At 63.5% G+C, this 55,376-nt stretch carries 53 protein-coding genes (1 of these 53 cut by a window edge); 30 read left to right on the plus strand and 23 right to left on the minus strand.

Annotation, left to right across the window (positions count from 1 at the left end):
• Positions 1-31 precede the first annotated feature (31 nt).
• Positions 32-691 carry a phosphatase domain-containing protein gene (locus tag BLS75_RS24560; RefSeq protein WP_072451941.1) on the minus strand — a complete coding sequence of 220 codons (660 nt, stop codon included), beginning with the start codon at positions 689-691 and terminating at the stop codon, positions 32-34.
• A gap of 293 nt (positions 692-984) precedes the next feature.
• Between BLS75_RS24560 and BLS75_RS24565 the strand changes: the two genes are divergently transcribed.
• The 3 genes from BLS75_RS24565 to BLS75_RS24575 are packed head-to-tail and all read left to right on the plus strand — an operon-like array spanning position 985 to position 4,844.
• A complete protein-coding gene (locus tag BLS75_RS24565) occupies positions 985-1,740 on the plus strand; it encodes a gluconate 2-dehydrogenase subunit 3 family protein (RefSeq protein ID WP_072451942.1) in 756 nt (251 codons plus the stop codon).
• 2 nt (positions 1,741-1,742) lie between these two features.
• Positions 1,743-3,527 carry a GMC family oxidoreductase gene (locus tag BLS75_RS24570; protein ID WP_019095987.1) on the plus strand — a complete coding sequence of 595 codons (1,785 nt, stop codon included), beginning with the start codon at positions 1,743-1,745 and terminating at the stop codon, positions 3,525-3,527.
• 12 nt (positions 3,528-3,539) lie between these two features.
• Positions 3,540-4,844, plus strand: coding sequence for a cytochrome c (locus tag BLS75_RS24575; RefSeq protein ID WP_072451943.1), 1,305 nt, complete (start codon positions 3,540-3,542; stop codon positions 4,842-4,844).
• Between the two features lie 45 nt (positions 4,845-4,889).
• On the opposite strand, the gene BLS75_RS24580 is transcribed toward BLS75_RS24575, so the two are convergent.
• Positions 4,890-5,246: a hypothetical protein gene (locus BLS75_RS24580; RefSeq protein ID WP_072451944.1), complete on the minus strand. Its 357-nt coding sequence runs from the start codon at positions 5,244-5,246 to the stop codon at positions 4,890-4,892.
• 199 nt (positions 5,247-5,445) lie between these two features.
• On the opposite strand from BLS75_RS24580, the gene BLS75_RS24585 reads away from it, so the two are divergent.
• The 3 genes from BLS75_RS24585 to BLS75_RS24595 all read left to right on the plus strand — a co-directional run bounded on the left by BLS75_RS24585 (position 5,446) and on the right by BLS75_RS24595 (position 9,109).
• Positions 5,446-6,504: a PA0069 family radical SAM protein gene (locus BLS75_RS24585; RefSeq protein ID WP_072451945.1), complete on the plus strand. Its 1,059-nt coding sequence runs from the start codon at positions 5,446-5,448 to the stop codon at positions 6,502-6,504.
• Between the two features lie 243 nt (positions 6,505-6,747).
• Positions 6,748-7,482 (plus strand): carbonic anhydrase, encoded by a 735-nt coding sequence (locus tag BLS75_RS24590; protein WP_011058446.1) that lies wholly within the window; start codon positions 6,748-6,750, stop codon positions 7,480-7,482.
• A 91-nt stretch (positions 7,483-7,573) separates the two neighbouring features.
• Positions 7,574-9,109, plus strand: coding sequence for a SulP family inorganic anion transporter (locus BLS75_RS24595; RefSeq protein ID WP_072451946.1), 1,536 nt, complete (start codon positions 7,574-7,576; stop codon positions 9,107-9,109).
• Positions 9,110-9,192: 83 nt separating this feature from the next.
• On the opposite strand, the gene BLS75_RS24600 is transcribed toward BLS75_RS24595, so the two are convergent.
• Complete coding sequence (locus tag BLS75_RS24600) at positions 9,193-9,843, minus strand: hypothetical protein (RefSeq protein ID WP_015633641.1); 651 nt, start codon at positions 9,841-9,843, stop codon at positions 9,193-9,195.
• Positions 9,844-10,216: 373 nt separating this feature from the next.
• On the opposite strand from BLS75_RS24600, the gene coxB reads away from it, so the two are divergent.
• The 4 genes from coxB to BLS75_RS24620 all read left to right on the plus strand — a co-directional run bounded on the left by coxB (position 10,217) and on the right by BLS75_RS24620 (position 14,600).
• On the plus strand, positions 10,217-11,344 hold the full coding sequence (gene coxB, locus BLS75_RS24605) for a cytochrome c oxidase subunit II (protein ID WP_011058449.1): 1,128 nt from the start codon (positions 10,217-10,219) through the stop codon (positions 11,342-11,344).
• Between the two features lie 82 nt (positions 11,345-11,426).
• Entirely contained in the window at positions 11,427-13,022 is a 1,596-nt protein-coding gene (gene ctaD, locus BLS75_RS24610) for a cytochrome c oxidase subunit I (RefSeq protein ID WP_041114980.1), read from the plus strand.
• A gap of 99 nt (positions 13,023-13,121) precedes the next feature.
• Complete coding sequence (locus tag BLS75_RS24615) at positions 13,122-13,679, plus strand: cytochrome c oxidase assembly protein (RefSeq protein ID WP_011058451.1); 558 nt, start codon at positions 13,122-13,124, stop codon at positions 13,677-13,679.
• Between the two features lie 33 nt (positions 13,680-13,712).
• Positions 13,713-14,600, plus strand: coding sequence for a cytochrome c oxidase subunit 3 (locus BLS75_RS24620; RefSeq protein WP_019095612.1), 888 nt, complete (start codon positions 13,713-13,715; stop codon positions 14,598-14,600).
• A 6-nt stretch (positions 14,601-14,606) separates the two neighbouring features.
• On the opposite strand, the gene BLS75_RS24625 is transcribed toward BLS75_RS24620, so the two are convergent.
• Positions 14,607-14,810, minus strand: a complete 204-nt coding sequence (locus tag BLS75_RS24625) for a twin transmembrane helix small protein (protein ID WP_011058453.1) — start codon at positions 14,808-14,810, stop codon at positions 14,607-14,609.
• Positions 14,811-14,880: 70 nt separating this feature from the next.
• Here BLS75_RS24625 and BLS75_RS24630 point away from each other — a divergent pair, with 70 nt between their 5' ends.
• The 5 genes from BLS75_RS24630 to BLS75_RS24650 are packed head-to-tail and all read left to right on the plus strand — an operon-like array spanning position 14,881 to position 18,789.
• The gene (locus BLS75_RS24630; protein WP_072451947.1) at positions 14,881-15,621 is read left to right on the plus strand and encodes an SURF1 family protein; all 741 of its coding nucleotides are present in this window, start codon (positions 14,881-14,883) and stop codon (positions 15,619-15,621) included.
• On the plus strand, positions 15,587-16,177 hold the full coding sequence (locus BLS75_RS24635; protein ID WP_015633644.1) for a hypothetical protein: 591 nt from the start codon (positions 15,587-15,589) through the stop codon (positions 16,175-16,177). Before BLS75_RS24630 ends, BLS75_RS24635 begins: the two co-directional genes overlap by 35 nt.
• A 10-nt stretch (positions 16,178-16,187) precedes the next feature.
• Entirely contained in the window at positions 16,188-17,267 is a 1,080-nt protein-coding gene (locus BLS75_RS24640; protein ID WP_072451948.1) for a COX15/CtaA family protein, read from the plus strand.
• Positions 17,255-18,157 carry a heme o synthase gene (gene cyoE / locus BLS75_RS24645; protein WP_011058457.1) on the plus strand — a complete coding sequence of 301 codons (903 nt, stop codon included), beginning with the start codon at positions 17,255-17,257 and terminating at the stop codon, positions 18,155-18,157. The genes BLS75_RS24640 and cyoE overlap by 13 nt, the downstream gene beginning before the upstream one ends.
• Positions 18,154-18,789, plus strand: coding sequence for an SCO family protein (locus BLS75_RS24650; protein ID WP_015633647.1), 636 nt, complete (start codon positions 18,154-18,156; stop codon positions 18,787-18,789). Before cyoE ends, BLS75_RS24650 begins: the two co-directional genes overlap by 4 nt.
• Positions 18,790-18,988: 199 nt before the next feature.
• On the opposite strand, the gene BLS75_RS24655 is transcribed toward BLS75_RS24650, so the two are convergent.
• The 3 genes from BLS75_RS24655 to BLS75_RS24665 are packed head-to-tail and all read right to left on the minus strand — an operon-like array spanning position 18,989 to position 21,494.
• The gene (locus BLS75_RS24655) at positions 18,989-19,762 is read right to left on the minus strand and encodes a MetQ/NlpA family ABC transporter substrate-binding protein (RefSeq protein WP_015633648.1); all 774 of its coding nucleotides are present in this window, start codon (positions 19,760-19,762) and stop codon (positions 18,989-18,991) included.
• Between the two features lie 59 nt (positions 19,763-19,821).
• Positions 19,822-20,487 (minus strand): methionine ABC transporter permease, encoded by a 666-nt coding sequence (locus tag BLS75_RS24660; RefSeq protein WP_011058460.1) that lies wholly within the window; start codon positions 20,485-20,487, stop codon positions 19,822-19,824.
• Positions 20,487-21,494: a methionine ABC transporter ATP-binding protein gene (locus BLS75_RS24665; RefSeq protein ID WP_011058461.1), complete on the minus strand. Its 1,008-nt coding sequence runs from the start codon at positions 21,492-21,494 to the stop codon at positions 20,487-20,489. Before BLS75_RS24665 ends, BLS75_RS24660 begins: the two co-directional genes overlap by 1 nt.
• A gap of 215 nt (positions 21,495-21,709) precedes the next feature.
• Between BLS75_RS24665 and katE the strand changes: the two genes are divergently transcribed.
• Positions 21,710-23,902: a catalase HPII gene (gene katE, locus BLS75_RS24670; protein WP_258028896.1), complete on the plus strand. Its 2,193-nt coding sequence runs from the start codon at positions 21,710-21,712 to the stop codon at positions 23,900-23,902.
• Between the two features lie 56 nt (positions 23,903-23,958).
• Here katE and BLS75_RS24675 read toward each other — a convergent pair whose 3' ends face one another.
• Genes BLS75_RS24675 through zur form a run of 4 tightly spaced genes read right to left on the minus strand, consistent with a single transcriptional unit; the run spans position 23,959 to position 26,764 of the window.
• Positions 23,959-24,678: a PA5502 family lipoprotein gene (locus BLS75_RS24675; RefSeq protein WP_019095618.1), complete on the minus strand. Its 720-nt coding sequence runs from the start codon at positions 24,676-24,678 to the stop codon at positions 23,959-23,961.
• A 37-nt stretch (positions 24,679-24,715) separates the two neighbouring features.
• Entirely contained in the window at positions 24,716-25,504 is a 789-nt protein-coding gene (gene znuB, locus BLS75_RS24680; RefSeq protein ID WP_011058464.1) for a zinc ABC transporter permease subunit ZnuB, read from the minus strand.
• On the minus strand, positions 25,497-26,282 hold the full coding sequence (gene znuC / locus BLS75_RS24685; RefSeq protein ID WP_011058465.1) for a zinc ABC transporter ATP-binding protein ZnuC: 786 nt from the start codon (positions 26,280-26,282) through the stop codon (positions 25,497-25,499). Before znuC ends, znuB begins: the two co-directional genes overlap by 8 nt.
• A complete protein-coding gene (gene zur, locus BLS75_RS24690) occupies positions 26,282-26,764 on the minus strand; it encodes a zinc uptake transcriptional repressor Zur (protein WP_011058466.1) in 483 nt (160 codons plus the stop codon). Before zur ends, znuC begins: the two co-directional genes overlap by 1 nt.
• Positions 26,765-26,830: 66 nt before the next feature.
• Here zur and BLS75_RS24695 point away from each other — a divergent pair, with 66 nt between their 5' ends.
• Positions 26,831-27,751 carry a zinc ABC transporter substrate-binding protein gene (locus tag BLS75_RS24695; protein WP_204378529.1) on the plus strand — a complete coding sequence of 307 codons (921 nt, stop codon included), beginning with the start codon at positions 26,831-26,833 and terminating at the stop codon, positions 27,749-27,751.
• Between the two features lie 91 nt (positions 27,752-27,842).
• Here BLS75_RS24695 and BLS75_RS24700 read toward each other — a convergent pair whose 3' ends face one another.
• Both BLS75_RS24700 and BLS75_RS24705 read right to left on the minus strand, forming a co-directional pair.
• Positions 27,843-28,793 (minus strand): homoserine kinase, encoded by a 951-nt coding sequence (locus tag BLS75_RS24700; protein ID WP_011058468.1) that lies wholly within the window; start codon positions 28,791-28,793, stop codon positions 27,843-27,845.
• A gap of 65 nt (positions 28,794-28,858) precedes the next feature.
• On the minus strand, positions 28,859-29,146 hold the full coding sequence (locus tag BLS75_RS24705; protein ID WP_011058469.1) for a DUF2782 domain-containing protein: 288 nt from the start codon (positions 29,144-29,146) through the stop codon (positions 28,859-28,861).
• Between the two features lie 74 nt (positions 29,147-29,220).
• Between BLS75_RS24705 and polA the strand changes: the two genes are divergently transcribed.
• On the plus strand, positions 29,221-32,010 hold the full coding sequence (polA, locus tag BLS75_RS24710; RefSeq protein WP_072451951.1) for a DNA polymerase I: 2,790 nt from the start codon (positions 29,221-29,223) through the stop codon (positions 32,008-32,010).
• 415 nt (positions 32,011-32,425) lie between these two features.
• Here the strand turns inward: polA and yihA are convergent, their stop codons facing one another.
• Positions 32,426-33,067, minus strand: a complete 642-nt coding sequence (gene yihA, locus BLS75_RS24715) for a ribosome biogenesis GTP-binding protein YihA/YsxC (protein ID WP_011058471.1) — start codon at positions 33,065-33,067, stop codon at positions 32,426-32,428.
• A 191-nt stretch (positions 33,068-33,258) separates the two neighbouring features.
• On the opposite strand from yihA, the gene BLS75_RS24720 reads away from it, so the two are divergent.
• From BLS75_RS24720 to BLS75_RS24750, 7 genes are all read left to right on the plus strand, one after another.
• Complete coding sequence (locus BLS75_RS24720) at positions 33,259-33,549, plus strand: c-type cytochrome (RefSeq protein ID WP_015633654.1); 291 nt, start codon at positions 33,259-33,261, stop codon at positions 33,547-33,549.
• A gap of 45 nt (positions 33,550-33,594) precedes the next feature.
• Positions 33,595-34,200, plus strand: coding sequence for a c-type cytochrome (locus BLS75_RS24725; protein WP_011058472.1), 606 nt, complete (start codon positions 33,595-33,597; stop codon positions 34,198-34,200).
• Positions 34,201-34,397: 197 nt separating this feature from the next.
• Complete coding sequence (locus tag BLS75_RS24730) at positions 34,398-35,027, plus strand: thiol:disulfide interchange protein DsbA/DsbL (RefSeq protein ID WP_047290219.1); 630 nt, start codon at positions 34,398-34,400, stop codon at positions 35,025-35,027.
• Positions 35,028-35,039: 12 nt separating this feature from the next.
• On the plus strand, positions 35,040-35,918 hold the full coding sequence (locus tag BLS75_RS24735; RefSeq protein ID WP_011058474.1) for an endonuclease/exonuclease/phosphatase family protein: 879 nt from the start codon (positions 35,040-35,042) through the stop codon (positions 35,916-35,918).
• Positions 35,915-38,098 (plus strand): GGDEF domain-containing protein, encoded by a 2,184-nt coding sequence (locus tag BLS75_RS24740; protein ID WP_072451952.1) that lies wholly within the window; start codon positions 35,915-35,917, stop codon positions 38,096-38,098. Before BLS75_RS24735 ends, BLS75_RS24740 begins: the two co-directional genes overlap by 4 nt.
• 101 nt (positions 38,099-38,199) lie before the next feature.
• Positions 38,200-38,979 (plus strand): N-acetylmuramoyl-L-alanine amidase, encoded by a 780-nt coding sequence (locus BLS75_RS24745; protein ID WP_011058476.1) that lies wholly within the window; start codon positions 38,200-38,202, stop codon positions 38,977-38,979.
• A gap of 73 nt (positions 38,980-39,052) precedes the next feature.
• Positions 39,053-40,675, plus strand: coding sequence for an EAL domain-containing protein (locus tag BLS75_RS24750; RefSeq protein WP_053154833.1), 1,623 nt, complete (start codon positions 39,053-39,055; stop codon positions 40,673-40,675).
• Positions 40,676-40,679: 4 nt separating this feature from the next.
• Here the strand turns inward: BLS75_RS24750 and BLS75_RS24755 are convergent, their stop codons facing one another.
• Both BLS75_RS24755 and algB read right to left on the minus strand, forming a co-directional pair.
• On the minus strand, positions 40,680-42,464 hold the full coding sequence (locus tag BLS75_RS24755) for a KinB sensor domain-containing domain (RefSeq protein WP_015633658.1): 1,785 nt from the start codon (positions 42,462-42,464) through the stop codon (positions 40,680-40,682).
• A 10-nt stretch (positions 42,465-42,474) separates the two neighbouring features.
• The gene (gene algB / locus BLS75_RS24760) at positions 42,475-43,821 is read right to left on the minus strand and encodes a sigma-54-dependent response regulator transcription factor AlgB (protein ID WP_011058479.1); all 1,347 of its coding nucleotides are present in this window, start codon (positions 43,819-43,821) and stop codon (positions 42,475-42,477) included.
• 441 nt (positions 43,822-44,262) lie between these two features.
• Between algB and BLS75_RS24765 the strand changes: the two genes are divergently transcribed.
• The 5 genes from BLS75_RS24765 to BLS75_RS24785 all read left to right on the plus strand — a co-directional run bounded on the left by BLS75_RS24765 (position 44,263) and on the right by BLS75_RS24785 (position 48,746).
• Positions 44,263-44,547, plus strand: coding sequence for a hypothetical protein (locus BLS75_RS24765; protein ID WP_015633659.1), 285 nt, complete (start codon positions 44,263-44,265; stop codon positions 44,545-44,547).
• Positions 44,548-44,628: 81 nt separating this feature from the next.
• Positions 44,629-44,793 (plus strand): DUF1328 domain-containing protein, encoded by a 165-nt coding sequence (locus BLS75_RS24770; protein WP_003170804.1) that lies wholly within the window; start codon positions 44,629-44,631, stop codon positions 44,791-44,793.
• Positions 44,794-44,795: 2 nt separating this feature from the next.
• Positions 44,796-45,263 carry an inhibitor of vertebrate lysozyme family protein gene (locus BLS75_RS24775; protein ID WP_072451953.1) on the plus strand — a complete coding sequence of 156 codons (468 nt, stop codon included), beginning with the start codon at positions 44,796-44,798 and terminating at the stop codon, positions 45,261-45,263.
• A gap of 745 nt (positions 45,264-46,008) precedes the next feature.
• The gene (gene gltP, locus BLS75_RS24780) at positions 46,009-47,340 is read left to right on the plus strand and encodes a glutamate/aspartate:proton symporter GltP (protein WP_011058482.1); all 1,332 of its coding nucleotides are present in this window, start codon (positions 46,009-46,011) and stop codon (positions 47,338-47,340) included.
• A gap of 176 nt (positions 47,341-47,516) precedes the next feature.
• The gene (locus BLS75_RS24785; RefSeq protein WP_019095624.1) at positions 47,517-48,746 is read left to right on the plus strand and encodes a nucleoside recognition domain-containing protein; all 1,230 of its coding nucleotides are present in this window, start codon (positions 47,517-47,519) and stop codon (positions 48,744-48,746) included.
• 72 nt (positions 48,747-48,818) lie between these two features.
• Here the strand turns inward: BLS75_RS24785 and BLS75_RS24790 are convergent, their stop codons facing one another.
• From BLS75_RS24790 to BLS75_RS24820, 7 genes are all read right to left on the minus strand, one after another.
• Complete coding sequence (locus BLS75_RS24790) at positions 48,819-49,448, minus strand: ABC-type transport auxiliary lipoprotein family protein (protein ID WP_072451954.1); 630 nt, start codon at positions 49,446-49,448, stop codon at positions 48,819-48,821.
• Positions 49,445-50,383 (minus strand): MlaD family protein, encoded by a 939-nt coding sequence (locus tag BLS75_RS24795; RefSeq protein WP_011058485.1) that lies wholly within the window; start codon positions 50,381-50,383, stop codon positions 49,445-49,447. The genes BLS75_RS24790 and BLS75_RS24795 overlap by 4 nt, the downstream gene beginning before the upstream one ends.
• Before the next feature lies 1 nt (position 50,384).
• Positions 50,385-51,188, minus strand: coding sequence for an ABC transporter ATP-binding protein (locus tag BLS75_RS24800; protein WP_011058486.1), 804 nt, complete (start codon positions 51,186-51,188; stop codon positions 50,385-50,387).
• Positions 51,185-52,333, minus strand: a complete 1,149-nt coding sequence (locus BLS75_RS24805; protein ID WP_011058487.1) for an ABC transporter permease — start codon at positions 52,331-52,333, stop codon at positions 51,185-51,187. Before BLS75_RS24805 ends, BLS75_RS24800 begins: the two co-directional genes overlap by 4 nt.
• Positions 52,334-52,387: 54 nt before the next feature.
• A complete protein-coding gene (locus tag BLS75_RS24810) occupies positions 52,388-53,431 on the minus strand; it encodes a DUF5924 family protein (RefSeq protein ID WP_041115011.1) in 1,044 nt (347 codons plus the stop codon).
• A gap of 179 nt (positions 53,432-53,610) precedes the next feature.
• Positions 53,611-54,993, minus strand: a complete 1,383-nt coding sequence (locus tag BLS75_RS24815) for a M16 family metallopeptidase (RefSeq protein WP_072451955.1) — start codon at positions 54,991-54,993, stop codon at positions 53,611-53,613.
• Between the two features lie 56 nt (positions 54,994-55,049).
• Positions 55,050-55,376, minus strand: partial view of a Na/Pi cotransporter family protein gene (locus BLS75_RS24820; RefSeq protein WP_072451956.1) — the 3' portion only. The gene runs 1,332 nt beyond the window's last position; the window shows 327 of its 1,659 coding nt (coding positions 1,333-1,659); its start codon lies off the right edge, out of view — the gene reads right to left on this strand; its stop codon occupies positions 55,050-55,052.

Below are 55,376 nucleotides of genomic sequence, written 5' to 3' on the forward strand. Positions count from 1 at the left end.
AGCAGGCTCGCTCCTACACAGGGTGTGGCGCTCAGTTGCTCAGCGGCCTGGTCGCGCTCACCGTCTCGAACCAGCTCTTTACCGAACAGGTGGCGAATACGCTGGTGCTGCAATCGCCATTGGCCAGGGCGGTGCGCAGTTTGTCGACATCGGCCTGCATCATGTAGCGAATGCCATCCTTGAAGTGGGAACTGTCGCCGTACCCACCCTGGGTCATTTCATTCAGCGCTTCTTCTTTGCTCCAACCCTGGATCACCACCCGGTACATGGCCGACATCAGGCCGGTGCGGTCCGAACCATGCTTGCAGTGCATCAGCACCGGGCCCTGGGCTTCGGCGCTCTGGATCGCGCGCAGGGCCTTGAGCACATCGGCGTCGTCCACATGGTTGGTGCGATAAGGCAACTGCACCTGGTTGATGCCTGGTGCCGACAGCCAGCTGGCGTCGGATTCCGGCAGGAAGTTGATCACCGTTGCCACCTTGAGCTGCTGCAGCAGCGGCATCGCGCCTTTGTCCGGCAGGGCGCTGCGATACAGGGTCGGGGACATCTGGTACAGGTTGTACTGCTTTTCCACTGGCTGCGCCCATTGGTCCGGGCGGCGGGAGGGGGCCTCGGCGGCTTGTACCTGGGGCCCGGCCAGCAGCGCCAGCAACGACAGGCAAAGGGCCGGGATGAAACGAATGCTCGACATGCGCGGGATCACCGATGAGGGGATTCAATGCCGCGCAGTATCGATTTGCCGGGGTCAAAGCCCCGTGAGCCCCCTGTCAAAGAATCGTGAAGCTGATCCGCTTTTTCCGGCGGTTTCTGATCTTTTTTTCCGCCTGAAACGATTCATTTGGATGCTTAGCCTGCTACCATTTGTAACTAAAGTTTGCTGATGTGTTCATAAAACCGGGTCTTCCCGGCCTTTTGCGTTGCCAAAACACAAAGTCGCGCCATGACGCGGCTGACCAATCCATCAATGCCTGATGAGGTGCACCCATGTCTGATCAAGATCGAGACAACCCGCGGCGTGAGTTTTTGCGTAAATCCCTGACCTTGATCCCTGTGGTCACCGTCGCCAGCACCGGCCTGGGCGGCTCCCTGCTGGCGGCTGCACCTGAAACGGCCATTGCTGCCACGCCGGCCACGCCGGGCAAGCAGCCCGCCGGCAGCGGCCAGGGCTATGAGCCGGGCTACTTCACCGCCGAGGAGTGGGCCTTCATCAAGGCCGCGGTGGAACGCCTGATCCCGGCCGACGAAATGGGCCCGGGCGCCCTGGAAGCCGGCGTGCCGGAATACATCGACCGGCAGATGAATACCCCCTACGCCGCTGGCGCCCTGTGGTACATGCAAGGCCCGTTCAAGGCCGACGCCGCACCGGAGATGGGCTGGCAGAGCAAACTGGTGCCCAAGGACATCTATCGCCTGGGCATTGCCGCCACGGATGCGTGGTGCAAAGAGCTCAAGGGGCAAACATTTGCTGCGCAAGACAGCGCTACCCGAGACGACTTGCTCAAGCAACTGGAGGCCGGAACCCCGCAGTTCGACGCGGTCCCGGCCAAGCTTTTCTTCAATCTGCTGTTGCAGAACACCAAGGAAGGCTTCTTCAGCGATCCGATCCACGGTGGCAATAAAGGCCTGGTGGGCTGGACCCTGATCGGCTTTCCCGGCGCTCGCGCCGATTTCATGGATTGGGTGGAACGCAACGAGCAATACCCCTTCCCGGCTGTATCGATTCGCGGCGAGAGGGCTTGAGCATGGCAACAGTGATGAAGAAGGTCGACGCAGTGATCGTCGGTTTCGGCTGGACCGGCGCGATCATGGCCAAGGAACTGACCGAGGCCGGGCTCAATGTGCTGGCGCTGGAACGCGGGCCGATGCAGGACACCTACCCGGATGGCAACTATCCCCAGGTGATCGACGAACTCACCTACAGCGTGCGCAAGAAACTCTTCCAGGACATTTCCAAAGAGACGGTGACCATCCGCCACAGCGTCAACGACGTGGCCCTGCCCAACCGGCAACTGGGGGCCTTTCTGCCGGGCAATGGCGTGGGCGGTGCCGGCCTGCACTGGTCCGGGGTGCACTTTCGGGTCGACCCCATCGAGCTGCGCATGCGCAGCCACTACGAAGAACGTTACGGTAAGAACTTCATCCCCAAGGACATGACCATCCAGGACTTCGGCGTCAGCTATGAAGAGCTGGAGCCGTTCTTCGACTACGCGGAAAAGGTCTTCGGCACTTCGGGCCAGGCCTGGACCGTGAAGGGCCAACTGGTGGGCGACGGCAAGGGCGGCAACCCTTATGCGCCGGATCGCTCGGACCACTTCCCGCTGGAATCGCAGAAGAACACCTATTCCGCACAGCTGTTTCAGAAAGCGGCCAATGAGGTGGGCTACAAGCCCTACAACCTGCCGTCGGCCAATACCTCGGGGCCTTACACCAACCCCTATGGCGCACAGATGGGGCCGTGCAACTTTTGCGGCTTCTGCAGCGGCTACGTCTGCTACATGTACTCCAAGGCCTCGCCCAACGTGAACATCCTGCCGGCCCTCAAGCCGCTGCCGAACTTCGAGCTGCGGCCCAACTCCCACGTGCTCAGGGTCAACCTCGATAGCAGCAAGACCCGCGCCACCGGCGTCACCTACGTCGATGGCCAGGGCCGCGAGATCGAGCAGCCGGCGGACCTGGTGATCCTCGGCGCCTTCCAGTTCCACAACGTGCGCCTGATGTTGCTGTCGGGCATCGGCAAGCCCTACGACCCGATTACCGGCGAAGGCGTGGTGGGCAAGAACTTCGCCTACCAGAACATGGCCACCATCAAGGCCTACTTCGACAAGGACGTGCACACCAACAACTTCATCGGCGCCGGCGGCAACGGCGTGGCGGTGGACGACTTCAACGCCGACAACTTCGACCACGGCCCCCACGGCTTTGTCGGCGGCTCGCCGATGTGGGTCAACCAGGCCGGCAGCCGGCCCATCGCCGGCACCTCGAACCCGCCGGGTACCCCGGCCTGGGGCAGTGCCTGGAAGAAAGCCACCGCCGACTACTACACCCATCAGGTCTCCATGGACGCCCACGGAGCGCATCAGTCCTACCGTGGCAACTACCTGGATCTGGACCCGGTGTACCGTGATGCCTACGGCTTGCCCCTGCTGCGGATGACCTTCGACTGGCAGGAAAACGACATCAAGATGAACCGCTTCATGGTGGAGAAAATGGGCAAGATCGCCGAGGCGATGAACCCCAAGGCCATTGCCTTGCTGGGCAAGAAGGTCGGTGAGCACTTCAACACTGCGTCCTACCAGACCACCCACTTGAACGGCGGCGCGATCATGGGCACCGACCCCAGGACCAGCGCCCTGAACCGCTACCTGCAAAGCTGGGACGTGCACAACGTCTTCGTGCCCGGGGCTTCGGCCTTCCCTCAAGGCCTGGGCTACAACCCTACCGGCCTGGTGGCAGCGTTGACCTACTGGTCGGCCCGGGCGATCCGCGAGCAGTACCTGAAAAACCCCGGCCCGCTGGTTCAGGCATAAGGAGCGATGACCATGAAAGCACTCGTTATCGCCACCCTGGCGCTGCTGGGCAGCGCAGCCGCCAATGCTGCCGAAGCGGATCAGCAAGCCCTGGTGCAACAGGGCGAATACCTGGCCCGCGCCGGTGACTGCGTGGCCTGCCATACCGCCAAGGACGGCAAGCCGTTCGCCGGCGGGCTGCCGATGGAGACCCCCATCGGCGTGATCTATTCCACCAACATCACCCCGGACAAGACCGGCATCGGCGACTACAGCTTCGAGGACTTCGACAAAGCCGTGCGCCATGGCGTGGCCAAGGGCGGCAGCACCCTGTACCCGGCCATGCCGTTTCCTTCCTACGCCCGAGTCAGCGACGCCGACATGCAAGCGTTGTATGCCTACTTCATGAAGGGCGTGACACCGGTGGCCCGGGACAACCAGGACAGTGACATTCCCTGGCCCCTGAGCATGCGCTGGCCGTTGTCCATCTGGCGCTGGATGTTCGCCCCGAGCGTGGAGACCCCGGCACCTGCGGCTGGCAGCGATCCGGTGATCAGCCGCGGTGCCTACCTGGTGGAAGGCCTGGGCCACTGCGGCGCCTGCCACACGCCACGGGCCCTGACCATGCAGGAGAAGGCCCTGAGCGCCAGCGATGGCAGCGACTTCCTGTCTGGCAGCGCGCCGCTGGAGGGCTGGATCGCCAAGAGCCTGCGTGGCGATCACAAGGATGGCCTGGGCAGTTGGAGCGAAGAGCAACTGGTGCAGTTCCTCAAGACCGGTCGCAGTGATCGCAGCGCGGTGTTCGGCGGCATGAGCGATGTGGTGGTCCACAGCATGCAGTACATGACCGACGCCGACCTGACGGCGATTGCCCGCTATCTCAAGTCCCTGCCGGCCAATGACCCCAAGGACCAGCCGCACCAGTACGACAAGCAAGTGGCCCAGGCCCTGTGGAACGGTGACGACAGCAAGCCGGGCGCGGCGGTGTACATCGACAACTGCGCGGCCTGCCACCGCACCGACGGCCACGGCTACACCCGGGTGTTTCCGGCGCTGGCGGGCAACCCCGTGCTGCAATCGGCGGATGCCACCTCGCTGATCCATATCGTGCTCAAGGGCGGCACCTTGCCGGCGACCCACAGCGCGCCGTCGACCTTCACCATGCCGGCCTTCGCCTGGCGCCTGTCGGATCAGGAGGTGGCCGATGTGGTCAACTTCATCCGCAGCAGCTGGGGCAACCAGGCCTCGGCGGTGAAGCCCGGGGATGTGGCGGCGCTGCGCAACGGCGACTTGCAGAGCACCTCCAACGACGACCTGGGGCAGGTCACCAGCCACTAACCCCAAGGCCGGCGCTCACTGCGGGCGCCGGCCCGGGATGGCCGTTCAGCCCTGGGTGAAGCGCTGGATGCCCAGGCGGCTTTCCAGTTGATAGCCGGCAATGCAGTCCGCCAGCCCGGCGGTCATCAGGTCTTGCCAGCTTGCGGGGAGCAGGCCGATGCCGTCGTGGCAGGGGTTCCAGCGCACCTCGGCGAACTTCGGGTCCGTTTCATCGAAAGGTTGCTGGCCGCTCACAGTGGCCTTTTCGATGTCCTGGGTGCACAGCTCGAATTCGCAGGCCACTCCCCACAACTGCCCGTCGGGTGCCCTGACGATGATCAGGTCGGCACCTTGTTCGTAGCTGGGGAGGTAGGCCTCTGCGGCGTAGAAAATCTTTTCCAGCGTGCCGGGTGTCCTGGGCATGCTTGTGCTCCTGTTCTTTGAGCCTGCCTTATACCCTAGCGCCACACGCCCGCAGTAGCCGGCTTGTCGGCCAAGGATGCGGTACGCCTTGTGTCGCATTGGGGAACGTCCGCTGTCAGGGGTGGGTTTCGGTCCGACGGTGCTGGTCAGGTAAATCCGGCTCCATTACTGTATGTGCATACAGTTATGGAGTGCTTCCATGTTCAACCCCCTGCCTCCCCGTGGTCGCGGTACCGCGAGCAATCCGCACAACCGTTTTGCGCCCAATCGTTCGGTGGCCGAGGATGATGGCTGGCACCAGGAAGTGCCGTTGACCCAGGGCACCGAGGTGCGCTTTGAAACGGCCAAGTCGATCATCACCCGCAACAGTTCGCCGGACCTGCCCTTCGACCGCTCCATCAACCCCTATCGCGGTTGCGAGCACGGTTGCATCTATTGCTACGCGCGACCCAGCCACGCCTATTGGGACCTGTCCCCGGGGCTGGATTTCGAAACCAAGCTGATCGCCAAGAGCAACACCGCGGCCTTGCTGGAGCAGCAACTGTCCAAGCCCGGCTATCGCTGCGCACCGATCAACCTGGGGTCCAATACCGATCCCTACCAGCCCATCGAGCGCGAACAGCAGCTGACCCGGCGCACCCTGGAGGTGCTGCTGCGCTATCGACACCCGGTGACCATCGTCACCAAGGGCTCGTTGATCCTCCGGGACCTGGACCTGCTGAGCGAGCTGGCGCGCCAGCGCCTGGTGGCGGTGATGATCAGCCTGACCACTTTGGACGATGAGTTGAAGCGCATTCTCGAGCCCCGGGCGGCGGCGCCCAAGGCGCGCTTGCGGGCCATCCGGGTGATGCGCGGGGCGGGCATCCCGGTGGGCGTGCTGTGTTCGCCGATGATCCCGATGATCAACGACAGCGAGCTGGAAAGCCTGCTCAGCGAGGCCCATGCCGCGGGGGCGCAGAGCGCGGCCTACATGATGCTGCGCCTGCCCCTGGAAGTGGCGCCGCTGTTCGAGGAGTGGCTGGCGGCGCATTACCCGCAAAGGGCGGCCCATGTGCTCAGCCTGATCCGCCAGAGCCGTGGCGGTGAGCTCTACGACAGCCGTTTTGGTGCCCGCATGCGCGGTCAAGGGCCCTTCGCCGACCTGCTGGCCCAGCGTTTTGCCAAGGCGCTCAAGCGTCTGGGGCTCAACCGTCGCGAGGGTTTCGATCTCGACTGTTCAGCCTTCTGTCCGCCGGGCGGGCAGATGTCGTTGTTGTGAGCGGCATTGGCCTATCGTTGAGTAGTGGGCGCAGCGTTCCCGAGGTACTCTGGTCGCCTTTTGCCATCGCTCATAGTGGCGTTCTAGAGCCTTCCGTTCAGTTTGAGTTAAGTATTCATGGCTACCTTGTTCATCGAGTGACCTATGGGTCGCCGCCAGCGGGTCGGTGGTTTTTTTATCGATGGCTGGCGTCGTGCCGGATATTTCTGGAAAATTCACCAAATCCGACAGAGAGGATGAATCATGAGTGACAAGGATAAACAGCCGTTGGCTGCGTCGGCTCCGGCACCCACAGAAGTCGCCGAGACCGCCGATGCAGCGCTGCAGCACATCGTTGACGGCTTTTTGCATTTTCATCATGAAGTCTTCCCGCAGCAGGAAGAGCTGTTCAAGAAACTCGCCACCGCTCAGCGGCCGCGGGCGATGTTCATTGCCTGCGCCGACTCGCGCATCGTTCCCGAGCTGATCACCCAAAGCTCCCCGGGCGATCTGTTCGTGACCCGCAACGTGGGCAACGTGGTGCCGCCCTACGGGCAGATGAACGGTGGTGTTTCCACGGCGATCGAGTACGCGGTGCTGGCCCTGGGGGTGCATCACATCATCGTCTGCGGGCACTCGGATTGCGGCGCCATGCGCGCGGTACTCAACCCGCAGAGCCTGGAGAAAATGCCCACGGTCAAGGCCTGGCTGCGCCACGCCGAAGTGGCGCGGACCATGGTCCACGAGAACTGCGATTGCGCCGACGAATCCTCCAGCATGCATGTGCTGACCGAAGAGAACGTCATTGCTCAACTGCAGCACCTGCGCACCCATCCTTCCGTGGCCTCGCGCATGGCCAACGGCCAGTTGTTCATCCATGGCTGGGTCTATGACATCGAGACCAGCTCGATCAAGGCCTACGACGCCGACAAGGGGTGTTTCCTGCCTCTGGATGGCAGCCACCCGATCCCGGTAGCGACGCCCAAAGCGCGTTTCTGATCCCACCTCAATCCCCCTGAGTGGTTGTAGCCAGGGCTGCCATCTGGCGGCCCGGCTTTGCCACGCCTGAAGAAAAGTCGGGAGAACTGTCATGCGTGCAGCACAGTTGAAAAGTGTCCTGCCACGGGAGCTGCTGGCTTCGGTGGTGGTGTTTCTGGTGGCCCTGCCCCTGTGCATGGGGATCGCCATTGCCTCGGGCCTGCCGCCGGCCAAGGGCCTGATCACCGGGATCATCGGTGGCCTGGTGGTGGGCTGGCTGGCGGGCTCGCCCTTGCAGGTCAGCGGGCCGGCGGCCGGGCTGGCGGTGCTGGTGTTCGAGCTGGTGCGCCAGCATGGGGTGGCCATGCTCGGGCCGATCCTGCTGCTGGCCGGGCTGCTGCAATTGCTGGCCGGGCGCCTGCGCCTGGGTTGCTGGTTCCGGGTCACGGCGCCAGCGGTGGTCTACGGCATGCTGGCGGGCATCGGCGTGCTGATCGTGCTGTCCCAGGTGCATGTGATGCTCGATGCCGCGCCCCAGGCCTCGGGCCTGGATAACCTTGTGGGCTTTCCCCAGGCTCTGGCGCAGGCCTTGCCGAGCCTGGGGTGGCAGGCTGGCTTGCTGGGGTTGGCGACTATCGCGGTGATGTGGGGCTGGGACAAGTGGCGGCCCCAGGCGCTGCGGTTCATCCCCGGTGCCCTGCTCGGTGTCGGGCTGGCGACCCTGGCCAGCCTGCTGCTGGCGCTGCCGGTGAAGCGCGTCGAGGTGCCGGCCAACCTGGCCGAGGCCATCGACTGGCTGCGCCCCGCCGACCTGCTCAACCTGGCGGACCCCAACCTGCTGATCGCCGCCTTCGCCGTGGCCTTTATCGCCAGTGCCGAAACCCTGCTCTCCGCCGCCGCGGTGGATCGCATGCACAGCGGCCAGCGCTCGGACTTCGACCGTGAACTGTCGGCCCAGGGCGTGGGCAACATGCTCTGCGGTCTGCTGGGTGCCCTGCCCATGACCGGTGTCATCGTGCGCAGCTCGGCCAATGTCCAGGCCGGGGCCCAGACCCGTTATTCGACGATTTTCCATGGCCTGTGGCTGCTGGGTTTCGTGCTGGTGCTGTCCAGCGTGCTGCAGAGCATTCCGGTGGCGAGCCTGGCGGGGGTGCTGGTCTACACCGGCTTCAAGCTGGTGGACCTCAAGGTCTTTCGCGGCCTGGGGCGCTACGGGCGCATGCCGATGCTGACTTACGCGGTGACGGCCCTGGCGATTGTCTTCAGCGACCTGCTGACCGGGGTACTGATCGGCTTTGCCCTGACCCTGGCCAAGCTGGCGTTCAAGGCGTCGCGCTTGAAGATCAGCCTGATCGACCTGGCAGAGGAAGGCGAGATGGAGTTGCGTCTGGTCGGCGCTGCGACCTTTCTCAAGGTGCCGGCCCTGACTCGGGTGCTGGCGACGATTCCCCCGGTCACCACTGTGCATGTGCCCCTCAGCAACCTCAGTTATATCGACCATGCGTGCCTGGAGTTGCTGGAAGACTGGAATCGGGCCAACAGTGCCAAGGGCTCGCGGCTGATGATCGAAACGCGGGGCTTGAAGCGGCGCCTGGAGGGCCGGTTGACCACCACCAGCGGCGTGGGGGCGGCTGCGGCGAGAGGTTGAATCGCCGGGTGGGCGGGAGGGGCTTGGGTGAGCCAGGCCCTTCGCCACAAGGCTCGCTGCGAGCCTTGCTGGCGAGGAATGGGTCAGGCGGCGGGCTGGTCGAGTTCCAGTTCCACGCCCAGTTGGCGTGACAGGCAAGGCCAGCGTTTCCAGGCGGCCTCGGTGTCCGGGCTGCTGAGTTTCTCGCGGTAGGCTTCCACCGACTCCAGGGCGAAGCTTTCTTCGTCGAGCATGGCGTCGACGGCGTGGTGCACCGCTTCGTCCAACTGGTTGGCGAAGGTTTCGCCGATCAGTTGGTGGGCGATGAGGTTGGCGACAGTCATGTCCAGGGGGATCAGCGGACGGCCGAAATGCTTGATGTACAGGTCGTTGACCTCTTCCACCAGACGGTGGGCCAGATAGGCTTCATCCAGCAGGCCGTCGAGGCCGACGTGGCCATCCATGATGGCCGGCGGCTGGAGGAAGAATTGCTCGGCGATCTTCAGCACCGGCTTGATCTGCGACTCGATGCCGGCTTCCCGGGCTACAGAGTTGGCGGCGTCCAGAAGGTCTGGAACCTGGTCGATATAGGCGCTGACAAAACGGGTCATGACGCCCTTGGCGTCGACTTCGGGCAGCTGGATGGCGGGGTGCAGGTGAGGCAATTGGCTCTCCAACTGACGGGTCAGGAGGCCGGTACTGGCTTCGTGCTGCTGGGCCAGTTTGATCTGCTCGCGCAATGCGGCGGTGTTCATGAAAACTCCAGGGAACAAGGGCAATTGAATAGGGAGAACATAAGTTAGCCTGCTTACAAAAGCGCTTAAGACGCATTTGTCATAATTATTTCATGCTTAGTCACCACGGTTATATCGTTTCGCCATCCAGGGCACTCGATCCCTTTCCCGCCGTGGCCTGCAAACCTCCTTATTAGTGTTTCAGCTGATTTACGCCCTCGCGTTGCGAGGTGGGAGTCGCTGTCTATACTCGCCCTTGTATGAAGTTAGCTGATGACGCCCGACTGCAAATGCAGCGAAGGCTCGGCCGGTTTAAGTTCGTAGTCTAGGCAGCCGCTCCCTTGCCGCAGGTGTTAAGCCGGCGGGATAACAAGAACGATAAGGGGAACCCGCAATGATGCGACATCCACATGTCTGGATGGGCCTCCTGTTGTGGTCGGTATTCAGCCAGGCGCAAGCCGCCTGGACCGTGAATATGACGCCTGGGGCGACCGAGATAAGCCACGCGGTATTCGACCTGCACATGACCATCTTCTGGATCTGTGTGGTGATCGGCGTCATCGTCTTCGGTGCGATGTTCTGGTCGATGATCGTTCACCGCCGTTCCGTCGGCCAGGTCCCGGCCAAATTCCACGAAAGCACCACGGTGGAAATCCTCTGGACCATCATTCCCTTCCTGATCCTGGTGGCCATGGCCGTGCCTGCCACGGCGACGCTGATCAAGATGTACGACACCAGCGAGCCGGACGTGGATATCCAGATCACCGGCTACCAGTGGAAGTGGCACTACAAGTACCTCGGCCAGGACGTGGAGTTCTTCAGCAACCTGGCCACCCCCGCCGACCAGATCCACAACCAGAGCACCAAGGGCGAGCACTACCTGCTGGAGGTCGACCAGCCGCTGGTACTGCCGGTGGGCGCCAAGGTGCGCTTTCTGGTGACCGCCGCCGACGTCATCCACTCCTGGTGGGTGCCGGCCTTCGCGGTCAAGCGCGATGCCATCCCCGGCTTCGTCAACGAAGCCTGGACCCGGGTCGACAAGCCCGGCATCTACCGTGGCCAGTGCGCCGAGCTGTGCGGCAAGGACCACGGCTTCATGCCGATCGTGGTGGAGGTCAAGAGCCAGGCCGACTACGACACCTGGATGGGCGAGCGCAAGGCCGAGGCGGCCAAGCTCAAGGAGCTGACCAGCAAGGAATGGACCCTCGACGAGCTGGTGGCCCGCGGTGACAAGATCTACCACACCACCTGCGTTGCCTGTCACCAGGCGGAAGGCCAGGGCCTGCCGCCGATGTTCCCGGCCCTCAAGGGCTCGAAGATCGCTACCGGTCCCAAGGAGGCTCACCTGAGCCTGGTGTTCCACGGCAAGCCGGGCACCGCCATGGCCGCCTTCGGCAAGCAGCTGTCGGAAGTCGACATCGCCGCCGTCGTCACCTACGAACGCAACGCCTGGGGCAACAACAAGGGCGACATGGTGACGCCCAAGGAAGTCCTGGCGCTGAAGCAGGCGGAAAGCAAATGAGCCGGCTCATGGGGTATGTGCGCAACCGGTCGCGGCGTTTCGCCGCCGATCATCCAGTCCATTCGCTCGCAGGAGACAGGACATGAGTGCTGTGATCGATGACCACGGCCACGCCGGCCATGATGACCACGCCCATGGCCCGGCCAAGGGCCTGATGCGCTGGGTACTGACCACCAACCACAAGGACATCGGTACCCTGTACCTGTGGTTCAGCTTCTGCATGTTCCTGCTGGGCGGCTCGTTCGCCATGGTGATCCGTGCCGAACTGTTCCAGCCCGGGCTGCAGATCGTCGAGCCGGCGTTCTTCAACCAGATGACCACCATGCATGGCCTGGTGATGGTCTTCGGTGCGGTGATGCCGGCCTTCGTCGGCCTGGCCAACTGGATGATCCCGTTGATGATCGGCGCGCCGGACATGGCCCTGCCGCGGATGAACAACTTCAGCTTCTGGCTGCTGCCGGCGGCCTTCCTGTTGCTGATCTCGACCCTGTTCATGCCCGGCGGCGGGCCGAACTTCGGCTGGACCTTCTATGCCCCCCTGTCCACCACCTACGCCCCGGAAAGCGTGACCTTCTTCATCTTCGCCATCCACCTGATGGGCGTCAGCTCGATCATGGGCGCGATCAACGTGATCGCCACCATCCTCAACCTGCGAGCCCCGGGCATGACCCTGATGAAGATGCCCCTGTTCGTCTGGACCTGGCTGATCACCGCCTTCCTGCTGATTGCGGTGATGCCGGTACTGGCCGGGGTGGTGACCATGATGCTGATGGACATCCATTTCGGCACCAGCTTCTTCAGTGCAGCCGGCGGCGGTGACCCGGTGTTGTTCCAGCACGTGTTCTGGTTCTTCGGCCACCCCGAGGTGTACATCATGATCCTGCCGGCCTTCGGCGCGGTCAGCTCGATCATCCCCACCTTCAGCCGCAAGCCACTGTTCGGCTACACCTCGATGGTCTATGCCACCGGGGCGATCGCCTTCCTGTCGTTCATCGTCTGGGCGCACCACATGTTCGTGGTGGGCATCCCGCTGGTGGGCGAGCTGTTCTTCATGTACGCCACCCTGCTGATCGCCGTGCCCACCGGGGTCAAGGTGTTCAACTGGGTGAGTACCATGTGGCAGGGCTCGCTGACATTCGAGACACCGATGCTGTTCGCGGTGGCCTTCGTCATCCTGTTCACCATCGGCGGTTTCTCCGGGCTGATGCTGGCCATTGCCCCGGCGGACTTCCAGTACCAGGACACCTACTTCGTGGTGGCGCACTTCCACTACGTACTGGTGCCGGGGGCGATCTTCGGGATCTTCGCCTCGGCCTACTACTGGCTGCCCAAGTGGACCGGACACATGTACGACGAGACCCTGGGCAAGCTGCACTTCTGGCTGTCCTTCGTCGGCATGAACATGGCGTTCTTCCCCATGCACTTCGTGGGGCTGGCGGGCATGCCGCGGCGGATCCCGGACTACAACCTGCAGTTCGCCGACTTCAACATGGTGTCCTCCATCGGTGCCTTCACTTTCGGTGCGACGCAGATCTTCTTCCTGTTCATCGTCATCAAGTGCATCCGCGGCGGCAAACCGGCTCCGGCCAAACCCTGGGAAGGTGCCGAAGGCCTGGAGTGGAGCATTCCCTCGCCGGCGCCATACCACACCTTTGTCACCCCGCCGGAAGTGAAATGAACATCTGTGCTGTAGGAGCGAGCTCGCTCGCGAAGGCGCCAGAGTATGGTGCCCGCTTCGCCGGCAAGCCGGCTCCTACAGGCTTGGGAGGACGTTGAGATGGCCGAGGTAACGCTGAAGAAACTGGTGACCCGCCTGTTGCTGGTGGTGGTGGCGATGTTCGTCTTCGGTTTTGCCCTGGTGCCGATCTACGACGTGATGTGCAAGGCCCTGGGGATCAACGGCAAGACCGGTGGGCAGTACGCGGACCAGGGGCAGCAGGTGGATGTATCGCGCCAGGTGCGGGTGCAGTTCCTGTCCACCAACGCCATCGACATGGTCTGGGATTTCTATCCCAAGTCCGATGACATCGTGGTCCATCCGGGGGCGGTGAACGAGATGATCTTCATCGCCCGCAACCCCAGCGACCACCCGATGAGCGCCCAGGCGATCCCGAGCATCTCCCCCAGCAGCGCGGCCATGTATTTCCACAAGACCGAGTGCTTCTGCTTTACCCAGCAGGTGCTGCAGCCGGGCGAGAAGATCGAGATGCCGGTGCGTTTCATCGTTGACCGTGACATGCCCAAGGATGTGAAGCACCTGACGCTGGCTTACACGCTGTTCGATATCACCGCGCGTCATCCACCGGTGGCGGTTGCCGCCAAGAACGGTGGCTAGACGATCTAGCGTGCCCGATAAGGAGAACAACCCATGGCGACTCATGAGCACTATTACGTTCCCGCCCAGAGCAAGTGGCCGATCATCGCAACGGTGGGCATGTTCGTCACCGTGGTGGGCCTGGGCACCTGGTTCAACGACCTCAAGGCGGCGCGACCGGAATCCCACGGCCCGCTGATCTTTTTCGTCGGCGGCCTGCTGCTGGCCTATATGCTGTTCGGCTGGTTTGGTGCTGTGGTCAAGGAAAGCCGCGCCGGGCTCTACAGCGCCCAGCTCGATCGCTCGTTCCGCTGGGGCATGAGCTGGTTCATCTTTTCCGAAGTGATGTTCTTCATGGCCTTCTTCGGCGCGCTGTTCTATGTGCGGCACATGTCCGGGCCCTGGCTCGGCGGTGAGGGGCACAAGGGCATCGCCCACATGCTGTGGCCGAACTTCGAGTTCGTCTGGCCGCTGCTCAACAACCCCGACCCGAAACTCTTTCCGCCGCCCAAGGGCACCATCAGCCCCTGGGGCCTGCCGCTGCTCAACACCATCCTGCTGGTGAGTTCCAGCGTCACCGTGACCATCGCCCACCACGCCTTGAAGAAAGGCCATCGCGGCGCGCTGAAGATCTGGCTGGCGCTGACGGTGCTGCTGGGTTGCGCCTTCCTGGGCTTTCAGGCCGAGGAATACATCCATGCCTACCACGAGCTGGGGCTGACCCTGGGTTCGGGGATCTACGGCGCCACCTTCTTCATGCTCACCGGTTTCCACGGTGCCCACGTGACCATTGGCACCCTGATCCTGTTCGTGATGCTGATGCGCATCATGCGCGGGCATTTCGACGCCGAGCACCAGTTCGGCTTCGAGGCCGCCAGCTGGTACTGGCACTTCGTCGATGTGGTCTGGATCGGCCTGTTCGTTTTCGTCTACGTGCTCTGAGGCGCCCTACCAGGGCGCGTGGGAGACCAGCTGGCCGCTGAAGAAACCCCAGGCGATCAAGCCGACGGTGACCACGGCCAGCGCGACCCGAATGCTCAGTGAGGTCACCAGGCGCTTGGATGAACTGTCGTCCTTGACCAGAAAGAACAGGCCGCTGAACAGGCTGACAACCGTGGCAATCAGCATCAGGACGATGGCTGCTTTGAGCATGGTGGGACTCCGGGGGAAACGCGATGTACAGCAGTATAGCGAGTGGATTTCTCAGCCTTGCAGGCCAGCCATGAAGGGCTTCCGGCCGGGCATCGGGCCGACCCTGGTGGTGCTTTTGCTGCTGCCGGTGCTGGTTGCCCTGGGCTTCTGGCAACTGGGCCGGGGCGAGCAGAAGCGCCAGTTGCTGGCCAGCTACGCCGAGCGCCGTGCGGCGGAGCCGGTGGCCCTGTTCGAGCTGTTGGCCAGCGAGGATCCGGCTTTTCGCCGGGTACGCCTGCACGGTCATTTCGATGCCGACCACAGCCTGTTGCTGGATAACCGCCTGCATGACGGCAAGGTCGGGGTCGAGCTGCTGCAACCCTTCCTCGACCAGGCCAGCGGTCGCTGGCTGCTGGTCAACCGCGGCTGGCTGCCCTGGTCCGACCGGCGCACGCCTCCCGTATTCAGCACCCCGCAGCAGAGCCTGAGCCTGGATGCCTGGGTCTACGTTTCGCCGGGCGCGGCATTCCAGCTGCACGCCGACCCCAGCGGCGCAAGCTGGCCGCGGCTGATTACCGCCGTGGCGCCACAAGCGCTCTGGGCCGAGCTGGGCCGCAGCGGTTTCGACCATGAAGTGCGCCTGGAGTCGGGCCCAGGGGCCTACCTGACCGAATGGCCGGTGGTCGCCATGGGCCCGGAAAAACACCAGGCCTATGCGGTGCAGTGGTTCGCCATGGCCCTGGCGCTGTTCGCTCTCTATCTCTATTTCGGCTGGCACAACACTCGGGAGAAACGCCATGGGAACGGCCATGAATCCACCCAACATCTCTGACGCCCAGGCGCCCAACCGGCGGCGCGGCCGCTGGCAACTGGTGCTGATCCTGCTGATGGTGATCGGCCCGATGATCCTTGCCACCGGCATGTACAAGCTGCAGTTCTGGGTACCGGAAAGCCGCAGCTATCACGGCGAGCTTATCGGCAATGGCCAGACCCGCGCCCAGATCGGCGTGCAGGCCGAGGAGGATCGCTGGCAGGTTCTGGTCACCGCGCCCGGGGAGTGCGCAGTGGATTGCCAGCAACTGGTGTACCTGGCGCGGCAGATCCAGATCGCCCTGGGCCGTGATGCCTCGCGGGCCAGCCATGCCCTGGCCAGCGCCCGGCCCCTGAGCGCCGAATACGAAGCCAAGCTGCAGCGGGAATACCCGCAACTGCAACGCTACCCCCTGGACCTGGCGACCTTCACCAAGGGCGCCAACGACAAGGAGGCGCCGCAGCTGTGGATCGTCGACCCCCACAGCAACCTGGTGCTGCGCTATGACGCCCGGGTCAAGGGCAAGGACCTGCTCAACGACCTGCGCCACCTGCTGAAACTGTCGAACATCGGATAAGGGCATCGTCATGGCCAAACCTGGATTTCGCCTCGCGTTGTTTGCCACCTTGCTGGCCCTGATCGTGGTGCTGCTGGGCGCCTACACCCGGCTGACCCATGCCGGTCTCGGCTGCCCGGACTGGCCCGGCTGCTACGGCTTTATCAGCGTGCCGAAAGGCGAAGCCCAGTTGGCCCATGCCGAGCTGCATTTTCCTGATACCCCGGTGGAGGCCCACAAGGGCTGGAACGAGATGATCCACCGATACTTCGCCGGCACCCTGGGGCTGCTGATCGTGCTCCTGGCGGCCCGGGCCTGGACCCATCGCCGGCATCCGGGGCAGCCCCTGAAGCTGCCGCTGTTCCTCCTGGCAGTGGTGTTCGCCCAGGCGGCCTTCGGCATGTGGACGGTGACCCTCAAGCTCTGGCCGCAAGTGGTCACCGCGCACCTGCTGGGCGGTTTCGCCACCCTGAGCCTGTTGTTCCTGCTGACCTTGCGCCTGTCCGGGGTATTGCCGGCGCTGATCGTGCCGCGGCGCTTGCAGCACTGGGCCACCGCCGGGCTGGTGCTGGTGATCGGGCAGGTCGCCCTGGGCGGCTGGGTCAGTTCCAACTACGCGGCGGTAGCCTGTATCGACCTGCCCACCTGCCATGGCCAGTGGTGGCCGAACATGGATTTCGCCAACGGCTTCCACCTGACCCAGCACATCGGCCCCAACTACCTGGGCGGGCAACTGGACAGTGATGCCCGCACCGCCATCCACATGACCCACCGGGTCGGCGCGGTGCTGGTGACCCTGGTGTTGCTGGGCCTGGCCTGGCAGCTGCGGCAGACCGGCATGACCCGCCTGGCCGGGCTGGTGCTGGTGGCGCTGGGGGCGCAGGTCAGCCTGGGCCTGAGCAACGTGTTCTTTCATTTGCCACTGCCGGTGGCCGTGGCCCACAACGCCGGGGGGGCGGCGCTGCTGCTGACCCTGGTGCTGATCAACTACCACGCCCGTACCAGCCTGGTACGGGCCCGGGATCGCCTGCCCTTGGGCTGGCGGCTCAGCCCGCGTAAACAGATGGCGGGTCCCATCACCATCAAAGGAGAGATGCCATGGCGACTCTGATCAGCGAACGTCAGCATCCCCAGGCCATCTGGCGCGATTACCTGGAGCTGACCAAACCCAAGGTGGTGGTGCTGATGCTGATCACCTCCCTGGTGGGCATGTTCCTCGCCACCCGCGCCGGGGTTCCGTGGACGGTGCTGGTGTTCGGCAACCTGGGCATTGCCCTGTGCGCGGGTGGCGCGGCGGCGGTGAACCATGTGGTGGATCGGCGCATCGACGCGCTGATGGCCCGGACCCACAAACGGCCCCTGGCCGAAGGCCGGGTATCGCCACGAGCGGCGCTGGCCTTTGCCCTGCTCCTGGCGCTAGCCGGGCAGGCGCTGCTGCTGACCTTCACCAATCCACTCACGGCCTGGCTGACCCTGGCCTCGCTGCTGGGCTATGCGGTGGTCTACACCGGGTTTCTGAAACGCGCGACACCGCAGAACATCGTGATTGGTGGGCTGGCCGGCGCGGCTCCACCGTTGCTGGGCTGGGTCGCCGCCACCGGGCACATGAGCGCCGAACCGCTGCTGCTGGTGCTGATCATCTTCGCCTGGACCCCGCCGCACTTCTGGGCCCTGGCCATCCACCGCAAAGAGGAGTACGCCAAGGCCGATATCCCGATGCTGCCGGTGACCCATGGCGAGCACTACACCAAGGTGCACATCCTGCTCTACACCTTTGCCCTGCTGGCGGTGAGCCTGCTGCCCTATGTCATCCACATGAGTGGCGTGTTGTACCTGGTGTGTGCCCTGGCCCTGGGCGGGCGCTTCCTGCAATGGGCCTGGGTGCTGTACCGTGGCACTCGGCCGCACGCGGCGATCAACACCTTCAAGTACTCTATTTATTACTTGTTCCTGCTGTTCATCGCCCTGCTCGTAGACCACTACCTATTGTTGAACCTATGACTCGAACTCAGAAAACCGTCTTTATTCTCGTTGCCCTGGTGGCCCTGGTGCTGGGGCTTACCGTCAACAAAGTACTGTCCGGCAAGGGTCAGGGCGACCCCACTGCACTGATCGATGCGGGCATCATCCTGCTGCCGCAAAGCCGTACCCTGCCTGCGGTGAAGATGGTCGACCAGGACGGCCAGCCGGTGGTGATCGACGAGTTGAAGGGCAAATGGTCGCTGCTGTTCTTCGGCTACACCTTCTGCCCGGACATCTGCCCCACCACCCTGGCGCAGTTGCGGCAGATCAAGAGCGAGCTGCCCAAGGAAGCGGTGGACAAGCTGCAGGTGGTCCTGGTCAGCGTCGACCCCAACCGTGATACCCCGCAGCAGCTCAAGCAGTACCTGGGCTACTTCGACAAGGACTTCAAGGGCCTGACCGCCTCCTCGGTGGAAGACCTGCAGAAGCTCGCCAACGCCGTGAGCATTCCCTTCATCCCGGCCGATACCAGCAAGCCCAACTACACCGTGGACCACAGCGGCAACCTGGCGGTGATCGGCCCGGACGGTACCCAGCGCGGTTTCATCCGTGCTCCGCTGAACAATCAGAAGCTGGTGGCCCAACTGCCGGTGATGCTGCAGCGCAAATAACGCTACATGCTCGAACCGCCGAACCGCCGAACCGCCGAACCGCCGAACCCTGTAGCCGCTGCCGCAGGCTGCGATCGGCCTCGAAGAGGACGCGCTCCTGAGGCCCTCGGAAGACGCTGGGCGCCTTATCCCGGCCTTCGGCAGCGGCTACAACGAAACGGGGCGCCCCAAGGCGCCCCGTTTGTGTTTCTGCAACCGATCAGAACGCCGGCACGATGGCGCCTTTGTACTTCTCGAGAATGAACTGCTTCACTTCAGGGCTGTGCAGGGCCGCGACCAGCTTCTTCATGGCGTCCGAATCCTTGTCGTCAGGACGGGCCACCAGGATGTTCACGTAAGGCGAATCCTTGCCTTCGATCACCAGGGCGTCCTTGGAAGGATCCAGCTTGGCTTCCAGGGCATAGTTGGTGTTGATCAGCGCCAGGTCGACCTGGGTCAGCACGCGCGGGATGGTGGCTGCTTCCAGTTCACGGAACTTCAGGTCCTTGGGGTTCTCGGTGATGTCCTTGATGGTGGCCAGGATGTTGTTGGAATCCTTGAGCTTGATCAGGCCGGCCTTGTCCAGCAGCAACAGCGCGCGGCCGCCGTTGGTGGCGTCGTTGGGGATCACCACGGTGGCGCCGCCCGGCAGTTCGGAGAGCTGCTTGTACTTGCTGGAATAGGCACCCAGGGGCTCGACGTGAACACCGGCAACGTTCACCAGCTTGGTGCCCTTGGCCTTGTTGAACTCATCCAGGTAGGGCTGGTGCTGGAAGAAGTTGGCGTCCAGGCGCTTTTCGGCGACTTGCACGTTGGGCTGCACGTAGTCGGTGAAGACCTTGACCTTCAGGTCCACGCCTTCCTTGGCCAGGGCCGGTTTGACGAATTCCAGGATCTCGGCGTGGGGCACTGGTGTGGCGGCCACGGTCAGGGTTTCGGCGGCGTGCGCGGAGAACGCGGCAACGGCTGCGAAAGCGACGAGTAGTTTTTTCATCCAACAAGCTCCTTGTAAGTCGCCCGACCCCGGGCGCCTGCCGGCCTGGGCCGGCAATTTTATTTGCGGGAAAAGTGCACCACCAGCTTGTCGCCGACGGTTTGCAGAACCTGGACCAGCACCAGCAGCAACACCACGGTCACCACCATCACATCGGTCTGGAAGCGCTGGTAGCCGAAGCGGATCGCCAGGTCGCCCAGGCCACCGGCCCCCACCACGCCGGCCATGGCGGTGTAGGACACCAGGGTAATGGCAGTCACGGTGATAGCGGCAAAGATGCCCGGGCGGGCTTCCGGGAGCAAGGCATTGGTAATGATCTGCCGGGTGCTGGCACCCATGGACTGGGTGGCCTCGATGATGCCGCGATCCACTTCGCGCAGGGCGGTTTCCACCAGCCGGGCAAAGAACGGCGTGGCGCCGACCACCAGCGGTGGAATGGCCCCGGCAACCCCCAGCGATGTGCCGGTGATCAGTACGGTGAAGGGAATCATCACGATCAGCAGGATGATGAACGGCAGCGAACGCAGGATGTTGACCACCAGCGACAGCAGCGCATACAGCGACTTCTGCTCCAGCAGTTGGCGCGGGCTGCAGAGGAACAGCAGCACGCCCAGTGGCAGGCCCAGCAGTACGGTGAACAGCAGCGAGCCGCCGAGCATCATCAGGGTGTCGCCGGTGGCCAGCCAGATTTCCAGCCAGTCGATGTTGGCGAAGAAGGTATCCATCAGCGCAGCACCTCCATGTGGACATCTGCCGCGGTGAAGCGGGCGAAGGCCGCTTCCATGTCACCGCCGGTGATGGCCAGGGTCAGTTGCCCGTAAGGGGTGTCCTTGATGCGGTCGATGCGTCCGGCGAGGATGCTGTAGTCGACCCCGGTCTCCCGGGCCACGGTGCCCAGCAGCGGCGCGTAGGTGGAATCGCCCTGGAAGGTCAGGCGCACGATGCGCCCCGGTACGTGGGCGAAGTCGTCGCGCTGCTCGTTCTCGTCGATCTGCTCGTCTTCCTGGACGAAGCGCCGGGTGGTCGGGTGCTTGGGGTGCAGGAACACGTCGGCCACCGGGCCCTGTTCGACGATCACGCCGGCGTCCATCACCGCCACCTGGTCACAGACGCGACGGATCACGTCCATCTCGTGGGTGATCAGGACGATGGTCAGGTTCAGCTCGCGGTTGATCTCGGCCAGCAGTTGCAGGACCGAGGCAGTGGTCTGCGGGTCCAGGGCACTGGTGGCCTCGTCGCACAGCAGGATCTTCGGCTTGGTGGCCAGGGCGCGGGCGATGCCGACGCGCTGCTTCTGGCCGCCGGACAGCTGCGCCGGGTATTTCTTCGCGTGGTCGGCCAGGCCGACCCGGTCCAGCAGCTCGGCCACCCGGCGGTCGATGTCGCTGCGCGACAGCTCGCCGGCCAGGGTCAGGGGCAGGGCGACGTTGTCGGCCACGGTCTTGGACGACAGCAGGTTGAAGTGCTGGAAGATCATGCCGACCTGCTGGCGGAAGCGGCGCAGGCCACTGGCGTCCAGGGCGGTGACGTCTTCGTCGTCGACGACGATGGTGCCGCCACTGGGGTTTTCCAGGCGGTTGATCAGGCGCAGCAGAGTACTTTTACCCGCACCGGAGTGGCCGATCAGGCCGAACACCTGGCCATTCTCGACCCGAAGGCTGGTCGGGTGCAGGGCGGGAATATCCTTACCGGCGACCCGGTAGGTTTTATGGACGTTTTGAAACTCGATCACGTAGCGAACCTTGTGGGGCGCGTTAGAAAAGGATCAGCGGTTAGCCGGGCGCGCATTTTAGCCTGTCCGTATAGAGGTTCTTAGCATTTATTTCGCAATCATCCTGCCATTTGGCAATAACGCGATCAAAGGTCATAAAAAAGGAACGCTCGCACCTTCTCGTCAGTCACTAGTTAAGTCACTCGAAAGCCGCCAGGTGCCGTGCCTGGAGGCCTTTGCCCACGAAGCCCCGGCACGCCAGGGATTTCGCCAACGAGGAGTTTTGCCTGATGAGCACGAAGAAGCCCGATACCCCAAAAAGCCAGATGGCCGGGACCGACACCCTGGACCGCGGCAACAGCAACAGCAAGCTCAAGAGCCTGGAGACGTTCCGCTCCGACGCCACCGGGCAGGCCCTGCGGACCAACCAGGGGGTGAAGATCGCCGACAACCAGAACACCCTCAAAGCCGGTGCTCGTGGGCCTTCGCTGCTGGAAGACTTCATCATGCGGGAGAAGATCACCCACTTCGACCATGAGCGGATTCCCGAGCGCATCGTGCATGCCCGAGGGGTGGGTGCCCATGGTTACTTCCAGAGCTATGACAACCATTCGGCATTGACCAAGGCCGGTTTCCTGCGTGATCCGGGGAAGAAAACACCAGTGTTCGTACGTTTTTCCACGGTCCAGGGGCCAAGAGGCTCTGGCGACACCGTGCGTGACGTGCGCGGCTTTGCGGTGAAGTTCTTCACTGACGAAGGCAACTTCGACCTGGTGGGCAACAACATGCCGGTGTTCTTCATTCAGGACGCGATCAAGTTCCCCGATTTCGTACACGCCGTGAAACCCGAACCCCACAACGAAATACCCACCGGCGGCTCGGCCCATGACACCTTCTGGGACTTTGTCTCGCTGCAGCCGGAATCGGCGCACATGGTGATCTGGGCCATGTCAGACCGGGCCATTCCGAAAAGTCTGCGGGCCATGCAGGGCTTTGGCGTGCATACCTTTCGCCTGATCAACGCCCAGGGCCGGTCGAGCTTCGTCAAGTTCCACTGGCGGCCGACGGTGGGTACCTGTTCGCTGGTCTGGGATGAGGCGCAGAAGCTGGCGGGCAAGGACACCGACTTCCATCGCCGCGACCTGTGGGAATCGATCGAAGCCGGGGATTACCCGGAGTGGGAGTTCGGCGTACAGATCATCGCCGAGGAAGACGAGCACAACTTTGATTTCGACATCCTCGACCCGACCAAGCTGATCCCCGAGGAACTGGTGCCGATTACGCCCCTGGGCAAGATGGTGCTGAACCGCAACCCGGACAACTATTTTGCCGAGACCGAGCAGGTCGCCTTCTGCCCGGGGCACATAGTGCCCGGGATCGACTTCTCCAACGACCCGCTGTTGCAAGGACGGCTGTTTTCCTACACCGATACCCAGATCAGCCGCCTGGGTGGGCCGAACTTCCACGAATTGCCGATCAATCGGCCGCTGGCGCCCTTCCACAACAGCCAGCGCGACGCCATGCACCGCATCACCCTGGACAAGGGCCGGGCCTCCTATGAGCCCAATTCCATCGACGGCGGCTGGCCCCGGGAAACCCCACCGGCGGCCGAGGATGGCGGCTTCGAGAGTTACAACGAGCGTATCGATGCGCACAAGATCCGCCAGCGCAGCGAATCGTTCAACGACCATTTCTCCCAGGCGCGGCTGTTCTACAAGAGCATGAGCAAGCACGAGCAGGAGCACATCATCGCCGCCTACAGCTTTGAGCTGGGCAAGGTTGAACGTGAATGGATCCGCGAACGCCAGGTCAACGAGATTCTGGCCAACATCGACCTGCAACTGGCCGCGCGAGTGGCCGAGAACCTCGGGCTGGCGGCGCCGAAGAAAGCCACGGTGGCGGAGCGCAAGACTTCGCTCTCGCGCTCGCCGGCCCTGAGCCAGGCGAACCTGTTGCCGGGCAATATCAAAACCCGGAAGGTGGCGATTCTGGCGGCCAACGGCGTCGATGGTGCGGCGATCGATGCGCTGAAGAAGGCTCTCAAGGCCGAAGGGGCACACGCCAAGCTACTGGGGCCGACCTCGGCGCCGGTCACCACGGCGGACGGCAAGAGCCTGCCGGTGGATGCGTCCATGGAGGGCTTGCCATCGGTGGCCTTCGATGCGGTGTTCGTGCCCGGAGGTGCGCAGTCGATCAAGGCCTTGAGCGGCAATGGCGTGGCCCTGCATTACTTGCTGGAGGCGTACAAGCACCTCAAGGCGATTGCCCTGCACGGCGATGCCCGGGAGCTGTTGCACAGCCTGCGGCTGGAGGCGGATGAAGGCTTGATCGTGGGGGGCGATGCCAAGGCGCTGAAGGCATTCATTGCCGCCATCGCTCAGCATCGGGTCTGGAGCCGAGAGGAAAAGGCCAAGGCAATCCCGGCCTGAACACACTTTCCCCGACAAGCCTGCTCCGTGTAGGAGCCGGCTTGCCGGCGAAGGCTTTACTGCGCCTTGCGCGGAGTCAGCACCATCTGCGCCGGTACATGGCGCACGATTTGCCGATTGATCTTCTGTTCAAAGTCCGGGTCGAGCTTCTTCACCCGCTTGCCGAGCAGGGTCGACAGCCAGGGGTAATCCTCGGTGCGTGGTACCTGGATGCTCACGTCGCACTGGTAATTCACCACATCGGCGGCCAGGGCATCGAGTTGATGCCGCAGCTTGCGGATATCAGTGACGTTCAAGGCGACGGTGGTGCTCTCGGCGGTCGGATCGATCAGCTTGGCCGCAGGGCGCGCTTCGGCGGCCTTCAGGGCGGCTTCGGCCTTGTCCAGCTCCGCCTTGCGGGCGTGGGCAATGGCATTGTTGACCCCACCGGTCAGCGCCGGAGCCTTGGGCATCAGTGCCCGGGCACGGCTCAGGGCCGTGGCTGCGGCGTTCACATCGCCCTTCTGCAGGACGATCTGGCTGCGCTGCAGATAGGCTTCGGCCAACTGCCGCTGGTACTGCACCAGTTGCGGGTCGTCGGGCGTCTGCGCCTGCAAGGCGCTGAGTTGATCTTCCGCGGTGGCCAGTTCGCTGCTGGCGATGTTTTGTTCCAGCTGCGCGATGGCCGTGGCCCGTGCATCAGGGACCTCGGTGGCCGCTGGTGGCGTGCTTTGGCAGGCTCCCAGTAGCAGGGAAAATGCGACAAGGAGCAGATAACGGGAGGCGAACGGCTTCATTCCTGCGACTCTCTAATTGCGCAAAAAGCGAGCAAGTCTACACCCCTCGACGGGGCAGAACAAAACTCAGCAGAAACAGTGTGGCGGCGGTGACCACGATCGACGGCCCGGCCGGTGTGTCCTTGAACCAGGACAGCGCCAGCCCGCCGCACACCGCGAGCATGCCCAGCAGGCTGGCGCCCAGGGCCATCTGCTCCGGCGAGCGGGCGTGACGCTGTGCCGCAGCGGCCGGGATGATCAGCAGCGAGGTGATCAGCAACACCCCGACAATCTTCATGGCCACGGCAATCACCACGGCGATCAGCAGCATCAGCGCCAGGCGCAGCGAGGCCACAGGCAGGCCTTCGACCCTGGCCAGTTCCTCGTGCACGGTGATCGCCAGCAAGGGGCGCCACAACGCCACCAGCAGCAACAGCACCGCCGCGCTACCGCCGAGAATCCACGCCAGGTCGCCCGGGCTGATCGCCAGCAGGTCACCGAACAGGTAGGCCATCAGGTCGATTCGCACTTCATGCATGAAGCTTAGTACCACCAGGCCCAGAGACAGGGTGCTGGGTGCAAGAATCCCCAGCAGCGTGTCGGAAGCCAGGGGTTGGCGCTGTTGCAGGGTCACCAGCAGCACCGCCAGCAGCAGGCAGCCGACCGTGACCGCTACCGCCGGGCTGACATCCAGCAGAAAGCCCAGGGCCACGCCGAGCAGCGCGGCGTGGGACAGGGTGTCGCCGAAATAGGCCATGCGACGCCAAACCACGAAGGACCCCAAGGGGCCGGCAACCACCGCCAGGGCCAGGCCTGCGAGCAGGGCGTAGAGCAGAAAATCAGCCATGCTTGCAGTTTTCTCCATGGACATGGGCGTGGCCCGAAGCGGGCTGGGTGACGACCGAACCATGCAGGTCGTGGGCATGGTCGTGATGGTGGTGGTAGATCGCCAGGCTCGGTGCGTTCTTGCCGAACAGCTCGACGAAGGCCGGGTCGCCGCTGACCTGCTCGGGGTGGCCGGAGCAGCAGACGTGGCGATTCAGGCAGACCACCTGATCGGTGGTGCTCATCACCAGGTGCAGGTCGTGGGAGACCATCAGCACGCCGCAGCCGTGACGGTCGCGCAGGCGGGTAATCAGGCTGTAGAGCTCGGCCTGGCCGGCCACATCGACGCCTTGCACCGGTTCATCGAGTACCAGCAGCTCCGGCTCGCGCAGCAGCGCCCGGGCCAGCAGCACGCGCTGCATCTCGCCACCGGAGATGCTCTGCACCGGGCTGTCGATCACCTGCTCGGCACCTACTTCCTTGAGCGCTGCCAGCGCCCGGGTACGGTCCACTCCCGGCACCAGGCGCAGAAAGCGCAGCACCGACAGCGGCAAGGTCGGGTCGACATGAAGCTTCTGCGGCATGTAGCCCACCCGCAGTTTGGGCTTGCGCCAGACACTGCCGGTGTCGGGTTTGAGCAGGCCGAGCACGGCGCGCACCAGCGTGGTCTTGCCGGCGCCATTGGGGCCGATCAGGGTGACGATCTGGCCGGGTTCGACGCTGAGCTGGATGTTCTCCAGCACGTTCTGCCCGGCAAAGGTCACCCCGACCTGCTCGAGGCGGATCAACGCATTGCTCATCAAGCCCCCTGGCAGCCCGAGCAGAGCCCGACCACTTCGACGGTCTGGCCCTCGACCACGAAGCCGACGTCGCGGGCGCTGCTGATGATGGCGTCGCTGATGGATTTCTGTTCCAGCTCGATGGCGGCGTGGCATTCGCGGCAGATCAGGAACTGGCCCTGGTGCGCGTGCTCGGGGTGGTTGCAGCCGACAAAGGCATTGAGCGAGGCGATGCGGTGCACCAGGCCGTTTTCCAGGAGGAAATCCAGCGCCCGGTAAACCGTTGGCGGGGCGGCGCGACGGCCGTCCTGCTCGCTGAGCACGGCCAGGATGTCGTAGGCCCCCAGGGGCTTGTGGCTTTGCCACACCAGCTCCAGCACCCGCCGGCGCAGGGCGGTCAGGCGCAGGCCTTGCCGTGCGCACAGGGCGTCGGCCTCAGACAGTGCGCTGTGCACGCAGTGAGAGTGGTCGTGTGGACGGCTGGCAAGGGGTGTTTTAGGCATGAGCGGCGACGAGGTTTGTGAGAGACGTTATTATGTTACCCGTTCTCGCCTCCTCGAGTGTCCATCGTGCCCAGACTTTTTCGCCTTTTTGTCGCTTTTACCTTCAGCCTGTTCGCGATCGGCTCGGCCCAGGCCGAAGTGCGGGTGCTGGCCAGCATCAAGCCGCTGCAACTGATTGCCGCCGCCGTGCAGGATGGCGTGGCGGTTCCCGAGGTGCTGCTGCCGCCCGGAGCTTCCCCGCACAACTACGCGCTGCGCCCTTCGGACGTGCGCAAGGTGCAGAGCGTAGACCTGCTGTACTGGATCGGCCCGGACATGGAAGGCTTCCTGCCGCGGGTGCTGAAGGGCCGTAGCCTGCCCTCGGTGGCGGTACAGGACCTGCCGGGCATGAAACTCCGGCACTTTGCCGAAGATAGTCACTCCCACGCTGAAGATGCCGACGAACATGACCATGATCATCGTCCTGGCACCCTGGACGCGCACCTCTGGCTGTCGCCGGTCAATGCCCGGGTGATCGCCACCCGCATGGCCGCTGACCTGAGTGCCGCCGACCCGGCCAATGCCGCCCGCTACCAGAACAACCTGAAGGCGTTCAGCGAGCGTCTGGATGCTATGGATGCCCGCTTGAAAACCCGCCTGGCGGGGATCGCCGGCAAGCCTTACTTCGTGTTCCACGAGGCCTTCGACTACTTCGAGGACGCCTACGGCCTCAAGCACGCCGGGGTGTTCAGCGTGGCGGCGGAAGTCCAGCCGGGGGCCCAGCACGTCGCCGCCATGCGCGCGCGCTTGCAGCAGGTGGGCAAGACCTGTGTGTTCAGCGAGCCGCCCCTGCGCCCGCGCCTGGCGGAAACCCTGGTGGCCGGCCTGCCGGTGAAACTGGCGGAGCTGGATGCGTTGGGCGGTTACACGCCGGCAACCGCTCAAGGCTATGAGCAGGTGCTGGAGAAGTTGGGGAATGATCTGGCGGGCTGCCTGGAGCAGCTTTAAGCGGGGATTGTTGCGCGAGGGCTTTGGCGGGCAAGCCCGCTCCTACAGGTTGGGCGCATCTCTGTAGGAGCGGGCTTGCCCGCGAAGCGTTTTACAGGGCGAACGGCAGCGCGATGCTGACCTGTTGCCGCTGCGCCAGGCGCTGCTGGAACTCCATCGGATCGTGAATCAGCACGTCCTGCCCGGCGAAGCTCTCGGCGGCGATCAGCCGCGATAGCCAGAAGCGCACACAGGCTACCCGCAGCAGGGTCGGCCAGAGTTCGGCCTCTGCCGCAGTGAACGGGCGCAGCGCCGCGTAGGCGCCCAGCAGGGCTCGGGCCCGTTGGCCGTCGAGTACGCCTTCATCGTCGGAGCACCAGTCATTCAGGGCGATCGCCACGTCGTAGAGCATGGGGCCCGAACAGGCGTTGTAGAAGTCGATCAGGCCGGTCAGGTGGGTGCCTTCGAACATGGCATTGTCGCGAAACAGATCGGCGTGGATGTTGGCCCGGGGCAGGGCGAGGATCTTCACCTTCTGAGCGGCGATTTCATCCAGGGCCCGTTGCAGCAGGTCCTGGGCCGTGGGGGCCAGGTGCGACAGCAGTTGCCTGCCCTCTTCCTGCATCCAGTCCAGGCCGCGATCGGTCTTGCGCTTGATCATGTGGTCCTTGGTGGCCACGTGCAGGTGGCCGAGCAGCTCACCGACCTGGGCACAGTGCTGGGCGTTGGCCTGCTTGATGTGCTTGCCCGCTAGCCGCGGTTGCAGCAGCGCCGGCTTGCCCGCCAGTTCGCGCAGGGCGACGCCGTCGGTGGTGCGCAGGGCATAGGGCACTGGCAGGTTGGCCTGGTGCAGCACGTCCAGCAGTTCAATGAAGAACGGCATTTCCTGGACCGGGCCACGTTCCACCAGGGTCAGGACGAACTCGCCCTGTTCCAGGCTGATGAAGAAGTTGGTGTTTTCGCTACCAGCGGCGATCCCCTGGAAATCAAGCAGGCGGCCGAGCCCATACGGGGCGAGAAAGGTTTCCAGCTCGGGCCGAGCCAGGGGGGTGAACACAGACATGGTTAAAAACTGCCAGTACGGGCGCTGCTATCCAGCCAGCGCCATTGAGTTGAAGTCGGAGTGGTTTACCACTCAAAGATTTTCCACGAAGGGATCAGCATATCCGGCTGATCCGAACGGATGAAGTTGCCGTCCGAGCCATCGGCACGCACCAGGAAGTAGGGTTTGCCGCCCTTTGGCGTGATCTTGATGGCATACAGGAAGCCATTTTGCCGGTATTCCTGGATGGTCTTGTCGCCTTCCGTGCGAATGGTTACTTCCGGGTCCGCTGATGGCGCATCTTCTGCGGCGATCGCGGCCAATGGAGCGATTGCAATCAAGCCGGTCAGCAGCAAGCGATTTAGTGTGCGCATGATAACCTTGTCCCTTTGTCGTCAACGGTCCCGCTATTCTAGCGCCGGACCCGCCGAAAAGGTTGATCCCGCTCATGAGCCAAGCCCCCCTCGTCCTGGTGGACGGTTCTTCATATCTGTACCGCGCGTTCCACGCGCTGCCACCGCTGACCACCTCCAAAGGCCTGCCTACCGGCGCGGTCAAGGGCGTGTTGAACATGCTCAAGAGCCTGCGCAAGCAGTACCCGGACAGCCCGTTCGCCGTGGTCTTCGATGCCAAGGGCGGGACCTTCCGCGATGACATGTATGCCGAATACAAGGCCAACCGTCCGAGCATGCCCGACGACATGCGGGTGCAGATCGAGCCGTTGCACGCCAGCGTGATCGCCCTGGGTTTCCCCCTGTTGTGCGTGGAAGGGGTCGAGGCCGATGACGTGATCGGCACCCTGGCCCGCAGCAGCGCGGCGGCGGACCGCCCGGTGGTGATTTCCACTGGCGACAAGGACATGGCACAGCTGGTGGACGGGCACATTACCCTGGTCAACACCATGTCCGGTAGCAGCATGGATGTGGAAGGCGTGAAGGAGAAATTCGGCGTCGCTCCCGAGCAGATCATCGATTACCTGGCGCTGATGGGCGACTCTTCCGACAACATTCCCGGGGTGCCGGGCATTGGTCCGAAGACCGCTTCCGGCCTGCTGGTCGGGGTCAATGGCGGGTTGAAGGAGCTGTACGAACAGCTCGATATCGTACCGACCCTGCCGATCCGCGGGGCCAAGACCTTGCCGGCCAAGCTTGAAGAACACAAGGAAATGGCCTTCCTCTCCTATCAGTTGGCGACCATCAAGGTCGACGTGCCGCTGGAAGTCGGGCTCGACGACCTGCACCTGGGCGAGCCGGACCGCGAGAAGCTGGTGGAGCTCTACAGCCTGCTGGAGTTCAAGAGCTGGCTCGACGAGTTGCAGCGCGATGCCAAGCGTGTCGAGCTCAGCGGCGCTGAGGCGACACCCGCCGCCGTGCCGCCGCAGGTTGTGGAGCAAGCTCCGCTGGAGCTGCAGTACGAAACCATCCTCGACCAGGAGCGTTTCGATGCCTGGCTGGAGAAGCTCAAGGGCGCCAAGCTGATTGCCTTCGATACCGAAACCACCGGGATCGATGCGCAGCAGGCGCAACTGGTGGGCCTGTCCTTCTCGGTCAAGGCCGGCGAAGCGGCCTATGTTCCCCTGACCCACTCCTACATGGGCGCGCCGGCACAGCTGGATCGCGACAGCGTACTGCTGGCCCTCAAGCCCTTGCTGGAAGATCCCAAGCTGCTCAAGGTCGGCCAGCACGCCAAGTTCGACATGAACATCCTGGCCAACTGCGCCATCGGCGGCGACCAGGCCAATGGCATCACCATGCGCGGCGTGGCCTTCGATACCATGCTCGAATCCTACGTGCTCAACTCCACCGCCACCCGCCATGACATGGACAGCCTGGCGCAGAAGTACCTGGACCACAGCACTGTGAGTTTCCAGGACATCGCCGGCAAGGGTGCCAAGCAGTTGACCTTCGACCAGATTCCCCTTGAGCAGGCCGGCCCCTACGCCGCGGAAGATGCCGATGTGACCCTGCGCCTGCACCAGGTCCTGTTCGACAAGCTGTCCGCGATACCGAGCCTGGCCAGCGTGCTCACCGATATCGAAATGCCTTTGGTGCCGGTCCTGGCGCGCATCGAGCGCCAGGGAGCACTGGTGGACGACAAGCTCCTGGGAGTGCAGAGCATCGAACTGGGGGACAAGATGGTCGCCCTGGAGCGCGAAGCCTTCAAGATCGCCGGCGAGGAGTTCAACCTGGGCTCGCCCAAGCAACTGGGCAGCATCCTCTACGACAAGCTCGGCCTGCCGGTGCTGAAAAAGACTGCCAAGGGCCAGCCATCCACGGCTGAAGAGGTGCTGGCCAAGCTGGCGGAAGACGACTATCCGCTGCCGCGGGTGCTGATGCAGTACCGTTCCATGAGCAAGCTGAAAAGCACCTATACCGACCGCCTGCCGGAGCAGATCAACCCGCGTACCGGGCGCATCCATACCTCCTATCATCAGGCGGTAGCGTCCACCGGCCGGCTGTCCTCCAGCGATCCGAACCTGCAGAACATTCCGGTACGTACCGCTGAAGGCCGGCGCATTCGCCAGGCCTTCATCGCGCCGCCGGGCTACAAGCTGCTGGCAGCGGACTATTCGCAGATCGAGTTGCGGATCATGGCGCACCTGTCCCGCGACGAAGGTTTGCTCAACGCCTTCCGCAACAACCTGGACGTGCACACCGCCACGGCGGCCGAGGTGTTCAAGGTCGAGCTCAAGGACGTCACTTCCGATCAGCGCCGCAGCGCCAAGGCCATCAACTTCGGCCTGATCTACGGTATGGGCGCGCAGAAGCTGGGCAAGGACATCGGTGTCGATACCAAGCAGGCCAAGGCCTATATCGACACCTACTTCGCGCGTTACCCGGGGGTTCGCGAGTACATGGACCGCACCCGCGCCCAGGCCGCGGACCAGGGTTATGTCGAGACCATCTTCGGTCGCCGCCTGTACCTGCCGGAGATCAACTCCAACAAGCCACAGGAGCGCGCCGGCGCCGAACGCACCGCGATCAATGCGCCGATGCAGGGCACCGCGGCAGACATCATCAAGAAAGCCATGGTGGCCGTGGACAACTGGCTGGAGTCCTCGGGGCTGGATGCCCGAGTGATTCTCCAGGTGCACGACGAACTGGTGCTGGAAGTGCGCGAGGACCTTGTGGACCAGGTTCGTGAGGAAATTCGCGGGCACATGAGCGGTGCCGCAACCCTGGATGTGCCGTTATTGGTGGAAGTGGGGGTGGGAAATAACTGGGATGAGGCCCATTAAGGGCACTTTTCAGGTGTTTTTGCCGCGGCATAGTGTCGCGGCAATAACTAGCGAAGAGCTATTAGCACCGAAAATTTCATCGATTATTGCCAATAGTTTTTGCAACCGGCCGGAACTAAATAGGTGAACGCCCACTCAGAGTTACTGAATGGCTGGTGAAGCCCTTCGATGCTCCTATGTTGTGTTAAGTGTTGGCAGATATCTGGACCCCGCCCTAGCGGTCTAGAACTTGAACCCCGAACTTCCCCCTCCCCATACGAAGTCCGGGGTTTTTTTTGCCTGAAAACCGCCTGGGAAATGATCATGCTGCGTTAAAAGCGCGGCGCGAAATGCTCATTTACAGCCAGTAAACTCTGCTTTCGCACCGCGCTTTTGCCTTGCCTGATCATCCCCCAGGCAATTTTCCCTACGTCTCTCAGGCCTCGGCTTCGGCGCCTTTGTCGGCCAGTTCCATCCAGCCCGCCAGCACGGTGTAGGCCTCTTCCAGGCCCATGCGCTTGGGGGCCGAGAACAGTTGGATGGTGACGGCTTCGCCCCAGCCCTTGCGGATCTGCGACTGCACCTTGAGCAGGGTGTTCTTGGCCGCGCCGTAGGTCAGTTTGTCGGCCTTGGTCAGCAGGATGTGCATCGGCATGCCGCTGGCGACCGCCCAGTCCAGCATCAGCAGGTCGAAGTCGGTCATGGGATGACGGATATCCATCATCAGGATCAGGCCCTTAAGGCTCTCGCGGCTGCCCAGGTAGGCTTCCAGGTGACGCTGCCAGTGTTGCTTGAGCGGGATTGGCACTTTGGCGTAACCGTAGCCCGGCAGGTCGACCAGACGGCGATCGTCGTCTAGCTTGAAGAAGTTCAACAACTGCGTGCGACCCGGAGTTTTCGAGGTGCGTGCCAGGCTGGCGTGGGTCAGGGTGTTCAGGGCGCTGGATTTGCCGGCGTTGGAGCGCCCGGCAAAGGCCACTTCGAAGCCTTCATCGTCAGGGCATTGATCGACTTTGGCGGCGCTGAGCATGAACGTAGCCTGTTGGCACAGACCGAGGATGGGGTTCTTGAGTTGCATGGGATTTCCGATTGGGGCGATGCCGAGAGTGGACGCGGCGAGCGGTGTCGTTTCCGTTTCAGTAACGCCAGTATATAATGCCGCAGATTTTGTGTGCGCTTTGTCCCAGCGTAGGATGAAGTTCACGAGAGCGATAAACCTTGAATGCGCATTAGAACGCACCACGCTCTCAACCCTGAAAAGGTCGTTTTATGACGAAATGGCTGCTAGCTGCCGGTGTCTTGATGCCGTTTTACGGCGCTCAGGCTACACAGGATCCGGAAGCTGTGTACAACCGTGTTTGTGGGGCTTGTCATTCCGGCCAACTACCCACGGCGCCCCGCAAGGGCGACCAGGAAGCTTGGGCGCCGAGGTTGGCGCAAGGTATGGAGACGCTGGTGCAACACGTGACCCAGGGTTTCAAGGCGATGCCGCCGCGTGGTTTGTGCATGGACTGCAGTGCCGAGGATTACCGAGTCATCATCCATTGGATGAGCGAGTGATCCCGGTCCATAACTCTTAACCCTTAGCCGTAGTTGGATTAGCTGATGAACAAATTACTCGTGAGTCTGCTGTTGACCTTGGGCATCACAGGTGTCGCCCATGCCGCAGGCGACGCTGCTGCCGGTCAGGCGAAAGCCGCAGTCTGTGGTGCTTGCCACGGCCCTGATGGGAACAGCATGGCGCCAAACTTTCCCAAGCTGGCGGGTCAGGGGGAAAAGTACCTGAACAAGCAGTTGCACGATATCAAGTCCGGCAAGCGCCAGGTGCTGGAGATGACAGGCCTGTTGACCAACCTGAGCGATCAGGACCTGGCTGACATAGCCGCCTACTTCGCCAGCCAGAAAGGCAGCGTCGGCGCAGCAGATCCTAAAGTCGTGGCCCGTGGTGAAGAACTGTTCCGTGGCGGCAAGCTGGACCAGGGCATGCCTGCCTGCACCGGTTGCCACTCGCCAAACGGTGCGGGTAACGCAGCAGCCGGCTTCCCCCATCTGGGCGGCCAGCACGCACAGTACGTGGCCAAGCAGTTGACCGACTTCCGCGAAGGCAATCGTACCAACGACGGCGATACCCTGGTGATGCGCAGCATCGCTGGCAAGCTGAGCAACAAAGACATCGAAGCGGTGTCCAGCTATATTCAGGGCCTGCACTGAGGCCGGCTCGATCAGCGTTGCCCAAGGTGCTAAGCCACGGCAACGTTAATGATCGATTAATCTGACGGTGCAAGCATAAAGGGTGGCTCAGGCCGCCCTTTTTTATGGCGTCTGCCGCTACACTAGCGAACTCAAGCCCGCCAAGACCTGGCCGAATTCAGGTCGAGCGAGGCGCCAAAATTGTCCAGGAGTAAAGCATGCGTAATCTGATTCTCAGCGCCGCACTCGTCACCGCCAGCCTGTTTGGCGTGACCGCTCAAGCGGCCGAACCGCTTGAAGCCGGTAAACAATATGTCGAGTTGAGCAGCGCCGTTCCGGTTGCCGTGCCAGGCAAGATCGAAGTGGTTGAGCTGTTCTGGTATGGCTGCCCGCACTGCTACGCTTTCGAACCGACCATCAATCCCTGGGCTGAAAAACTCCCTGCCGACGTCAACTTCGTCCGTATCCCGGCCATGTTCGGCGGTATCTGGAACGTCCATGGCCAACTGTTCATCACTCTTGAAGCCATGGGTGTCGAGCACAAGGTGCACAAGGCCGTATTCGAAGCCATCCATGGCGGCAAGAAACTCGCTACTCCTGAAGAGATGGCCGAGTTCCTGGCCGGCGAAGGCGTCGACAAGGACAAGTTCCTGAGCACCTACAATTCCTTCGCCGTCAAAGGCAAGGTCGAAGACGCCAAGAAAAAGGCCCAGGCCTACCAGATCACCGGCGTACCGACTATGGTGGTCAACGGCAAGTATCGTTTCGACCTGGGCACCGCCGGTGGTCCTGAAGGCGCGCTGAGCGTGGCTGACCAGTTGATCGCCAAAGAGCGCGCAGCCAAGTAAGCGCCCGCCGCCATGCCGCGCTGGAGCTCGGAACGCATCGTTGGCCTGCATGATCCGCAGGTCAACGAGCACCATTTGGCGTCGTCCGGCCTGCCGGCAGACAGTCGTCTGCGCTTGCTCAGTTTCAATATCCAGGTCGGTATCAGCACCGAACGTTATCGCCATTACCTGACTCGTGGTTGGCAGCACCTGCTGCCCCATCATGGGCGTGCCGACAATCTGCAGAAAATCGGCAACCTGCTTGGCGATTTCGACCTGGTGGCCCTGCAGGAGGCCGATGGCGGCAGCCTGCGCTCCGGCTACGTCAATCAGGTGGAACACCTGGCCCAACTGGGCGCCTTCCCCTACTGGTACCAACAGCTCAATCGCAACCTGGGACGCCTGGCTCAGCACAGCAATGGCGTGCTCAGCCGCCTGCGCCCCTGGGCCATCGAAGACCACCCGCTGCCTGGCCCCAAGGGGCGCGGCGCGATCCTCGTGCGCTTTGGCGAGGGCCCCGAGGCACTGGTGGTGGTGATGATGCATCTGGCGCTCGGTGCTCGCACCCGAACCCGGCAATTGGCGTACATCCGCGAGTTGATCGGCGGCTACAAGCATCAGGTGCTGATGGGGGACATGAACACCCACGCCAGCGACCTGCTGGAGCATTCCCCTCTAAGGGACCTCAGCCTCTTGGCGCCGCAACTGCAGGCGACCTTCCCCAGCTGGCGTCCGCAACGTTGCCTGGACCATATTCTGCTCAGCCCCAGCCTGACCCTGGAGCGCGTGGAGGTCCTGGCCCAACCCATATCCGATCACCTGCCGGTCGCGGTAGAGATTCGTCTGCCGGGTTCGCTCACGGCTGATGCATTGCCCGCGTTGAGTCCTGCCCCTCGCGGAACCGATGAATGAGCGACGACGCCAATCGCTGGAAAGAGAAATACCTCAAAAGTATCGAACAGCAGGAAAAGCTCGAACGCCGATGGGCGGCCCGTCTCGACTTGCTGCGTCGTGGCCTGGTACGCAGCACCCTGGCGGCGGAGGGCACCGATCGCGCGGTCGACCAGTGCATGAAGGAAATGCGCGAGGTGGTACGCACCGACGACATGGACGCCGGGCTTGCAGCCCTGCTGCCGCGCCTGGAAAAAGCCGTTCTGGACTCCGAGCAGCGGCGGGAAACCCGGGTCGAGCAGATGAGCAGCGCGCTGACGGCGCTGGTCAGCCAGTTGCAGTCCCTGCCCCTGCCCCGGGAGGTCAGCCGTCCGCTGAAAGCCTTTGCCAAGCAACTGGATGGCCGGGTTGGCCAGGCGCGGGAAATTCCCTTGCTGCTCGGCGAACTGAGTAGCCTGCAGGGCAAGGCCCTGAGCCAGCTGGAAACCCCGGCCGAACCCGACCGCCCAAGCCTGTTGCAGCGCCTGTTCGGCAGCCGCGAGGCGAGCGAGGCGCCGGCCCCGGCGGAGGAAGCCGTTGCGACGAATTCGCCGCTCCCGGCAGCCGCGGCGCAGGCTCATCCGCAAGCCGAGGAAGCCCCGGCACCGGAGGATGGCGCGCGCGAACACTATCAGACGCCGACCCAGGCCTTGCCTGAGGCGGTTTCGGCGCCGGCCATGCCCGCCCCGGCACAGCCCCAAGTGCAGCTCGAACCTGAGCCGGTTGCCCAGCTGGTTGCCAGCGATGAGCCGGAGGTTGCTGCAGTGCCCGCTCCTGCCCCGGTGGTGGCGTTCGTGCCTCCGGTACTGGTGCAGGAGGAGTCCGCCGAGCCTGTACCCGCTATCGAGGTCGAACCTCAAGCAACCATTTCGCCTGTCGCGGAGCCACAAGCGCCCGTTGATCCCGGGGTGGTCGCCGCTTCCGATTCACCGCCCGCGCCTGTCGCCGAAGCCGCGTTCAATCCCGACGAGTTGTTGCCCCTGCCGACGGTTTCCCCGGCAGTGCTGCTGGACAGCCTGCCCCTGCCGGCAGTCATGGCCGAGGCCCTGGCCGCCATCGATCCGGAGCAGTCGGAGCACGATGTGCTCTACGCTCTGCCGGATTCGCCCGAGCCCTCCTACAGTTCGGTGGCCAAGCACATCGAGCACACCTTGCTGGGGCTGCTCGACGACCTGAGCCTGCCGGAGCGCCACCGGCCACAGGCCGAGGCCATGCGCGATCGTCTGCAGCATGGGTTGAACTGGTACGAATTGCTGCCGATCCTCGACGATCTGGCGGTGTTGATGCTGGCCATCACCGACTCTGGCCAGCATGAGTTCGAGACCTACCTCAAGCAGCTCAACGAGCGCCTGGAGGCCTTCCAGAGCAACCTGCAGGCGGCCAGCGACGGCCATGCCGACAGCAGTTCGGCGGCACGGGCCATGGACAGCCAGATCCGTGAACAGGTCGACGGCCTGCAAAGCAGCGTGCAGGAGGCCGCCGATCTGGATGACCTCAAGCAAGTGCTGGAAAGCCACCTGGAAGGCCTGCTGGGCACCATGGACCACCACCAGAAGCAGCGCGACGAGCGTGAACGGGAAGTGGCCGCCCGCCTGCAAAGCCTGGCGGAGCGGGTTTCGAGCATGGAGCAGGAAGCCCAGGGCTACCGTGAGCACCTGGAAGAGCAGCGGCAGAAGGCGCTGATCGATCCGCTCACCGGCCTGCCCAACCGGGCTGCCTGGAGCGAACGCCTGGAACATGAAGTCGGCCAATGGCAACAACATGGCAACAGCCTGCTGCTGGCCATGCTCGATCTCGATCATTTCAAGCGGATCAACGACAACTACGGTCACCTGGCCGGTGACAAGGTGTTGAAGATCATCGCCAACGTACTGCGCAAACGCCTGCGAGGCAGCGATTTCATCGCACGTTTCGGTGGCGAGGAGTTTGTTCTGTTGCTGCCCAACACCCCCTGGCCGGTGGGCGCGCGCATTGTGGAAGCCTTGCGCGCGGCAATCGAGGCGTGCCCGTTCCATTTCAAGGGCGAGCCGGTGACCATCACCGTGTCCGTCGGGCTGAGTGCGTTCAAGGCTGGTGATCGCAGCGATCTGGTGATCAAAAGAGCCGATCAGGCGCTGTACCGGGCCAAGGATGCCGGCCGTAACCGGGTGGAAGCTGGTTGAGGAGCCAGCGCTTTGCTGAATGAAAGCGCTGTTTTGCCCATGATCGCCAGGGCAGTACGTTACACTGTTGCATTATCGTCTTCAGCGTACTGCCTTTTGCCATGAAACTTCTTGCTCTTGCCCTCTCCCTGCTGATCCTCGCCGGCTGCGCCAGCGGCCCGCGCATCGACACCAGCCACCCGTCGGTCAATTACGATCAGCGCGCCCAGTTCATCATCGTCCACTACACCTCGGCATCGCTGGAGCGCTCCCTGGCCCTGTTGACCCATGGCCAGGTCAGCAGCCACTACCTGATCGGCGATGACAAGTCCGCCACCATCTACAAGCTGGTGGACGAGCAATACCGTGCCTGGCATGCCGGCGACAGCCAGTGGCAGGGCCGGACCTGGCTCAACTCCAGTTCCATTGGCATCGAGATCGTCAACCCGGGGTTCCGCGATGGCCCCAGCGGGCGGCTCTGGTACCCCTACAGCGAAGCGCAGATCCAGAACCTGATCGTGCTGCTCAAGGACATCAGCAAGCGCAACAACATCTCGCCGCGCCACATCATTGGCCACAGCGATATCGCCCCCATGCGCAAGCTGGATCCGGGCCCGCTGTTTCCCTGGAAACGCCTGGCCGAGGCTGGCCTGGGCCTGTGGCCCGATGCTCAGGCAGTGGCACGCCAGCAGGCGTTCTTTACCGTGAGCCCGCCGAGCATCGGTTGGTACCAGCAGCAACTGGCCCAGCTGGGTTACGCCACGCCGCAGACCGGCGAGCTGGACAAGGCGACCCGTAACGTCCTGGCCGCGTTCCAGATGCACTACCGGCCGGGGCGTTTCGATGGCACGCCGGACGCAGAAAGCGCGGCCATCCTGATGGTGCTCAACCAGACAAAATAATGACGCCGCCGGACGGTTGGGGCTGATTGTCCAATCAGTTGCTATAACTCATTGGTAATCCTTCGGATCTCCCATGATGCCGGCCGCTCGCGAGCCCTTGCGTACCTGGTTCCATCGCCCCTGGACGCTGGCGATGCTGGCGGCTGTGCTGAGTGCGGTAATTTTGCTGCTGGGCAGCGCCGGGCTGGCCATGCACCAGGTCCAGCAACGGGAAAGCGAGCAGATGAACGCCCAGGGGCAGCGTTTCCTGGAGCGGCTGGAGCAGTTGTTCGGGCAACTGCGCGAAGGTCTCGACGTGCTGGAGGCGCAGCCGCTGCGCGAGTGCAACGCCGATCTCATCGCAGCTCTGCAGCAGGTCAGCTACAGCTATCGCTTCATTTATGAAGCGGCCTACAGGGACGCCACCCACACTTGTTCCAACTGGCCACGGCAGAACCTCCTGCCGGCGGCCAGGCCGCCGGATATCCGCGGGCCGACCTACAGCTACTGGCTCAACACCTCGACCCAGCCCAATGAGAACCTTGCTGCCCTGATGCTGGGTCGCGGCAACTTTCGCGTGGCCACTTCCCGCGGGCACCTGACCGATGTGGTGGATCTGCCTGCCGGTGGCAGCCTGATGGTCGTGGTGGATCATGGTGCCCGGGCGATACCGGTGCTCGGCCCGGCCCGTGCCTGGCCCCCCGCACAGCCTTGGCGGGCGGGCCGCGACGGGCCCTTGCAGGTCACCCCGGACCTGCTGATCTATCGCATGCCCACTCGCAACCCCGAGTACCAACTGGTGCTGATCACCCCCCGCGCCAGCCTGCAGGGCGAAGTGCTCGACGGTTGGTGGTGGTTGCTGCCCTCCAGCCTGGTGCTGGCGCTGTTCATCGGTGGGTTGGTGTATCAGTTGGTCCGCCAGCGCCAGTCCCTGGGGGCGGAGCTGCAAGGGGCCCTGCGCCGCGGCGAACTGCAGGTGCTGTACCAGCCGATCTTCGATCTCAGTAGCCGGCTCTGCGTGGGGGCCGAGGCCCTGCTGCGCTGGCGCCGCCCGGACGGCACCCTGACCAGCCCCGACCTGTTCATCCCGCTGGCGGAGAACACCGGGCAGATCCGCCAGATCACCGACTTCGTCCTGCAGCGCCTGCTGGAGCAGCTGGGGCATGTGCTACGGGCCAATCCCCAGCTGTACATCTCAGTCAACCTGGCGGCCTGCGACGTGATGGTCCCGCGGATCGGCATGGTCATGGCGCGGCTGCTGGCCACGCATCGGGTAGCGGCTCGGCAGATCGCCTTCGAGGTCACCGAGCGTGGGCTGATCGATGTGGTGGTGGCGCGCAACAACCTGCAGGCCCTGCGCGATGTCGGGCATCAGGTGCTGATCGACGATTTCGGCACCGGCTATTGCAGCCTGGCCTACCTGCAGAGCCTGCCGGTGGATTGCCTGAAGATCGACAAGGCGTTCATCGATGCCCTGGGGCACGATGCCGCCAGCAGCGGCGTGGCGCCGCACATCATTCGCATGGCCCACGCATTGAAACTCAAGGTGATTGCCGAGGGCATCGAGTTCGAGGACCAGGCGCTGCTGCTCAGCAGCGAGGGCGTGAGCTTCGGCCAGGGCTGGCTGTTCGCCCATGCCCTGAGTGCCTTGCAGTTCACTGAGCTGATTACCCGTGGCCGACGGCTGGTGGCCAGGCGCCTGGATGATGAAGCATGAAGCCCTAGAGCGGCAGGGCCAGATAGAACTGGGTGCCCTGCCCGGGCCTTGAGTACACGCCCATGCGCCCGCCATGCAGCTGGACGATCTCCTTGCACAGCGCCAGCCCGAGGCCGGCACCGCCCTTCTTGCGGCCCACCTGGACGAAAGGTTCGAAGATCCGCCCTTGCTGGCCATAGGCGATACCCTCGCCATTGTCTTCGACGCTGACGATCACCCGCTCGCCATGGCGCCGCGCCTGCAGGCGGATCTGGCCCTCGCTGGCGGTGTGGCGCAAGGCGTTGTCGATCAGGTTGTCCAGCACCCGCTCCAGTTGTGCGCGGTCGGCATGCAGCCGTGGCAACGGCGCCTGGATCTCCAGCAGCAGGTCGATGCCCTGCTGTTGGGCCTGCTCGCTGAAGCGGCCCTGGGCCTGCACCAGCAGTTCTTCCAGGGGGCAGGGCGCGAGGGTGAGTTTCTGCAGGCCGTTCTGATAGCGGGAAAAATTCAGCAGATCGTTGATCAACTGCATCAGGCGCTGCATTTCCTCGTTGACCGTATTGAGCAGGTCGGTTTCCCGGGACTCCTCGGGAAAGTGCAGGCGTTCCTGAAGCAGCCCGAAGGCCATGTGCATGCCAGTGACCGGGGTACGCAGTTCGTGGGAAGCGCGCAGCACGAACTCACTGCGCACTCGTTCGAACGCCCGTTGCTCGGTGACATCGTGCAGCACCATCACGGCGCCGAGAATATGGCCCTGGGTATGGCTGACGGGGGTCAGGCTGTAGGTCAGCAGGCGCGACTCGCCGTCGACCTCGATATCCAGGTCGTCCGGCGCCCGCTCCAGGTTGCCGCCGCGCAATACCAGCTGTAGCTGCTCATCCAGCTCCGGGCGTTGCAGGGCGCTGCCCAGGCCCTGGCCGAGGCGCTCCTGGTCCCAGCCCAGCTGGCGCTGGGCCACGGGGTTGAGGTGTTCCAGGCGGCCCTGGCGGTCGATCATCAGCAAGCCGTCGTCAATACTGTCGAGCACGGCCTGCAGGCGCTGCTGGCCGGCCAGCAGCTCATCGACATTGGTTGCCTGATGCTGGCGCAGGGCCTCGGCCATGATGCCGAAGCGTCGGGTCAGCAGGTTCATCTCCGCCGCCGCCGAAATGGGCAGGGTGACGTCGAAATTGCCTTCGCCAATCTTGTCCGCAGCCTTGGCCAGGGCTTCGATCGGCCCGCCAAAGCGCCGGGCGATGGCATGGGCCGTGACGAAGCCGATGATCAGCACCGCCAGGGCCACCAGGCCCAGCAGGCCGGCCACCAGCCATGCACGGTTGCGGGCCTGCTGCTCCACCTGGCTGATGTTGTCCAGGGCGCGCTTGTGTTCGGTGATCAGCCCGCCGCGCAAGGCGTTGAAGCGCTCGGTCAGCTCGTTGTTGTCATGCAGCCCGCTTGCGGTGCTGTTGCGCTCGAAGGCCTGGTAGAAGCTCAGGTAGTCGCTACGGGCCTGCTGGAAGCCACTTTGTACCTGGGTCTGCCGATCATGGGCGATGCCTTCGTCGAGCAGCTCCAGATAATGCTGCCGGGAGGTTTCCAGGGCGGCGCGGTCCGGCTGCTTGCCGAGCATGATGATCAGCTGGTCGCCCAGGGTCTGGCGCAGCTTGAGGCCCAGGTCCAGGGTGATGAAGTTGTTGCGGATCAGCGATTCCTGGGTGCTGGCCATCTGCATCACGCTGACCAGCCCGAGCACCAGGCCCAAGAGGGCCACGGTGATCAGCGCCGAGATGCTCAGAAACAGCCGGGTGCGCAGTTTCATCGCTAACTTCATAGGGTGTTGCTCACAGGTTGTACTGTTTGCGTTTGCGGTACAGCGTCGACGCGTCGATACCCAGGGTCTTGGCGGCTTGATCCAGGGTGTCGCTGGTGGCCAGGACCGCACCGATGTGGGCCTTTTCCAGCTCGTCCAGGCTCAGGGCGGCGCCGATCCGCGGGGCGTTGTTGGTGGGTTGCTCGGCCATGCCCAAGTGGCTGATTTCCACCCGTTCCTGCGGGCAGATGATGCTCGCCCGTTCCACCACGTTGCGCAGTTCGCGGATGTTGCCCGGCCAGCGGTAGTTGAGCAGCGCTTCCCGGGCTTCATCACTGAAGACCCGGGCCGGGCGCGAATACTCTTTGACGAAGCGGGCGAGGAAGCGGTCGGCCAGGGTCAGGATATCTTCGCTGCGCTCGCGCAGGGGCGGCAGGTGCAGGGTGATGACGTTCAGCCGGTACAGCAGGTCTTCGCGGAAACGCCCGTCGCGCACCATGTCTTCAAGGTTGAGGTTGGTGGCGGCGAGGATGCGCACATCGGCGCGGCGGGTTACCGGGTCGCCGACGCGCTCGTATTCCTTGTCCTGGATGAAGCGCAGCAGCTTGGGTTGAAGGGTCAACGGGAAGTCGCCGATCTCGTCGAGGAACAGGGTTCCGCCATCGGCCTGGTTGACCCGGCCCAGGGTGCTCTCGCTGGCCCCGGTAAAGGCGCCGCGGCTGTGGCCGAAGAGTTCGCTCTCCATCAGTTCCGCAGTCAACGAGGGGCAGTTGATGGTCACACAGGATTTCTTGGCGCGTTTGCTCCAGCCGTGAATGGCCCGCGCCAGCTCGCCCTTGCCGGTGCCGGACTCGCCGAGGATAAGGATGTTGGCGTCGGTGCTGGCCACCTGACGCGCGGTTTCCAGCACCACTTTCATTGCCGGGCTGTGGGAGTCCAGGCCGTCCTTGGGCTTGCGCACCTCACCTTCGAGGGCTTCCAGGCGTGCCGAGAGCTGGCGTACTTCCAACTGCTTGGCGGTGGCCAGGCGCAACTGGTCGGGGCTGCAGGGCTTGACCAGGTAGTCTGCGGCGCCGGCCTGGATCGCATCTACTGCGGTATCCACGGCAGAGTGAGCGGTGACGATCACCACCCGCATCCAGGGTGCCTGGGTACGCATTTGTGCCAGTACGTCGAGGCCGTTGTCTTCGCCCAGGCGCAGGTCGAGGAAGCACAGGTCGAATACCTGGCGTTGCAGCAGAGCATCGGCCTGCGCCGCGCTGTTGGCGGTGGCCACGGTGTAGCCCTCGTCTTCCAGGCAGTAGCGGAAGGTGCGAAGGATTGCGGATTCGTCATCCACCAGAAGGATGCGGCCTTGATTCTCCGGCGCTGACTCCATTTCCCGAGGCTCCTTAATGAATGATCTTTATTTAGTCCCGGAAAAATCGGGCAAGTTGCAAGGTTGATTCTGATCCATTCCAGCGCCAGCAGGTTAGATATCTCCGGCTGAAACGGCTAACAGGCTGAAATTACGCATGTTTTACCCAGAGTAGCTGCTGGGTGGGTCTGTATCAGGCTATTGGCCATTCATCAAAGTTCCCCCTGTGATCAAAAAACGCTCACTGTTTTCCCGGGGCATCGTGCATTTCGCACGGCCGGCATGGGGGCATCGTGCAGTATGCGTGTGGAATGCTTTTGGTAATTTGATTTAAGTATTTGATTTTATTGAATTTAATTTCAAAGAAAAAGCTGGCATGCAGCCTGCAATATCCCTCTCATCGAGAAGCGCCGGCCGTGGCTTCCATAACAACATCACCACCAGTGTGGGAGGAGTTTCAGGATGAATCGCCAACGTCTTGCCCAATTGCGTATTGCGCCACTGCATCTCCAGCAAGGCCTCTTCGCCGTTCTGGCGTTGCTGGTCACCCTGATCGCCGGGCAACAGTTCCAGCGCTGGCAGGACAGCCAGGCACCTGCGCCGCGCGTGCCGGTTCATCACTTCACCCAGACCCATTTCAGTTCGGTGAGCAGCCAGCTCAACGACCAGGCCCCCATGCAACTGATGGCCGTCGACCAGGCACAGCCGGTCGCGGACGCGCCACGTCAGGAACGCTGGGTGTTCTAGCACCAAGGCCGGGCCCGCAATCGGCGGCGCCGGGCTGGCTCCATAGGCAGCACCACTAATAGAAGAGTAAGGAGAATCATCATGCTGAGCTGGGCAATCACATTCCTGATCATTGCCATTGTCGCTGCGGTCCTGGGCTTCGGTGGTATCGCGGGCACCGCCACGGGTATCGCCAAGATTCTCTTTGTGGTGTTCCTGGTGATGTTCATCGCTTCGTTCTTCTTTGGCCGTCGAGGCCGAGGCTGACCATGAGTCTCTCGTTGAAGACATTGACTGCCGCGCTGCTGCTGGGCGCCAGCGCCCTGGCGTCGGCGGCCAATGATGGCCAGGCACGAGCCAATCAGCTGCTGGGGTCGGACCCGCAGTTTCGTGAAACCTGGCAGGGGGTCGTGCACAAGGAGGAGCGCCTGCCCGAGTGGGTGATGAACCTCTCGGGTGATGCGCCGCAACAGATGAATGCCATGACCGAAGACGGCGATCAGTATCTGGTGGGCCCTCTGTGCGAAACCGCCCAGAGTTGTCAGAACCAGCGTTTGATCGTGGCCTTCAGTTTCGACAAGAAGCATGCCTACGCGATGCTGGTGGACGTGCCGGCGGGTTTGCCCGCGGACAAGTCACCGACCCGCCACGCCAATTATCGGTTCCTCGGCAAACCCGATGACGGCATGCAAGCGCTGCTCCACGAGCAGTTGCGCAAGGACCCGAACTGGTACTGATGTGCAAATTGCCGATATTGCATAACAGATAGACGAAAGGGCCGCCCTGGCGCTTTCGGCTGTTGCACCACCCGAGGAGGGCGAGTGCATGACCAAGGGGCCGGGATGTTCTGATCCACGAGTGATCGGAGTGACCTAGGGGTACAGGGAGTGCCTCCGCAAGGGCCGGGTCAGGAAAGAGCGGCGGCGCAAGCTCCCAGGTCGGCCACCGACCTGATGAGCTTGCGGCGTGCTTGAATGGCAAAGTCCTGTGCTAGAGCCGTCCGTCTGACAATTTCCGTGCTCGCGCGGGAAAAAATCTTCCTTTGACTCCGATCAAACGTTTCCTGGTGTTTCTCTGCGACCGTATATCGAGAAACTTTGTGCGAATTGCGCAGCGTTTCCGGGCGCCCGAATCAGAGCAATCCTAAACTTTTTTAGCCTTTTTCCTGACCCCTCCGACAAGCCTGCACGCCGCCTGAAATGGCCGTTTCACGGCATTTTTGCCTGCCGAAATGTCGTATTCGAACCGGTTGGGACGCTCGTTTTGTTTGGAAAAACTCATGCCGATTCGGCATAGGGTAGGCGTTTACGGCATTAGACGTGCCTCCCTAGCATCGGAATAGTTGCGCCTTTTTTCGCCCGCAGAGAGCCGTAAATGCTCGTTCGGGATGACCTTATACGGGGGCCGATGCACAAACTTTTCCGCCATTGAGCGTTCCAGTTCGCGCATCAGCCCGAGTCCAACTGAAGTAAGGGTAATGATATGAAGAAGGCAAAATTAAGCCTCGCCTGGCAGATCCTCATCGGTCTGGTCCTGGGGATTGCGATTGGCGCGCTGCTCAATCATTTCAGTGCTGAAAAGGCCTGGTGGATCAGCAACGTCCTGCAGCCTGCGGGCGATATCTTTATCCGCTTGATCAAGATGATCGTGATCCCGATCGTCATTTCCTCGCTGATCGTCGGCATCGCCGGTGTCGGTGACGCGAAGAAACTGGGGCGCATCGGCCTCAAGACCATCATCTACTTCGAAATCGTGACCACCATCGCCATCGTCGTCGGCCTGCTGCTGGCCAACCTGTTCCATCCGGGCGCAGGCATCGACATGAGCACCCTGGGCACCGTGGACATCTCCAAGTACCAGGCCACTGCGGCCGAGGTGCAGCATGAACACGCGTTCATCGAGACCATCCTCAACCTGATTCCATCGAACATCTTCGCGGCCATGGCCCGCGGCGAGATGCTGCCGATCATCTTCTTCTCGGTGCTGTTCGGCCTGGGCCTGTCGAGCCTGCAGTCCGACCTGCGCGAACCGCTGGTGAAGATGTTCCAGGGCGTTTCGGAAAGCATGTTCAAAGTCACCCACATGATCATGAACTACGCCCCTATCGGCGTATTTGCACTGATCGCGGTGACCGTCGCCAACTTCGGTTTCGCCTCCCTGCTGCCGCTGGCCAAGCTGGTGATCCTGGTGTACGTGGCCATCGCCTTCTTCGCTTTCGTGATCCTCGGCCTGATCGCCCGCCTGTTCGGCTTCTCGGTGATCAAGCTGATGCGCATCTTCAAGGATGAGCTGGTCCTGGCCTACTCCACCGCCAGCTCGGAAACCGTGCTGCCGCGGGTGATCGAGAAGATGGAAGCCTACGGCGCGCCGAAAGCCATCTGCAGCTTCGTGGTGCCGACCGGCTACTCGTTCAACCTCGACGGTTCGACCCTGTACCAGAGCATCGCGGCGATCTTCATCGCCCAGCTGTACGGCATCGACCTGTCCATCAGCCAGCAACTGCTGCTGGTGCTGACCCTGATGGTCACCTCCAAAGGTATCGCCGGGGTTCCGGGCGTGTCCTTCGTGGTCCTGCTGGCCACCCTGGGCAGCGTCGGCATTCCTCTGGAAGGCCTGGCCTTCATCGCTGGTGTCGACCGTGTGATGGACATGGCGCGTACCGCCTTGAACGTGATCGGCAACGCCCTGGCGGTACTGGTCATCTCCCGTTGGGAAGGCATGTACGACGACGCCAAGGGCCAGCGCTACTGGAACTCCCTGCCGCACTGGCGCAGCAAGGAAAAACTGCCAGCAGGCGAAGCGTCCAAAGGCTAAGCGCCTATTGTGTAGGAGCTGGCTTGCCAGCGAAGAGGCCCCAAGCCCTTCACCTGCCTGAAGACCGCCTTCAGCGGCAATCCAGCCCCAACAGATGACAGGCCCCGGTTAATCCGGGGTTTGTCGTTTCTGCCCGCCCCGCTATCATTCGCCGCATCTTTCGAGGGGTATGACCGATGCTCAATGGCCTGTGGCTTGGCTTCTTTATCGTGGCAACCGTGTCGGCCCTGGCGCAGTGGCTGGTGGGTGGCAACGCGGGGATCTTCGCTGCCATGGTGGAAAGCATCTTCGCCATGGCCAAGCTGTCGGTGGAGGTCATGGTCCTGCTGTTCGGCACCCTGACCCTGTGGCTGGGTTTTCTGCGCATCGCCGAGAAGGCTGGAATCGTCGAGTGGCTGGCCAAGGTCCTGGGGCCGCTGTTCAAGCGCCTGATGCCGGAAGTGCCGCCGGGGCACCCGGCCCTGGGCCTGATCACCCTGAACTTCGCTGCCAACGGCCTGGGCCTGGACAACGCCGCCACGCCCATCGGCCTCAAGGCCATGCGCGCCCTGCAGGAACTCAACCCCAGCGCCACCACTGCCAGCAATGCGCAGATCCTGTTCCTGGTGCTCAACGCCTCGTCCCTGACCCTGCTGCCGGTGACCATCTTCATGTACCGCGCCCAGCAAGGCGCGGCGGACCCGACCCTGGTGTTCCTGCCGATTCTCCTGGCCACCAGCGCCTCGACCCTGGTGGGCCTGCTGTCGGTCGCGGTGATGCAGCGCCTGCGCCTGTGGGACCCGGTGGTACTGGCCTACCTGGTTCCCGGGGCCCTGGCCCTGGGCGCCTTCATGGCCTTGCTGGCCACCCTGTCGGCCACGGCCCTGGCGTCCCTGTCGTCGATTCTCGGCAACCTCACGCTGTTTGGGCTGATCATGCTGTTCCTGGTGGTCGGCGCGCTGCGCAAGGTCAAGGTCTACGAGGCCTTTGTCGAGGGCGCCAAGGAGGGCTTCGACGTCGCCAAGAGCCTCTTGCCATACCTGGTCGCGATGCTCTGCGCCATCGGCGTGCTGCGGGCGTCCGGGGCCCTGGATTTCGGCCTCGACGGCATTCGTCATCTGGTGGAGTGGGCCGGTTGGGACACACGTTTCGTCGACGCCTTGCCCACTGCCCTGGTCAAGCCGTTCTCGGGCAGTGCGGCACGGGCCATGCTCATCGAGACCATGCAGACCCAGGGCGTGGACAGCTTCCCGGCCCTGGTGGCGGCCACCATCCAGGGCAGTACCGAAACCACCTTCTATGTGCTGGCGGTGTACTTCGGCGCGGTAGGCATCCAGCGGGTGCGGCACGCCGTGGGCTGTGCCTTGCTGGCGGAATTCGCCGGTGTGGTGGCGGCGATTGCGGTTTGCTACTGGTTCTTTGGATGAGTTGAGCGAGCCTTCGCCGGCAAGCCGGCTCCTACTCCCTCTGTAGGAGCCGGCTTGCCGGCGAAAGGGCTCTCAATGTTTCAGCGCCCGATTGCCCTGCCCCACTGCCCAATCCACCACTTGCCGGGTCAGCGCATCGCCGGCCTGGCCAAATCCTGTGACCACCGCCGGCACCCCGGTTTCAGCCAGCGCTTGGCGCACTTCGAAGCGCCGGCTGGCGAGGATCTTCTGGTCATAGCCACGAATCAGCCGCGCATCCAGGCGGATCACCACCTGGGCGGCGTTGCCCTGGTATTCGGTCTGGAAGGCTTGCAGGTCGCCGCCCAGGGCCAGGTCGGTCTGCAGGTTGCTGTCATCGGTGCTCAATAGCTGGACCCGGCCATCGCGTTGGAAGCCGTCCAGCAGGCGGTTGCGCAGCAGGATCGGTGCCGGGTCGCTCCAGCGCGAGGCCTTGTAGCTGCTGATCAGGTTGCCCTGGGGAATCACCGCGATCCGTGCGCTGTTCAGCGCATCCCCGGCCTGGGGCTTGAGCAACTGCAAGGACCACGGCAGGGCCTGGTTCGGCGCCGTGGCGCCGGCCTGGCCCACCGGCAGCCGATAGATGTCCAGCGGCTCGCCCTTGGGCAGTATCGAGCAGGCTCCGGTCAGGGCCAGGGCGGCGCTCAGGCCCATGGGGGCAAGCAGGCGATAGGCACGCTTCATGGCGTGAACTCCTTGTTCTTCTCGTTACCCAGCAGGTAACCGCCGGGGTTGGCTTCCAGGCGCCGGGTGATGGCCCGCAGCGAGCTCAGGGTCTCGCGCAGCTCGCGGACCGCTGGCGCCAGGCCGTTGAGGCCCTGCATGCCGTTGTTCAGCGAGTCCTGGTTGTCGCTCAGCAGTTTGTTCAGGGTGGCGCTGCTTTGCTCCAGGGAGCGCATGGCGTGCTCGGCGCTGCCGAACATCTGCTTGCCCTGGTCGTTGAGCAGGCCGTTGGCATTGCGCATCAGCGCGGTGGTCTGTTCCAGCATGGCGCCGGTCTGCTTGCTGATGGAGCCCAGTTGCTGCATCAGCTGGCGCAGGTCGTCGCGCTGCTCGGCGATGCTGGCGGAGGTCTTCTGCAGGTTGTCCAGGGTGCTGCTGACCCGGGCCACGTTGTCCGGGGAGAACATGCGGTTGGCGTTGTGCAGCAGCAGGTTGACCCCGGTCATCAGGTCGTTGCTGTTGTTCAGCAGGCGGGCGATGGGCGACGGTGAGGCGATGATGGTGGGCAGTTCGCCGTCCTTGCCCTTGAGGGTCGGGCTTTGCGGCGTGCCGCCGCTGAGCTGGATGATCGAGGTGCCGGTGATGCCGGTCAGGGCCAGCTTGGCCTGGGTGTCCTCCTTGATCGGCGTCTCGCTGCCCAGGCGGATCTGTGCCAGCACCCGGCGCGGGTCCTTGGGGTCCAGGCGCAGGTTGACCACATCACCGACCTTGATCCCGCTGTATTGCACGGAGCTGCCCTTGGACAGGCCACTGACCGCCTCGTTGAAGACGATCTGGTAGTCCTGGAAGGCGCTGTCGACGCTGGACTTGGCCAGCCACAGGCCGAACAGCAAGGCGCCGGCCACCACGATCACGGTGAACAGGCCGATCAGTACATGATGGGCTCGGGTTTCCATGTCATCCCTCGTTGGTCTGTGTAGCGGCCTGGTAGGCCGCGCGGCCGCGAGGGCCATGGAAGTATTGGTGAATCCATTCGTCGTCGGTCTCGGCGACGATATCGATGGCATCCGCCACCAGTACCTTTTTCTGCGCCAGCACCGCCACACGGTCGGTGATGGTGTAGAGGGTGTCCAGGTCGTGGGTGACCAGGAACACACTAAGCCCCAAGGCATCGCGCAGGGTCAGGATCAACTGGTCAAAGGCGGCGGCGCCCACCGGGTCGAGGCCGGCGGTGGGTTCGTCGAGAAACAGGATGTCCGGGTCCAGGGCTAGCGCCCGAGCCAGGGCAGCGCGCTTGATCATCCCGCCAGAGAGCGAGGCCGGGTACTTGTCGGCCGCCGATAGCGGCAGGCCGGCCAGGGCCAGCTTGACCGCCGCCAGGTGTTCGGCATCGGCACGGGACAGGCCGGCATGCTCGATCAATGGCAGGGCGACGTTCTCGGTCACGGTCAGCGAGGTGAACAGCGCGCCCTTCTGGAACAGTACGCCGAAGCGTCGTTCGATCAGCGAACGTTGCTGTTCCGGCAGGCTTGGCAGGTCCTGGCCGAATACCCGCACCGAGCCTTCGCTGGGCTGGCGCAGGCCGACGATGCTGCGCAGCAGTACCGACTTGCCGCTGCCCGAGCCGCCGACCACGCCGAGGATCTCGCCCTGGTACACATCCAGGTCGAGGTTCTCGTGCACGCTCTGCTTGCCGAAGCGGTTGCACAGGCCACGGACCTCGATCACCGCCTTCGCCGGCGCGCGTGGCGGCCGGCTCACCAGCCCATCTCCATGAAGAACAGCGCGGCCACGGCATCGATGACGATCACCACGAAGATCGACTGGACCACGCTGGAGGTGGTGTGGGCGCCCACCGACTCGGCGCTGCCGCTGACCTTGAAGCCTTCCAGGCAGCCGATGGCGGCGATCAGGAAGGCGAAGATCGGTGCTTTCACCAGGCCCAGCAGGAAGTGCTTCACGCCGATATCCGAATGCAGCAGCGAGAGGAACATCGCCGGGGAGATATCCAGGGACAGGGCGCAGACCACCGCGCCACCGACTATCCCCGAAAGCATCGCCAGGAACGTCAGCATCGGCAGCGACACCAGCAGGGCCAGGACCCGAGGCAGCACCAGCAGCTCTACCGGGTCCAGGCCCAGGGTGCGGATGGCGTCGATCTCTTCATTGGCCTTCATCGAGCCGATCTGCGCGGTGAAGGCGCTGGCGGTGCGCCCGGCCATGAGAATCGCGGTGAGCAGTACGCCGAATTCCCGCAGGAAGGAAAATGCCACCAGGTCCACGGTAAAGATGCTGGCGCCGAAGTTGGCCAGCACGGTGGCGCCGAGAAAGGCCACCACCGCGCCCACCAGAAAGGTCAGCAGGGCGACGATGGGCGCCGCGTCGAGGCCGGTCTGTTCGATGTGTGCCACCACCGGGGTGATGCGCCAGCGCTTGGGGCGCAGCAGGCCGCGGGCCAGGGTTTCCAGGATCAGGCCGATGAAGCCCAGGACCTTCAGGGTGTCCTGCCAGACGGTGTAGACCGCGCTACCAATGCGCGAAAGCAATTGCACGCTGACCGAGATCTCCGGTTCCTTGACCGGTACGCAGAAGTCGTTCAACGAGGTGTAGACCGTGTGCAGCAGCGCGCGGTCGGCGGCGGACAAGGTGCAGTCGGGGTGTTCGGCGGACTGCCCCAGGCGTTCGGCCCCCAGCAGCTCCACCAGCAGCGACGCGCCGGCGGTGTCCAGGGCGCCCAGGCCGTTGAGGTCGATATGGGTGCTGCTGTCGTAGCGGCCGTCCAGGGATTGGCTGAGGCGCTTGAGGTCGCTGTAGTGCGCCAGCGTCCAGTCGCCGCCGATACGCAATTGCGCCGGGGAGTGGGCAAGGTCCAGTTGAGCGGTGCCGGGCGTCACGCTGCTAGTCATAAGCTCCGAGCTTGTGTGGCCATTTCGCAGTGCTACGTAATAGCACGATCCCGGTTACTTTGCCTCGCCGGTCTTGGCCGCGTCTTGATCTGGAGCGGTGATCTCGAAGCGCAGCACGCCGATCACCTGGCCGTCCTCGGTGATCACCCGCACTTGCCAGTCGCCCGCCGGGTTGGCGGGGAAATTCTGCTTGTGGGACCAGGCACGGTAGCCTTCCTTGCGCCCGCCATGGATGTCCAGGGCGACGCGATCCACCTCGCTGCCGTTGAATTGCCAGACGTGGTAAATGCGCTCGTCCAGGCCCCGGGGGGCGTTGATCGCGGTGTAGGCGTACAGGCCGGTGCTGCGTACCTGGGCGGTGCTGATCTGCTCCAGGCTGTCGCCCGGGGTGCGATCCTGGAGCTGGGTGCTGATGGCATCCTCCGTCAGCCACAGGGTGGCCGGCGGTACCCAGGAGCGCAGCAGCCAGCCGGTGCTGCCGATGGCCAGGGTAATGGCCAGCACGGTCAGGGCGCTGCGCAGGCTGCGGATCGGCAGGATCGAGGCCAGGCTCGGAAAGGACAGGAGCATGGCGATGCCCAGGGCCAGCTTGAAGCTCTGGGCGGTGGTCAGGTGCAGGATCAGCGGCAGGGCCGTGAGCAAGGCGGCGAACAGGGTCAGGGTGTGCAGCGCCAGGAACAGCCAGCGGCGCGGGGCCAGCCATTTGTAGTACAGCGGGTCAGTGATGGAAATCAGCGCCGCGGCGCCGAGCAGGCCGGTGAACACCAGTTGGCCACTGTTCCAGCTGGTGGTGATGAAGAAGAACGGCAGGACGAAGAACAGGCTTTCCTGGTGGATCATCTGCGTCGCATAGCGCAGCAGCGGCTGCGGGATCTCGCGCTTGAAGACCTTGGTGAACAGCTGGGTCAGGCTGTTCTCCAGCATCAGCCAGACCCAGCTCACCAGCAGGATCACGGCGATCCACGAGGCCAGGCTCTGTTGCCGGTCCACCAGGATGAAGCTGCCGACCCCGGAGATGAAACCGCCGAGCGCAATGATCCCCGGATAGCGCTTCATCAGTTCGAGAATGCGCTGGATAAGGAGGGTCAGGTTCGGCATCGGGGGGATCACAGTCAGGGCAGGAAAAACCGCGACAGGATAACGTCGGCGGCGGCCCGTGGCGAGGGAGCTTGCTCAGGTGCGCACGCGCTGGCGAGGTAATCCGGCCAAGGTGATCGCATTGCCCTGCCCCTGGGGCTGCTGCGCGGCCCGGCGGGAGCAAGCTCCCTGGCCATGGGTCAGCGGGCCCGGCGGCGCAGCAGGTAGACGCCGAAGCTGCCGAGCAGGACCAGGGCCAGCAGGCCGCCGATCAGCCAGAGCAGTTGTTCGTCGCTGAGCAGCGGTTGTTCGATGCGCAGGTAGCCCGGCTGCTGCAGCAGCTGGCGCAGGGCCAGGTTGGCCTGTTCCAGGCTCACTGCTTTCAGGCGCTTGGCCGGGTCGCTGAAGCGGCCGTTGTCGAAGTCCCCGAGGGCGCTCCAGTAATAGTCCGCCAGGGCGCTGTTGCCCTGCACGGCCCAGGCCTGGCGATCGATGGCAGCCTGTTTCAGGCGGGCGAAGGTGGCCGGGTCGAGGCCGTCCTTGAGCAGCCGTGCCTTGAGCTGCTCTACCACTTGCCGGGCTTGGGGCAGGTCGTCGCGCTCAAGGTCGGCATTGAAGCTGAGAAAACCCACGCCACCGAAGACTTCCCGATCACTCCAGGGGCCGTAGGACAATTCGTGCTCAAGACGCAGTTGGCGATACAGCGCCCAGTCCAGGTAGTCCTTGAGCAGGTCGAAGGTCTCGTCGTGCTGCTGGTCCAGCACGGGCTCGGGAAACAGCCAGTGCAGTTGCGCGCTCTGCCCTACCCAGCCATGGACCAGGGTGCGCTCAGGGGCGGCGGTGCCCTGGATCTGCGGCAGGTCGGGGTGTTCGCTGGGCTCCACCGGCTCCAGGGCACCGTAGGTGCGCTCCAGGTAGGCCGGTAGCAGGCGATCGAGCTCGCCCACCACGATCAGGGTCATGTTGTTGGGGGCGTACCAGTCCTTGCGTACCTGCTCCAGCTGGGCCAGGGTCAGGTTCCCGACCTCGGCGCGCTCGGCGCATTTGAGCCCCAGTTCCACCGCCAGCTGGTTGCCTGCCTTGTGTCCCAGGTCCTGGCGGTCGAGCCAGCGTTGCAGGTGCGAATAGTGACCCCCGCCTTCGCGTTCCACCACTTGCTTGGCCGCGGCCACGGCGTTGTCGTCCAGGCGGGTATGGGTCAGCAGCGACAGCAAGAGGTCCAGGACCTTGCGCTGGTTGCGCGCCGGGGCCTCGATGACGAAGGTGGTGTCGGCATTGCTGGTGTAGGCATTCCATTCGCCGCCCAGGGCCTGCATGCGTTCTTCCAGGCCGCCTTCCCCGCTGTCATCCACGCCGCTGAACAGCAGGTGTTCCAGTAGGTGCGGCAACTCCTTGTCGGCACAGGCGAAGTCGTCCAGGCCCACTCCCACCACCAGGCGGATCGCCACGTGGCCGCGTTCGCTGCCGGGCTTGAGCAGCAGTTGCAGGCCATTGGGCAGGGTGTAGCCTTCGACCTGGAAACGATCCAGGGCCCATCCTTGTGCACTGCCCAGCAACAGGCAGGCGAATAACAGACAACGCATAACAAGCTTCCTTACGGCGTGCGTAAGTTCTACAGACTTCGTGGGACTGTGGACGTTCAGGGTGAATGAGTGATGTCAGCCATCTCTTCGACCTCCAGCGCGCCGGTGTCCGAGGTTTCCAGAACCACGTAGGCACTGCTGCAGAACAGGGAGTTGAGGCGCTTCATGTCGGCGATCAGCTCCAAGTGCAGGGAACTGGTCTCGATGCTCTGGACGATCTTGCGTTGCAGGCGGCTGACGTGGGCGTGGGCCAGGCGCCGCTCCTGGGCGCGGAAACGGCGTTTTTCCCGCAGCAGCTGGCGCGCGCTTTCCGGGTCGGCGCTCAGGAACACCGAGAGCCCCAGGCGCAGGTTGGCGATCAGTTGCGCGTGCAGCCCGGTCAA

The sequence above is a fragment of the Pseudomonas sp. NFPP12 genome, from assembly GCF_900103205.1.
Lineage (GTDB): Bacteria > Pseudomonadota > Gammaproteobacteria > Pseudomonadales > Pseudomonadaceae > Aquipseudomonas > Aquipseudomonas protegens.

What these genes read in the sequence shown, in the direction of transcription:
- BLS75_RS24560 (WP_072451941.1), bottom strand. Translation starts at nt 691, where the DNA reads ATGTCGAGCATTCGTTTCATCCCGGCCCTTTGCCTGTCGTTGCTGGCG.
- BLS75_RS24565 (WP_072451942.1), top strand. Translation starts at nt 985, where the DNA reads ATGTCTGATCAAGATCGAGACAACCCGCGGCGTGAGTTTTTGCGTAAA.
- BLS75_RS24570 (WP_019095987.1), top strand. Translation starts at nt 1,743, where the DNA reads ATGGCAACAGTGATGAAGAAGGTCGACGCAGTGATCGTCGGTTTCGGC.
- BLS75_RS24575 (WP_072451943.1), top strand. Translation starts at nt 3,540, where the DNA reads ATGAAAGCACTCGTTATCGCCACCCTGGCGCTGCTGGGCAGCGCAGCC.
- BLS75_RS24580 (WP_072451944.1), bottom strand. Translation starts at nt 5,246, where the DNA reads ATGCCCAGGACACCCGGCACGCTGGAAAAGATTTTCTACGCCGCAGAG.
- BLS75_RS24585 (WP_072451945.1), top strand. Translation starts at nt 5,446, where the DNA reads ATGTTCAACCCCCTGCCTCCCCGTGGTCGCGGTACCGCGAGCAATCCG.
- BLS75_RS24590 (WP_011058446.1), top strand. Translation starts at nt 6,748, where the DNA reads ATGAGTGACAAGGATAAACAGCCGTTGGCTGCGTCGGCTCCGGCACCC.
- BLS75_RS24595 (WP_072451946.1), top strand. Translation starts at nt 7,574, where the DNA reads ATGCGTGCAGCACAGTTGAAAAGTGTCCTGCCACGGGAGCTGCTGGCT.
- BLS75_RS24600 (WP_015633641.1), bottom strand. Translation starts at nt 9,843, where the DNA reads ATGAACACCGCCGCATTGCGCGAGCAGATCAAACTGGCCCAGCAGCAC.
- coxB (WP_011058449.1), top strand. Translation starts at nt 10,217, where the DNA reads ATGATGCGACATCCACATGTCTGGATGGGCCTCCTGTTGTGGTCGGTA.
- ctaD (WP_041114980.1), top strand. Translation starts at nt 11,427, where the DNA reads ATGAGTGCTGTGATCGATGACCACGGCCACGCCGGCCATGATGACCAC.
- BLS75_RS24615 (WP_011058451.1), top strand. Translation starts at nt 13,122, where the DNA reads ATGGCCGAGGTAACGCTGAAGAAACTGGTGACCCGCCTGTTGCTGGTG.
- BLS75_RS24620 (WP_019095612.1), top strand. Translation starts at nt 13,713, where the DNA reads ATGGCGACTCATGAGCACTATTACGTTCCCGCCCAGAGCAAGTGGCCG.
- BLS75_RS24625 (WP_011058453.1), bottom strand. Translation starts at nt 14,810, where the DNA reads ATGCTCAAAGCAGCCATCGTCCTGATGCTGATTGCCACGGTTGTCAGC.
- BLS75_RS24630 (WP_072451947.1), top strand. Translation starts at nt 14,881, where the DNA reads ATGAAGGGCTTCCGGCCGGGCATCGGGCCGACCCTGGTGGTGCTTTTG.
- BLS75_RS24635 (WP_015633644.1), top strand. Translation starts at nt 15,587, where the DNA reads ATGGGAACGGCCATGAATCCACCCAACATCTCTGACGCCCAGGCGCCC.
- BLS75_RS24640 (WP_072451948.1), top strand. Translation starts at nt 16,188, where the DNA reads ATGGCCAAACCTGGATTTCGCCTCGCGTTGTTTGCCACCTTGCTGGCC.
- cyoE (WP_011058457.1), top strand. Translation starts at nt 17,255, where the DNA reads ATGGCGACTCTGATCAGCGAACGTCAGCATCCCCAGGCCATCTGGCGC.
- BLS75_RS24650 (WP_015633647.1), top strand. Translation starts at nt 18,154, where the DNA reads ATGACTCGAACTCAGAAAACCGTCTTTATTCTCGTTGCCCTGGTGGCC.
- BLS75_RS24655 (WP_015633648.1), bottom strand. Translation starts at nt 19,762, where the DNA reads ATGAAAAAACTACTCGTCGCTTTCGCAGCCGTTGCCGCGTTCTCCGCG.
- BLS75_RS24660 (WP_011058460.1), bottom strand. Translation starts at nt 20,487, where the DNA reads ATGGATACCTTCTTCGCCAACATCGACTGGCTGGAAATCTGGCTGGCC.
- BLS75_RS24675 (WP_019095618.1), bottom strand. Translation starts at nt 24,678, where the DNA reads ATGAAGCCGTTCGCCTCCCGTTATCTGCTCCTTGTCGCATTTTCCCTG.
- znuB (WP_011058464.1), bottom strand. Translation starts at nt 25,504, where the DNA reads ATGGCTGATTTTCTGCTCTACGCCCTGCTCGCAGGCCTGGCCCTGGCG.
- znuC (WP_011058465.1), bottom strand. Translation starts at nt 26,282, where the DNA reads ATGAGCAATGCGTTGATCCGCCTCGAGCAGGTCGGGGTGACCTTTGCC.
- zur (WP_011058466.1), bottom strand. Translation starts at nt 26,764, where the DNA reads ATGCCTAAAACACCCCTTGCCAGCCGTCCACACGACCACTCTCACTGC.
- BLS75_RS24700 (WP_011058468.1), bottom strand. Translation starts at nt 28,793, where the DNA reads ATGTCTGTGTTCACCCCCCTGGCTCGGCCCGAGCTGGAAACCTTTCTC.
- BLS75_RS24705 (WP_011058469.1), bottom strand. Translation starts at nt 29,146, where the DNA reads ATGCGCACACTAAATCGCTTGCTGCTGACCGGCTTGATTGCAATCGCT.
- polA (WP_072451951.1), top strand. Translation starts at nt 29,221, where the DNA reads ATGAGCCAAGCCCCCCTCGTCCTGGTGGACGGTTCTTCATATCTGTAC.
- yihA (WP_011058471.1), bottom strand. Translation starts at nt 33,067, where the DNA reads ATGCAACTCAAGAACCCCATCCTCGGTCTGTGCCAACAGGCTACGTTC.
- BLS75_RS24720 (WP_015633654.1), top strand. Translation starts at nt 33,259, where the DNA reads ATGACGAAATGGCTGCTAGCTGCCGGTGTCTTGATGCCGTTTTACGGC.
- BLS75_RS24725 (WP_011058472.1), top strand. Translation starts at nt 33,595, where the DNA reads ATGAACAAATTACTCGTGAGTCTGCTGTTGACCTTGGGCATCACAGGT.
- BLS75_RS24730 (WP_047290219.1), top strand. Translation starts at nt 34,398, where the DNA reads ATGCGTAATCTGATTCTCAGCGCCGCACTCGTCACCGCCAGCCTGTTT.
- BLS75_RS24735 (WP_011058474.1), top strand. Translation starts at nt 35,040, where the DNA reads ATGCCGCGCTGGAGCTCGGAACGCATCGTTGGCCTGCATGATCCGCAG.
- BLS75_RS24740 (WP_072451952.1), top strand. Translation starts at nt 35,915, where the DNA reads ATGAGCGACGACGCCAATCGCTGGAAAGAGAAATACCTCAAAAGTATC.
- BLS75_RS24745 (WP_011058476.1), top strand. Translation starts at nt 38,200, where the DNA reads ATGAAACTTCTTGCTCTTGCCCTCTCCCTGCTGATCCTCGCCGGCTGC.
- BLS75_RS24750 (WP_053154833.1), top strand. Translation starts at nt 39,053, where the DNA reads ATGATGCCGGCCGCTCGCGAGCCCTTGCGTACCTGGTTCCATCGCCCC.
- BLS75_RS24755 (WP_015633658.1), bottom strand. Translation starts at nt 42,464, where the DNA reads ATGAAGTTAGCGATGAAACTGCGCACCCGGCTGTTTCTGAGCATCTCG.
- algB (WP_011058479.1), bottom strand. Translation starts at nt 43,821, where the DNA reads ATGGAGTCAGCGCCGGAGAATCAAGGCCGCATCCTTCTGGTGGATGAC.
- BLS75_RS24765 (WP_015633659.1), top strand. Translation starts at nt 44,263, where the DNA reads ATGAATCGCCAACGTCTTGCCCAATTGCGTATTGCGCCACTGCATCTC.
- BLS75_RS24770 (WP_003170804.1), top strand. Translation starts at nt 44,629, where the DNA reads ATGCTGAGCTGGGCAATCACATTCCTGATCATTGCCATTGTCGCTGCG.
- BLS75_RS24775 (WP_072451953.1), top strand. Translation starts at nt 44,796, where the DNA reads ATGAGTCTCTCGTTGAAGACATTGACTGCCGCGCTGCTGCTGGGCGCC.
- gltP (WP_011058482.1), top strand. Translation starts at nt 46,009, where the DNA reads ATGAAGAAGGCAAAATTAAGCCTCGCCTGGCAGATCCTCATCGGTCTG.
- BLS75_RS24785 (WP_019095624.1), top strand. Translation starts at nt 47,517, where the DNA reads ATGCTCAATGGCCTGTGGCTTGGCTTCTTTATCGTGGCAACCGTGTCG.
- BLS75_RS24790 (WP_072451954.1), bottom strand. Translation starts at nt 49,448, where the DNA reads ATGAAGCGTGCCTATCGCCTGCTTGCCCCCATGGGCCTGAGCGCCGCC.
- BLS75_RS24795 (WP_011058485.1), bottom strand. Translation starts at nt 50,383, where the DNA reads ATGGAAACCCGAGCCCATCATGTACTGATCGGCCTGTTCACCGTGATC.
- BLS75_RS24805 (WP_011058487.1), bottom strand. Translation starts at nt 52,333, where the DNA reads ATGACTAGCAGCGTGACGCCCGGCACCGCTCAACTGGACCTTGCCCAC.
- BLS75_RS24810 (WP_041115011.1), bottom strand. Translation starts at nt 53,431, where the DNA reads ATGCCGAACCTGACCCTCCTTATCCAGCGCATTCTCGAACTGATGAAG.
- BLS75_RS24815 (WP_072451955.1), bottom strand. Translation starts at nt 54,993, where the DNA reads ATGCGTTGTCTGTTATTCGCCTGCCTGTTGCTGGGCAGTGCACAAGGA.